Genomic DNA, 54,717 nt, shown 5'->3' on the forward strand with positions numbered 1-54,717 from the left:
GGGTGGGTTTGTTCGCCGGCCTGATGCCCGGCCCCACGCAAAAGGTGACGGCGGTGGCGCTGGCTTTGCTGATGCGGGTGAATCTGCCGGTGGCGGTGTTGTTCACGCTGTACACTAACCCTTTGACCGTATTGCCGCTGTACTTTCTGGCTTATGCTTATGGCAAGCTTTTACTGGGCAATCCGGCTGCGGGTACAATGACGCCGCCGCCCAATTGGGACCGGATGAGCTTGCCGGATTGGTGGCACGCCTGCCTGAATTGGCTGGCGGAGCTGGGCTGGCCTTTGCTGGTGGGGTTGCCGGCGCTGGGCCTGACCTTTGCCGTGATCGGCTACGCGTTGACGCGGCTGCTGTGGCGCTGGGCGGTGATCAGCGCCTGGAAAAGCAGGCATTGCAGAACACTTTAAGGGGTGATTGTGGATCTGGTTGAAAAGCAGTTGTCGTCGGAGCTGGTGTATCAGGGCGGTTTTCTCAAGGTTCATAAAGACGAGGTGGCGCTGCCGGACGGCGCGGCGTCCACGCGCGAGTACATTCTGCACCCCGGCGCGGTGGCGGTGCTGGCGCTGACGCCGGACGGCAAGCTGGTGCTGGAGCGCCAGTACCGTTACCCGGCCGGCCGCGAGTTTGTGGAGATTCCCGCCGGCAAGATAGATCCGGACGAGGTCCCGGCGGCCACGGCAAGACGGGAGCTCTTGGAGGAAACCGGCTACGCGGCGGAGCGCTGGACGTATCTGGGCACTGCCTATCCCTGCATAGGCTATTCCAACGAGCGCATCAGTTATTACCTGGCGGAAGGGCTGAGCCAGCAGGGCAGCCGGCTGGACGAGGGCGAATTCCTGGAGGTGCTGACGGTGCCGGTGGCCCAGGCGATGGAGATGACGCTGAGCGGGCTGATATGCGACAGCAAGTCCATCGTGGGGCTGCACTGGCTGGCGGCGCATCAGGCCGGGAGGATGCCGGGTGTCGCCGTTTGATCCTTACCGGGATCGACGGCGCGGGCGCCGCATCAGCATGGGCTGCAAGGCCCGCATCCGTTCTTTGATCAGCGGTGAAACCCATTACGGCGAGTGCGTGGATCTGTCGGTGGACGGCATGGCCTTGCGCTCGTCCTTTGTGCCGCAGTTTGGCGAGCGCCTGTCCGTGATCGTGTTGGCGCCGGGCGTGGGCGGCATGCCGGGCAAGCCCTTGGAGGCGGTGGTGGAGGTGAAGCGCTGCAACGAAGTGCAGCGCGGCCGCATCTATGAAATCGGCGTGCGCATCGTGCAGCGCAAAGGCTGAGCGCCGCCTTCCGCGCCGGCGCGGCGCATGCTTTATATTCCCTTCTCTTTTATTCGTCCGGCGGTTTGGTCTAAATCTTCCGATGGCCGCTCAGGAAATGTTTGATTATCAAAGCCTTTTTTTGGGGCCGATTTCCGTTTACTCCCGCTTACACGCCGCTCGTCTCCCGTTACAAAAAAAAGCTGGCGGAATTCACCATCCATTTCAAATACTTGTATTGAATCTGGCTCACGATCTCATATTTTGTGTGCAGGCGCGGTTTTGCCCTGCCAGGCTGTGCGTTATGCTATACCCAGAAAAAGAAAGCCGGAAACAATGTGAATACTCTAATTCAGCAAGGGGAGCAGCGGATGCCGCGTGCATATCGTTTGCGCCTCTGCTACCTGCCAGGAGAGAGCCATGCACCCGGATATCTTCAGTCACTACGCTGCTCGTTACGACAAGACTCGTGAGGAGGAGTACACCATCCAGGAGTACCTGGAGCTCTGCAAGAAAGACCCCGGCGCTTACGCCACCGCCGCAGAGCGCATGCTGGCCGCCATAGGCGAGCCGGAGCTGGTGGACACTCGGCACGATTCGCGTCTGTCCCGCATTTTTTCCAACAAAGTCATCAAGGTCTATCCCGCGTTCCGTGATTTCTACGGCACCGAGGAGGTGATCGAACAGGTGGTGTCCTACTTCCGCCACGCCGCGCAAGGCCTGGAAGAGAAGAAGCAGATCCTCTATTTGCTGGGCCCTGTGGGCGGCGGCAAATCGTCCATCGCCGAGAAGCTGAAAGAGCTGATGGAGCTGGTGCCGTTCTATTGCCTGAAAGGCAGCCCGGTCAACGAGTCTCCGCTGGCGCTGTTCAACTACGACGAAGACGGGGCGCTGCTGGAAGAGGAATACGGCATCCCGCGCCGTTATCTGAAGAGCATCCCCAGCCCGTGGGCGGTGAAGCGGCTGCATGAGTTCAACGGCGACATCGGCCAGTTCCGCGTGGTCAAACGTTACCCGTCGGTGCTCAAGCAGATCGCGGTGGCCAAGACCGAGCCGGGCGACGAGAACAACCAGGACATCTCGTCGCTGGTGGGCAAGGTGGATATCCGCAAGCTGGAGAAATACGCGCAGGACGACCCGGACGCTTACAGCTACTCCGGCGGCTTGTGCCTGGCCAACCAGGGTTTGCTGGAATTCGTGGAGATGTTCAAGGCGCCGATCAAGGTCTTGCACCCGCTGCTGACGGCTACCCAGGAAGGCAACTTCAAGGGCACCGAGGGCTTTGGCGCGATTCCGTTTGAAGGCGTGATCCTGGCCCACTCCAACGAATCCGAGTGGAAGCAGTTCCGCAACAACAAGAACAACGAGGCCTTCTTGGATCGGATCTACATCGTCAAGGTGCCGTATTGCCTGCGCGTGTCGGACGAGATCAAGATCTACGACAAGCTGATCCGCAATTCTTCGCTGGGCCGCGCGCCGTGCGCGCCGGGCACGCTGAAGATGATGTCGCAGTTCGCGGTGCTGTCGCGGCTGAAAGAGCCGGAAAACTCCAGCCTGTTCAGCAAGATGCAGGTGTATGACGGGGACAATCTGAAAGACACGGATCCCAAGGCCAAATCCATCCAGGAATACCGCGATTACGCCGGGGTGGACGAGGGCATGAGCGGCTTGTCCACGCGCTTCGCCTACAAGATTCTGTCCAAGGTGTTCAACTTCGATCACAGCGAAGTGGCCGCCAACCCGGTGCATCTCTTGTATGTGATCGAGCAGCAGGTTGAGCGCGAGCAGTTCCCGGCGGAAATCGAGCAGAAGTATCTGACCTTCCTGAAGGAGTACCTGGCGCCCAAGTATGTGGAGTTCATCGGCAAGGAGATTCAAACCGCTTACCTGGAAAGCTACTCCGAGTACGGCCAGAACATCTTCGACCGCTACGTCAGCTTCGCGGACTTCTGGATTCAGGACCAGGAGTATCGCGATCAGGACACCGGCGAGATCTTCGACCGCACGTCCTTGAACGCGGAGCTGGAGAAAATCGAGAAGCCGGCCGGGATTTCCAACCCCAAAGACTTCCGCAACGAGATCGTCAACTTCGTGTTGCGGGCGCGGGCCAACAACGGCGGCAAGAATCCCACCTGGACCAGCTACGAGAAGCTGCGCACGGTCATAGAGAAGAAAATGTTCTCCAACACCGAGGAGCTGCTGCCGGTGATCTCCTTCAACGCCAAGGCCAGCGCCGAGGATGCGAAGAAGCACGAGGACTTCGTCAACCGCATGGTGGAGAAAGGCTACACCGCCAAGCAAGTGCGTCTGTTGTGCGAATGGTATCTGCGAGTGCGCAAGTCCTCGTAAGCCATCGCTGATCCGGCGCCGCCTGGGGCGGCGCCGGAAATCGCCCAAGCGGCCGCTGTCGCCGCCGGGCGGTGAATAATATAACAACAGCAAGCCAGGCGATGGCCGCCAGCGCGCGGCCGCCGCCGGCACAGGCAAAGCGAGGTGCTTATGTCCCACATCATCGATCGGCGCCTCAACGGCAAGAACAAGTCCGCGGTCAACCGCGAACGGTTTCTGCGCCGTTTCAAGGCCCAAATCAAGGAAGCCGTCGCCAAGGCGGTCAAGGGGCGCAGCATTACCGATATCGAGAGCGGGGAGAAGGTCTCGATTCCGGTAAAGGATATTTCCGAACCCGTGTTTCATCACGGCAAGGGCGGCATGACGGAAAACGTGCACCCGGGCAATGAGGAGTTCGTCAAAGGCGACCGCTTGCCGCGGCCGCAAGGCGGCGGGGGAGGCGGCGGCAGCAAGGCCAGCCAGGACGGCGAGGGCGAGGACGATTTCGTATTCCAGCTGTCGCGCGAAGAGTTCATGAACGTGTTCTTCGACGACTTGGCGCTGCCCAATCTGATCAAGACCCAGCTGATGGGCATTGAGGAGATGAAGACGGTGCGCGCTGGTTACACCAACGACGGCACGCCGGCCAACATCAATATCGTGCGTTCGCTGCGCGGCGCGCTGGCGCGGCGGGTGGCGATGGCCGCGCCGACGATGGCCACGCTGGGCGACGCGGAGGAGGAACTCGACACCCTGATGGAGGATGACGAGGACAACACCCTGGAAATCCGCGAAAAACGGCAAAGCATCCACCGGCTGCGCGAGCGCATCGCCAGCATTCCGTGGATAGACCCGTTCGACCTGCGCTACAACAACCGAGTCAAGCAGCCCAAGCCCACCAGCCAGGCGGTGATGTTCTGCATCATGGACGTGTCCGGCTCCATGGACGAGCAGAAGAAGGACATGGCCAAGCGCTTCTTCATCCTGCTTTACCTGTTCCTGCAGCGCAATTATGAAAAGATCGAGGTGGTGTTCATCCGCCATCACACCAGTGCGGTGGAGGTGAGCGAGGAGGACTTCTTCCACTCGCGCGAATCCGGCGGCACCGTGGTGTCCTCGGCGCTCAACCTGATGGCGGAGATCGTCAAGAAGCGCTACGCCGGCAGCGAGTGGAATATCTACGCCGCTCAGGCGTCCGACGGCGATAACTGGGACAGCGATTCCGCCAACTGCGGCCGCATCATGGAGGAAGACCTGCTGCCTTACTGCCAGTACTTCGCCTATATCGAGATCACCGAAGGAGAGCCGCAAAATCTCTGGTACGAATACTTGAAGGTGCAGGAACGCAACCGCCAGTTCGCGATGCAGAAAATTCGTTCGGCTTCCGACATCTACCCGGTATTCCGGGAACTGTTCAAGCGTCAGCCGGCCAATGGCCGCGCCGCCACCGCCTGAGAACGTGTTTATGATCTCGCGAGACAAGGCGGAAACGAGTGAAAAAGCGGAATGCACACGTGGTACATGAGCATATTGAACTTGTACTCACCGTGTAACGCTTCACGACGCGCAGCAGATCGTAAACAGGTTCTGAGCGGTCTTGCCAAGGGGGCAGCAACATGACACCAATTTCTACCGGGTCCGAATGGACCTTTGACCTGGTCAACGAGTACGACCGGCAAATACGCACCATCGCGGTGGACGAGTTCAAGCTGGATGTCTATCCCAATCAGCTGGAAGTCATCACCGCCGAGCAGATGATGGACGCCTACGCCTCGGTGGGCATGCCGGTCAATTATCACCACTGGAGCTACGGCAAGCATTTTGTCGCCACCGAAAAGAGCTATAAGCGCGGCCAGATGGGGCTGGCCTATGAGATTGTGATCAACTCCAACCCCTGCATCGCCTATCTGATGGAAGAAAACTCCATGACGATGCAGGCCTTGGTGATCGCCCACGCCGCTTACGGCCACAACAGCTTTTTCAAGGGCAACTACCTGTTCCGGGCCTGGACCGACGCCTCGGCCATCATCGACTATCTGGTGTTCGCCAAGAGCTATATCACCAAGTGCGAGGAGCGCTACGGCATCGACGCGGTGGAGGATCTGCTGGATAGCTGTCACGCGCTGATGAATTACGGCGTGGACCGCTACAAACGGCCGCAGAAGTTGTCGCTGGCCAAGGAGCAGGCGCGCCAGGAAGAGCGCGAGCAATATCTGCAGACCCAGGTCAACGACCTGTGGCGCACCATTCCCAAGCGCGACAAGGACGGCAGCGACAAGGCGCCGCCGCGCTTTCCGCCGGAGCCGCAGGAAAACCTGCTCTACTTCATCGAGAAATCCGCGCCGTTGCTGGAACCTTGGCAGCGCGAGGTGGTGCGCATCGTGCGCAAGGTGGCGCAGTATTTCTACCCGCAGCGCCAGACCCAGGTGATGAACGAGGGTTGGGCCACTTTCTGGCATTACACCATCCTCAACCGGCTCTACGACAAAGGCATGGTTACCGACGGCTTCATGATGGAGTTTTTGCAGAGTCACACCAATGTGGTGTATCAGCCGCCGGTGACGGCGCGCTGGTACAACGGCATCAATCCGTACGCGCTGGGCTTTTCCATGTATCAGGACATCAAGCGCATCTGCGAGGCCCCCACCGACGAGGACCGCGCCTGGTTCCCGGACCTGGCCGGCACGCCGTGGCGCGAGTCCCTTGAGTTCGCGATGAAGAACTTCAAGGACGAGAGCTTCATCTCGCAGTATCTGTCGCCCAAGCTGATTCGCGATTTCCGCCTGTTCTCCATTCGCGACGACGACCACGACGACAAGCTGGAAGTGTCCGCCATCCACGACGAGATGGGCTATCGAGACATTCGCGGCAAGCTGGCCGAGCAGTACAACCTGGGCTCGCGCGAGCCCAATATCCAGGTGTGGTCGGTCAATGTGCGCGGCGACCGCAGCATGGTGTTGCGCCACACCATGCACAACCGGCGGCCGCTGGACGACAATAGCGCCAACGAAGTGCTCAAGCACGTGTGCCGGTTGTGGGGCTTCGACGTGAGGCTGGAGAGCGTGGACGGCAATGGCGAGGTCAAGCAGAGTTACGAGATGAAATCCAATATGGAAGGCGCGCGCGTGTAGCGGCGACGGCCTGTGATATAGTCGCAAACCCGGGGCCGGTGTCGCCGCCCCGGGTTTTTCATGCCGCCGGCGGATGCAACTTTCCCTCCAGGCCGCTCTCGAATTCCTATTTCGATTGCAAGCCGCCGCCAAAGAGCCGGCTCAAATTTGCGAGCCGGCTTTCGTCGCGCCATGCGCCGCCGGCGCGCAGCGGACGTTGAATCAGCGGTCACAAGGGAGACGATATGGACCATCAGCATTGCGATCATCCAGCGCCGGAGCGCGAACCCAAGGTGGGCGTGGAGCGGTTGCGGCCGTTCGACAAAGAGGCGTTTGAGCGCGCGGTGACCGATTTGCTGACCGCCTGCGGCTTTCAGCCGCAAGGCGATCCGCATCTGGGCAGGACCGCGGAGCGGGTCAGCGCGTTCTGGCGCGACCGCCTGCTGGACGGCTACGCCGCCGATCCCAGCGAGGTGCTGGGCTGCGGCTTTGAAGACAATTCCCGCGAGATGGTCATCATCAGCAATATCTCCATCCACAGTCTGTGCCCGCATCACCTGGTGCCGTTCGAGGGCATTGCCCACGTCGCCTACATTCCGGGCGGGCGGCTGCACGGCTTCGGCCGCATCGCGCGCTTGATCGACGTGATCTCGCATCGTTTGAATTACCAGGAATGGATTTGCCAGGAGGTGGCAGACGTCTTGGTGCGGCACGGCATGGCCAAGGGCGCGGCCTGTGTGATCCAAGCCAAGCAGATGTGCTTGCAGCTGGGGGAAAACCGGCGCGGCGCGGAGGCCGTGATCACTCAGGGCTTCGCCGGAGAAGTGAGCGAGGCCGACCGCACGCGTTTTCTCAGCGAGTGCAAGCAGGCCTCGCACCGCTGAGCGTTTAGTCTGGGTGCGGGTGGGGCAAGGGCACGAAAGCCCGCAAGTCATGTTCCTGGCTGCTCAGCTCCGCCAGCCGCACGCCGTAAACCGCTTCCAGTGTTTCCCGTTGCATGATCTCCGCCGTGGGTCCGAAGCCTGCGGCGCGTCCTTCGTTCAACAGCAGTACATTGTCGGCGTGGCGCAGCGCCAGGTTTAGGTCGTGCACCACCGCCAGCGCGCCGATATTCAGTTCGCGGCAGATGCGGGCCACTTGCGCCAGCAGCGCGTCCGCCATCGCGAAGTCCAGCGCGGCGGTGGGTTCGTCCAGCAATAGATAGCGTTCCGCGTCCGCAGAAGCCAATAGCTGGCACAGCGCGCGCGCCAGGTGAGCGCGTTGCTGTTCGCCGCCGGACAGCGTGCGCGCCTGGCGTTGCGCCAGTTCCTCGGTACAGCTTAGTTCCATCGCCCGGCGGCAAGCGTCGGCGACATGGCCTAGCAGGTAGGCGCCGGACTGGATCAATTCCAACGTGCTCCAGCCGGCCGGCGTCAACGGATTTTGCTCCACCACCGCGCGTTGGCGGGCCAGTTCCGCGGCGGATTGGCCGCGCAGCGGCCGGCCGGCCATCCACACCTCGCCGGCGCTGGGGGCGTACAAGCCGGCCAGCATGCCCAGCAAGCTGCTTTTGCCGGCGCCGTTGGGGCCTAGCACTATATTGAGTTCGCCCGGCGCCACGCGTAGGGACACCGACTCCACCAAGAGGCGGCCCTGGCGGGAGAGGCTGAGGGCGCGCGCTTCAAGCATGGGCGTCCTTTTCCGCGCTTTGCCGCAGCAGCCACAGGAAGAAGGGCGCGCCTATCAAGCTGGTGATCACGCCCACCGGCAGTTCGCTGGGCGCCAGCAGGCTGCGCGCCAGCCAGTCCGAGGCGATGGCCAGCAGCGCGCCCAGCATGGGCGCGATCCACAGCAGCCGGCGCGCGTTGCCGCCCACCAGTTGGCGCGCCAGGTGCGGGCCCATCAGGCCGATGAAACCGATCATGCCGCAGGCGGACACCACCAGGCCGGCGGCCAGGGCCGCCAGGATCACCACCTGCCATTCGCGGCGACGCACTTCAAAGCCCAGGTGAAAGGCGGCGGTCTCGCCCAATTGCAGCGCGTTGAGAAAGCGCCATTGCCGGTGCAGCGCCAGCCAAACCAGCGGCGCGGCCGCGCACAGCAAGACGGTTTGCGGCCAGTCCACGCTGGCGAAGCTGCCCATCAGCCAGAAAATCACCACGCGCAAGGAGCCGTCGGGCAGGGTGGTGATCAGCAAGGTCAGCAGGCTGCCCAGCAAGGAGCTGATGGCGAGACCGCTGAGGATCAGCCGGCTGCCGCCTTCTTGAGTCTGGCCCAGCAGGCGGATCAGCAATAAGGAAGACAGGCCGCCGGCGAAGGCGGACGCGGACACCGCGTAGAGGCCGGCGCCCAGGCTCAGCGCGGCGGCGGCGGCCAGCGCCGCGCCGCTATTGATGCCGATCAGGCCGGGCTCGGCCAGTGGATTGCGGAAACGCGCTTGCACCGCCGCGCCGGCGCTGGCCAGCAAGGCGCCGGCGCTGGCGCTGGCCAGCAGGCGCGGCAGACGCAATTCCAGCAGCAGCTGCCATTCCAGTTCCGGCGGCGGATGGCCGGCCAGCAGAAGGGCCGCGTCAATGCCGCTGCCGTGCAGCAATGAAACCAAGGAGAGCAGGATCAGGCCGATGGAGAGGCCCAGAGTCAGGGGGAGGAGGCGCATGGGAAGGAGGCGGGGAGAGAGCTCCCCGCCGGTGCTCAGCGCAGGCCCAGCACGTCCTGCATATCGAACAGGCCGTGCGGTTTGCCGGCCAGCCAGCGCGCGGCGCGCACTGCGCCGTTGGCGAAGGTGGCGCGGCTGGAGGCCTTGTGGCTGATTTCCACGCGCTCGCCGATGGCGGCGAACAAGGCGGTGTGGTCGCCGACCACGTCGCCGCCGCGCACGGTGGCGAAGCCTATGGTTTGCGGATCGCGTTCGCCGGTCACGCCTTCGCGGCCGTAGACGGCGCATTCGTTCAGGTCGCGGCCCAGCGCGTCGGCGATCACCTCGCCCATGCGCAGGGCGGTGCCGGATGGCGCGTCCACTTTATGGCGGTGGTGGGCTTCGATGATTTCGATGTCGTAACCGTCGTTCAGCACCCGCGCCGCCATATCCAGCAGCTTGAAGGTGAGGTTGACGCCCACGCTGAAATTGGCGGCGAACACGATGCCGATCTTGTCGCCGGCGGCGCGGATCGCCGCCTTGCCGGCCTCGTCGAAGCCGGTGGTGCCGATGATCATCCGCACGCCGCGCTCGGCGCAGGCCGCCAGGTGTTCCAGCGTGCCTTCCGGGCGGGTGAAGTCGATGACGGCGTCGGCGCCTTCCAGCGCCTGGAGGAAGTCGCCGCTGATCTTGACGCCGGTGCGCTGGCCAATGAACAGGCCGGCGTCCTGGCCGATGAATTCCGAACCGGGGCGGTCCACCGCGGCGTGGAGAACCACGCCCGGCGCGGCCAGCGCCGCTTCTATCAGGGTCTTGCCCATGCGGCCGCCGGCGCCGACGATCACCAGTTTTAGCGGGGTGGCGCTCATGGCTTGACTTCCTGAGCCGGCGCGGAGGCGGTCAGCGGCGGGCGTTCGGCCGGTTGCGCCTGGCCTTCCACGCGCTCCAGCACGTCGCCGTTGAAGTAGACGGTTAGCAGGCGATTGCTGTTTTTGTCCAGCTTGCCCTGCTTGATGTCGCTATAGGTGTAATCCCAGCGATTAGCGTGAAACGCGTCGGCCAGTAGCGGAGAACCCAACAGGAAACGCACTTGCGAGCGGGTCATGCCCGGTTTAAGTTTGGCGACGGCATCCTCTGTGACATAATTGCCCTGCTGGATTTCCATCTTGTGCGGGCTGAGCCAGTTCAGGGGGTTCATCGAACTGCAGCCGGAGAGGGCAATGACGGCGGCAAAAATCAGGGCGCGCATGATACTCCGTGACCGAATAGTTATAAGGCGGTAATTAGGCAAAGCCGTGAAAAGGCTTTATCATGATCTGAAATCGACCCACTTTATATCACGATGAGCAAAGCCAGTCACCTTAAAGATATCGGCCTCAAGGCCACCGGCCCGCGTCTGAAAATCCTCGATTTGTTCGAAGAGGAGAACGCTGGTCACATGTCGGCGGAAGATGTCTATCGCAAGCTGCTTGCGGAAAATATCGACATCGGCCTTGCCACCATTTACCGCGTGCTGACGCAATTCGAGCAAGCGGGCATTTTGGTGCGCCACCATTTTGAAACCGGCAAAGCCGTGTACGAGCTGAACCAGGGCGGCCATCATGATCATATGGTGTGCGTCAGCTGCGGCAAGGTGGTCGAGTTCTTCGATCCTGAGATCGAAGCGCTGCAAGACCGCATCGCCGAGCAACACGGCTTCCGCATCGTCGATCACGCGCTGTACATGTACGGCGAGTGCCCGGACTGCCTCAACGCCAAAAAGGCATGATTCCCTGGCTCGGTCCTGAGCCGGTTTTCCCTCCGGTGCGGCTGGCTCTGCGCGAACCCAACGGTTTGCTGGCCGCTGGAGGCGATTTATCCCCGCAGCGCATCCTGGCTGCTTACTCCCAAGGCATCTTTCCCTGGTTTTCCGAAGGCGAGCCTATCTTGTGGTGGTCGCCGGCGCCGCGCATGGTGCTGTGTCCGGACGAGCTGAAAGTCAGCCGTTCCATGGACAAAGTGCTGCGCAACCAGTCCTATGAAATCCGCGTGGACACTGCGTTTCGCGAGGTGATGTCGGCCTGCGCCGAACCCAGAACCCAGCAGCAGGGCACTTGGATCGTTCCGGAGATGGTGGACGCGTATTGCCGTCTGCACCGCTTGGGTTACGCGCACTCCTTCGAGACCTGGATAGACGGCGAACTGGCCGGCGGCCTGTACGGCATTGGTCTGGGTCTGATGTTCTACGGCGAATCCATGTTTTCCCGTTGCAGCAACGCGTCCAAACTGGCCTTCATCCACATGGTGCGCCATCTGCGCGCGCAGGGGGTGACGATGATAGATTGCCAGATGCACACCCGTCATTTGCAAAGCTTGGGCGCCAAGTTGGTTTCGCGTCAGACATTTCTTGCTACTCTGAAAGAGAATGCCCGACGGGCGCAGCCCGCCGCGATGTGGAACTACCGGTATACCAATGAGCCATCGTGATCCCGGCCCGACAGTGGCCATCCATTTCTACGCCACCGCGCCCTATCCGTGCAGCTATCTGGCGGGGCGTCAGGCGCGCTCGCAAGTGGCGATCCCGGCGGAGGCGATCGATGGCGAGGTCTACAGCCAACTGGTGAAGCTGGGCTTTCGCCGCAGCGGCCTGTATACCTACCGGCCTTATTGCGACAGTTGCCAGGCCTGCGTGCCGGTGCGGATTCCGGTGGAGCGCTTCGCGCCCAGTCGCACCCAGCGCAAGGTGGCGCGTCGGCTGGAGGCGATGCAGGTGCGCCTGCTGCCGTTGGAGTTCAACGCCGAGCACTATGCCTTGTACCGCTGGTATCAACAGTCGCGGCACGCCGGCGGCGGCATGTCGGACGACGATCCGCAGCAGTACTCGGAGTTCATTCTGAAAAGCGGAGTGGACAGCATGCTGGCGGAGTTTCGCCTGGAGGGCGAGTTGAAGATGGTCAGCCTGATCGATCGCCTGTCCGATGGCCTGTCCGCGGTGTACACCTTCTACGATCCGGACGACGCCAAGTCCAGCCTGGGCGTGTTCAATGTCTTGTGGCAGGCGGAGCTGACGCAGCGGCTGGGGCTGCCGCACTTATATCTGGGCTATTGGATACGCGAATGCCAGAAGATGTCCTACAAGGCGATGTATCAGCCCTTGCAGGCTTTGATGGATGGGCGCTGGGTAGAGTTGTCCAGGCCGCGGGACGAGTGAGCGGCACCCAATGAAAAAGCCGGCGTGAGCGCCGGCTTTTTCATTGCTGACGCGGTCCGCGTCAGAGCCTGTTCAAGGCCTGCGAGTCGAAGACGTGCGACGGCGGGCCTTGAGCGGATGCTTAGAACGGCACCACGCGGTCGTTGCCGCCGCCGGTCAGCACGCGCACGCGCTGGTTGGCGGAGAACGGAATGTCGGCTTCCTGAACGATGGAGATCATGCGGCCGGAACCGTCCAGCTTGACGGTGATTTCCAGCGCGTTCTTGTTCAAGCCGCGCTGCGCGGCCTGGGCGCCGAAGCCGCCGGCCAGCGCGCCGACGATGCCGCCTGCGATCTGGCCTTTGCCGCCGCCGATATTGCTGCCGGCCAGGCCGCCCAGCGCGGCGCCGCCCAAGGTCAGCAGCTCATTGTTGCTGCCTTCCATTTTCACGTTCTGAACCGATACCACGGTGCCCAGTTGCACGGTCTGCGCCTGGCGCATCTGGCCTTTGGAGTAGACGGCGGCGGAGTCGGAGGTGGCGCAGCCGGTGAGCACGCCGGCGCTCAGCAGCGCGACGGCGGAAAGACGAATCAGTTGTTTTGCGTTCATATGAGTGAGTCCCATGTTATATAAGCGAGCCGGTTTGCCCCGGGATGGTCGCCGCGGGCCTGTCGCCGGGCTTCCTGAGGGAGGGCCCGTGTGCGGCCGCGCGTGCTGTTGTTCAGGGTTTGGCGCGCGCTGCGATCGCATTCGCGCATTCGGCCACCAGCGCCGGGCCTCGGTAGATCAGGCCGCTGTAGACTTGAACCAGGCTGGCGCCGGCATCCAGTTTTTCCACGGCGTCCCGCCCGGACAGGATGCCGCCAACTCCTATGATAGGCAGAGCGCCGTCAAGTTCCTTGGCTAATTTGCGAATAACTGTTGTCGAACGGTCTTTGACCGGCGCGCCGGATAGGCCGCCGGCTTGCTCCGCCAGCGGATGGCCGGCCACCGCCTCGCGCGACAGCGTGGTGTTGGTGGCGATGACGCCGTCGATGCGGTGTTCGGTCAGCAGGCGGGCGATGGCGACGATCTGATCGTCGTCCAGATCCGGGGCGATCTTCAGCGCCAGCGGCACGTGGCGGCCGTGTTTGTCGGCCAGCGCCTGCTGGCGTTGCTTCAATTGCGCCAGCAGCCGGCCCAGTTCGTCGCCCTCCTGCAACTGGCGCAGGTTCTTGGTGTTGGGCGAGGAGATGTTGACGGCGACATAGCTGGCGTAGGCGTAGACCTTGTCCAGGCAGGCCAGGTAGTCGTCGGCGGCGTTTTCTATCGGGGTGGCGGCGTTCTTGCCGATATTGATGCCGAGCACGCCCTGGAATTTGCAGCGGCGCACATTGTCCAGCAGGGTGTCCACGCCCAGGTTGTTGAAACCCATGCGGTTGATGATGGCCTGGTGCTCCGGCAGGCGGAACAGCCGCGGCTTGGGATTGCCCGGCTGGGGCCGCGGGGTGACGGTGCCGATTTCGATGAAGCCGAAGCCCAGCGCGGCCAAGGCGTCGATATGCGCTCCATTCTTGTCCAGCCCGGCGGCGAGTCCCACCGCGTTGGGGAAGGTCAGGCCCATGGCTTGCACCGGTTTGCGCGCGGCGTTTTGGCAGGTCAGCGCGCTCAGGCGCAGCTTGTGCGCCTGGTCCAGCATGGCCAGCGTCTGTTCATGGGCGGTCTCTGCGTCAAAGCGGAACAGCAGCGGGCGCAGAAGCGAATAGAGCATCTTGATTCTCCAGGCAGCAAAATGCCCGGCATTATAACCGGGCATGCGTGAGAGGGGATTAAAGAATCTGGCAGGCTTCGTCGAACTCGAAGCGCGGCGAACGCGGGTAGAGCTTGTCCGCTGCGCCGTAACCCAGGTTGACCAGGAAGTTGGATTTGAAGCGTCCGTCCGGGAAGAAGGCCTGGTCCACCGCGGCGTTGTCGAAGCCGGACATCGGGCCGCAGTCCAGCCCCAAGGAGCGAGCGGCCAGCAGCAGGTAGCCGCCTTGCAGGCTGCTGTTGCGCGCGGCGGTGGCCTGGATCGCCGCGTCGTTGCCTTCAAACCAGCTTCTGGCGTCGGCGTGCGGGTAGAGCTTGGGCAGGTGCTCGTAGAAGCGCATGTCCTGAGCCACGATCACGCATACCGGCGCGGCCATGGTTTTTTCGACGTTGCCTTCGGCCAGGCAGGGCTTGAGCTTGGCCTTGGCGGCGTCGCTTTGCACGAAGATGAAGCGCGCCGGCGAGCAGTTGGCGCTGGTGGGCGCCATTTTCAGCAGGTCGAACAGCTGGTGCAGCGTTTCGGCGGTGACCGGACGGTCTTGCCAGTGGCTGTGGGTGCGGGCGTTGAGGAACAGCTGTTCCAGCGCGGAATGATGAATCGGGGTGCTCATATCGTGCTCCTCTTGAGAAACAGGGGTGTTAGCGGCCATTGGCCATGGATGCGTCTTGCGGCGACAGCACTTCGGCGTCGCTCAGCCCGCTCGCCAATACGGTGATGGCGACGCGGCGGTTGCTGGCGCGGCCGTCGGCGGTGGCGTTGTCGCCCACCGGCAGGTTGGCCCCGCGGCCCACCGCCACCAGCCGTTCCGGCTTGATGCCGTTTTCCTGGAACAGGCGAACCACGCTGCCGGCGCGCGAGGCGGACAGTTCCCAGTTGGATGGGAAATAGGAGTTGCGGATGGGCACGGTGTCCGTGAAGCCTTCCACCCGGATCGGGTTGTCCACCTTGGCCAGTTGCAGCGCCATATTGGCCATCAGCTGGCGCGACTGCTCGTTGGGCTGCGCCTGTCCTGTGGGAAAGAGCGCGGTGTCGCGGATGTCGATGGTGACGCCCTTGCTGCTGTGCGTGATGGTGACCTGGCCGCTCTTGACCAGCGGGTCCATCACCTTGGCCAGATCCTGGGTCAGGTTGGCGAGCCGGGTTTTTTCATCGCCCTGGGCCGAGCCGGTATTGGCTTTTTTCTCGGCCTGATGCTCTCCCTTGACCGCCTTGGCAATGGGCTTGGTCTCGGGGATTTCTATCATGGTGTTGGCCCCGCCGCTGGGCGGGGTGGTGTTGACGCTGATGGTGGTGCCGGAACGGAAGGCGTCCACGATGGCGGAGGAGAGCACGCGGTACTTGCCCTCGTTGACCGAGGAGATCGCGTACATCACCACGAAGAAGGCGAACAGCAGGGTGATGAAGTCGGCGTAGGAAACCAGCCAACGTTCATGGTTTTCGTGTTCTTCTTCTTGTCGTTTTCTTCTGCGCGCCATGGTGTGCCTTGCCGATTGATCAGAACAGCTTGGTGTCGAACAGACTCTTCACGCCGCCGGCGAACTCCACGCCAATCTTGCGCGCCACGCGGCTGGACAGGTCGTCTTGCTGAGTATAGTCGACGGTTTTCTCCGCCTTGATCACGTCGCGCGCCACCGAGCGCACCGTGCCCAGGCCGTCGGCCAGTCCCAGCGGGATGCTCTTGTCGCCCAGCCACACCATGCCGGAGAACAGCTGCGGATCGTTGGCCAGGCGCTGGCCGCGTCCGGCCTTGACCGCCGCGATGAACTGTTGGTGGATGTCGTCCAGCAATTGCTGGCGTATGGCCTCTTGCTTGGGGTTGACCGGGGAGAAGGGGTCGCCCATCGCCTTGTTTTCGCCGGAGGTGCGCAGGCGGCGGTCCACGCCCAGTTTTTCCATGGCGCCGGAGAAGCCGAAACCGTCGGACAGCACGCCGATGGAGCCTACGATGCTGGCTTTGTCGACGAAGATCTTGTCGGCGGCGGAGGCGATGTAATAGCAGCCGGAGGCGCAAACTTCGCTGACCACCACGTAGACCGGCACCGCCGGATGCAGCTTCTTCTGGCGGCGGATCTCGTCATAGGCCATGCCGGACAGCGCCGGGCTGCCGCCCGGGCTATTGGCGTCGATGATGATGCCCTTGGTGCCCTTGTCGCCGAAGGCGTCCGTCAGCGCCTGGCTCAGCTTGTTGGCGGTGTCGCTCTGGCTGTCGATCACGCCTTCCAGCGTGATGACGGCGGTGTGCCCGGAGCCTACGAGGCCGGCGGTGGCCTTGTCCTCGTTGCGCATGAACAGGCTGAACAGGATGAAGCCGATGATGATCAGCCAGATCATGCGGAAGAAAATCTTCCATTGGCGGGCGCGGCGCTGTTCCACCAGCGCGGCGCTGGCCAGTTTTTCCAGCAATTGGCGTTCCCAATGGTTGGAGGTGTCGCTCATGTGTGGTGCTCCCTGAATAATTCCAGGAGTCTAGCAAAGTTCACGACGGCATGACATTGATGCAGATATTACCGTCCTGTTCGAAGACGGGCACGGCGGCCAACCGTTGGCCGCGACAGGGGCCGGAGACGCAATAGCCGGTGTGCGCTTCGTAACAGGCGCCGTGCATGCTGCACACCAGATAATGGCCGCTGAGGTCGAAGACTTCGCCGTCGCGCAAATCCAGCTCCACCGGGATGTGGCGGCAGGCGTTGACGTAGGCGTAGACCCTGCCGCGGTAGCGCACGACGAAGGCGGGCAGGGGCGGCGCGCCGTCCGTCTGTGCTATCTCGAAGCGCCAGGCGCGGCCGCCCTCCTGCAGTTCGGCCGCGGCGCAGATTATCCGAGTTTCGGCAGCAGCCATGTCTGCAGCTCGGCGTAGGAGTGGAACAGCGCCAGCGGCCCGCAGCTTTCCAGTTGCTCGCTGTCATGGGCGCCGAAGCTGACGCCCACGCCGTGGCAGCCGGCGTTGCCGGCCATCAGCAAGTCGTGGCTGGTGTCGCCTATCATCAGCGTGCGGCGCGGGTCCGCGCCCAGCGTCTCGGTCAGCGACAGCAGCATGTCCGGGTGCGGCTTGGAATGGCATTCATCCACGGTGCGGGTGGCGTGGAACAGCGGGCCAAGCCCGGTTTGTTCCAGCAGGCGGTTGAGGCCGGCGCGGCTGTTGCCGGTGGCCACCGCCAGAAAAGCGCCGCTGGCGGCGACGGCGTTCAGGCACTCCACGGCGCCGTCGAACAGGGTTACTTGATGCTGGTTGGCGTGGTAATGATGGCGGAAGGCTTCGGTCAGGCGCGGCAACTGCTCGGGGGAGGCGGCCGGACAGGCCTGTTGCAGCGCCTCCGCCAGGCGCAGGCCGATGACGTGGCTGGCCTGTTCGCGGCTGGGAACGGGTAGGGACAGGTCGGCGCAAGCTTGCTGGATGGACTGGCTGATGTGGGCGGTGGAGTCCATCAAGGTGCCGTCCCAGTCGAAAACGACCAGATCGAAGCGAGTGTTCATCTCAAGACCTCAAGATTTTCAGGAAGCGCTCCAGTTCCGGCGGCAGCGGCGCTTCCAGTTTCAACGGCTCGCCGGTCAGCGGGTGGGGCAGGGACAGGCTGCGCGCGTGCAGGAACATGCGCTTCAGGCCGCGTTTGGCCAGTTCCTTGTTCAGCGCGAAGTCGCCATACTTCTCGTCGCCGGCGATCGCGCAGCCGTTGGCCTGCATGTGCACGCGGATCTGATGGGTGCGGCCGGTGCGCAGGTGGGCTTCCACCAGGGTGAACTCGGCAAAACGTTCCTTGATCGCGAAATTGGTGTGCGCGTACTGGCCGTTTTCGGCGTCGCTGACCCGCACGCGGCGTTCGCCGTCCGGGGTGTGGAACTTGAATAGCGGCAGTTTGACCTGGCGCGCGTCGTCCGGCCACTGGCCTAGGCCCAGCGCCAGATAGCGTTTGTCCGGCACGTTGGCGCGCATCATGTCGTGCAGCTTGGTCAGCGCGGAGCGCTTTTTGGCCAGCATCAAGAGGCCGGAAGTTTCACGGTCCAACCGGTGCACCAGTTCCAGGTAGCGCCAGTCCGGGTAGGCCTGGCGCAGCTGTTCGATCACGCCGAAGGATACGCCGCTTCCGCCGTGCACCGCCACGCCGGCCGGCTTGTCTATCACCAGCAGCGCGTTGTCCTCATACACCACCGGGAAGGTGGCGGCGGGCACGTTCTTTTCCGCGCGCTCGGCCACGCGGATGGGTGGAATGCGCAACTCGTCGCCGGCCTGCACGCGGTAGGCGGCGTCGATGCGGCCCTTGTTCACCCTCACCTCGCCGGAGCGCAGGATGCGGTAGATATGGCTTTTGGGCACGCCCTTGAGCAAACGCACCAGGTAGTTGTCGATGCGTTGGCCGGCGTCGCCGTCGTCCACTTGGACGAAGGAGACGGAATCTTTGCGAATGTCTGTCATATTGCTTATACTTCTGGCGCTGTCCCAAGGTGTGTTGCACCAAGATGACGGCGAAATGTCAAGCCAAGGTCACGGTATGTTGCGTGGCGCTGCTGCAAGAGGTTAGAGACGGCCGGCAGGGATTTACAGACCCTGACCTGATGCCGCTCGCGACGTTTGCAGCCAAGGTTAACTCGCTCACCGAAAAGCAGCGATGGTAATGCATTTGTACGCATAACGCACTCACGAGTATTCCATTTCCTGATGCTAAGCCAGTCAGGAAATTTTGCAGCGAAGTTTGACCCGGCATGCTAGCTCCCCTGTACTGTATGTCCTGCCCTTTGAGGCAGGCCGGCGATCCCGGAGCGCCAATTGCGCACATGAGTCAGGTCTGCGTGTGATCGATTTTCAGGAAGTAGGCTTGTCAAAACTGTTTTTTTCGATCTTTACATCGACACTTCTTTCGGAAAGCGCCCATCAATAGTCACTGGGCCGTCAAATACTGGCTGCATCCCTTGCGTGAGTGCCGCGCAAGGAATGTAAATGAAACGCATGTTGTTCAACGCAACGCAGGCTGAAGAGCTTCGCGTTGCCATTGTCGACGGGCAGAAGCTCGTCGACCTCGATATCGAGACTGTAGGCAAAGAGCAGCGCAAGGGGAATATCTATAAGGGTGTGATTACCCGTATCGAGCCCTCCCTTGAGGCTTGTTTTGTCGATTACGGCACCGAACGCCACGGCTTCCTGCCGTTCAAAGAGGTGTCCCGTTCCTATTTCCAGGGCTATGACGGCGGCCGTCCGCGCATTCAGGATGTGCTGCGCGAAGGCATGGAAGTCATCGTGCAGGTGGAGAAGGACGAGCGCGGCAACAAGGGCGCGGCGCTGACCACCTATATCAGCCTGGCCGGTCGTTACCTGGTGCTGATGCCCAACAACCCGCGAGGCGGCGGCGTGTCGCGCCGCATCGAGGGCGAGGAGCGTCAGGAGCTGAAGGATCTGCTGTCGCAGCTGGAAGTGCCGCACGGCATGAGCCTGATCGCTCGTACCGCCGGTATTGGCCGCAACCTGGAAGAACTGCAGTGGGATCTGGGTTACCTGATGCAGCTGTGGCGCGCGATTGAAGGCGCGGCCGGCGCTCAGAACGCGCCGTTCCTGATTCTGCAGGAAGGCAGCCTGGTGATCCGCGCGATCCGCGACTATTTCCATCCGGACATCGGCGAAGTGCTGATCGACACCGAGGAAATCTACGATCAGGCCCGTCAGTTCATGAGCCATGTGATGCCTAACATGCTGTCGCGTGTGAAGCTGTATAAGGATCATGTGCCGCTGTTCTCCCGCTTCCAGATCGAGCACCAGATCGAAACCGCCTTTGCGCGCAGCGTGCAGCTGCCGTCCGGCGGCGCCATCGTGATCGACCACACCGAAGCGCTGGTGTCCATCGACGTCAACTCCGCGCGCGCCACCAAGGGCGCCGACATCGAAGACACCGCGGTCAAGACCAACCTGGAGGCGGCCGAGGAAATCGCCCGCCAACTGCGCTTGCGCGACCTGGGCGGCCTGGTGGTGATCGACTTCATCGATATGGAAAGCGCCAAGAACCAGCGCGACGTGGAAAACCGTCTGCGCGACGTGCTCAAGCACGACCGCGCTCGCGTCCAAATGGGCAAGCTGTCCCGTTTCGGCCTGCTGGAATTGTCGCGTCAGCGTCTGCAGCCCAGCTTGGGCGAGACCAGCCACGAGACCTGCCCGCGCTGCCACGGCATCGGCTTCATCCGCGGCACCGAGTCCTCCGCGCTGCACATCCTGCGCATTCTCCAGGAAGAGGCGATGAAGGAGAACACCGGCGCGGTTCACGCGCAGGTGCCGGTGGACGTGGCCACCTTCTTGCTCAACGAAAAGCGTTCCGAGATCCATTCGATCGAAGAGCGTCTGGACGTGGACGTGGTGCTGATTCCGAACATCCATCTGGAAACCCCGCATTACAAGATCGTGCGCGTGCGTCACGACGACCTGGCCGAAGCCGGCGAAGGGCCGAGCTACAAGCGGGTGGAAGTGCAGGAAGAAGACGTAATCACCAACTTCGGCCATGAAAAGCCGAAGCTGGAGCGCCAGGAGGCCGCGGTGAAGGGTATTACCCCGCAGCAGCCGGCGCCGGCGCCAACGGTGGTGGTTAAGGCGGCCGAGTCGGAGCCTGGCTTGTTTGGCAAGCTGGGCGCTTGGGTCAAGAGCCTGTTCGCCGAGCCGGAGCAAGCGGCTCAGCCGGTGGAGAAGAAAAAGCCGGCGGCCCAGTCGCAGCAGCGCGGCAACCGCCAGCGCAACGGCGAACGTCGCCCGGGCGGTCAGGCGCGCCGCGAACACGAGCAGCGCCGCCAGGGTGCTGACGAGGTCAAGCCGCGTCGTCCCGAGCGCGCCGAACGAGGCGAGCGCCAGGACGGCGAGCGTCCGGAGCGCAAGGAGCCGCCGCAACGCGAAGAGCGCCAGGAGCGCGGCGAGCAGCCGCGCAACGGTCGCCGCCGCGAGCGTGAAAACAGTCGTGAAGGTCGTGAAGGCCGCGAGCCGCGCGAACTGAAGGACGTGCAGCGTCAGCAGCCGGCGCGCGAGGAAGCGCCGCAAGAGCGTCCGGAAAAGTTGGAGAAGCAGGAGCGTCCGCAGCAGGAGCCGCGTCGTCGTCAGGCGCCGCAGGCGGAAGAGCCGGCTTTGGAGCTGAACAAGCCGGCGGTAGACGAGGTTCGCGCCGAGGGCGACGCCGAGCAGCAGGAGCGCAATGAGCGCCGTCGCCGTCGCAGTCGTCGCGATCGTCGTCGCGACGATCCGTCCGCTGCGCCGCAGGAAGAGGGTGCTGCTCTGCCGGTGGCGGAAGCTGCGCCGGCTGTGGCCGCGGTTGTTGTCGGCGCGGTAGCGGCCGAAGTCGCCGTAGACGCAGTGGCGGAAACGATTCCGGCCGCGGCGCCTGAAGCTCCGGTGATTGAGCCAGTTGTTGAGTCCGCTGTTGCCGAAACGGCGCAGCCGGTGCGGGAAGCGTTTGAAGTGGAGGCCGTGGCCCCGGCGCTTGAGTCCGCTGCGGCGGCTGAGCCGGAATTGCCGGTGCTTGAAGCGGTTCCGGCAGTTGAAGCCGCTCCGCTTGTCGAGGCCGCTCCGGCGCTTGAAGTGGCTGTGGTGGTGGAGGCTGTCGAGGCGTTTGCCGCGGCGGAGCCGGCGCTTGCGCAGGAACCGGTTGCCCTTGCCGCGCAGAGCGAGCCGGAGCAGGTGGATCAAGCTGAGCCGGCGGTCGAAGCGCCGGCGGTGATCGAAACCCGCGCCGTGGCCGCGGCGGAACCGGCAAGCCTGGGTGGTCTGGTCATGGTGTCCACCAAGTCGGTGGTCGAGGTGCCCGCTGCGCAGGAACCGGTGATGCCGGCTGGGCCGCGTCGTCGCGACGTGACTCGTCAGGCTCAGCAGGGGGCTGCCCCGGCGGAGCTGGTGCAGGTGGAAACCCGCAATCCTTGAGCGCGGTTTGAGGCCCGGGGCGCAGGCATTTTGCGCTCCGGGTATTGACGCTGCCTTGGTGCTTGGTTAATATACCCCTCTCTCGCAAGAGATGTTCCCTGATAGCTCAGTTGGTAGAGCGACGGACTGTTAATCCGCAGGTCGCAGGTTCGAGCCCTGCTCGGGGAGCCAGAATTCAAAGGCCACGCATTGCGTGGCCTTTTTCCATTTCCGCGCGTCCGTCGCGGCCTTTCCCTGTTTCTCGTCGCTCCGGCGCGCCTGTCCCGATTGATTGCGCTAAGAACGTGTTTACGATCTCGCGAGCAAGAGCGAGATAAGGCGGAAACGACTGAAGAAGCGGAATGTACATACGGTATATGAGCATTCTGAGGTCTTTTCCAACGCCGTATCGCCGCAGCGCAGCAGATCGTAAACAGGTTCTAAGCAATTTTAACAGTTTGCTTCCCATTTCATTCGTCATATAACACAAGCAGATGACAAGTTGGCCGCCTCTGGCGCGCTTGAGTGCGGCCGTTTTGGTCTGTGCGGCGCGTCGAGCTGTGCGGCGCGAGGAGCTTGGGTGGCGGAATCTCTGGTGGGCGAAGACAGTGTGCTGGATGGGGCGGAACGGCTGTTGTCCGATGTGCTGGAGGCGGTCCCGGTGGGGTTGGCGCTGATCGACGGCCAGATGCGTTATCGGCTGCTCAACCAGCGTTTGGCGGAGGCCAACGGCTTGCCGCGCTCCGCTCATTTGGGGCGCGGCGTGGCGGAAATGTTGCCGCGGATCGGCGAGTATTTGGAGTCGCTGATGAGGCAGGTCATGGCGAGCGGCGAGCCGGTGCTCGATTTTTGCGTCAACTCCAAGGTGGGGCTGGACGACAGGGGCGCGTTGAGGGAGTGGCAGATCAGCTATCTGCCGTATCGCTCATTGGCGGGCGAGGTGGTGGGGGTGGTGGCCGTGGTTCGAGATGTGGCGGCGGAGCGGCGCGCCGAACGTCTGCGCGGCGAGGGCGAGGCCCGATTGCGCATGGTAGTGGATTCCGCCTTGGACGGGCTGGTGATGATAGATCAGGGCGGGCGCATTCTGATGGCGAATCATCGGGCCGAGGCGATGTTCGATTACCTGGGTGTCGGCATGGAAGGCGTCATGATTTCCAGCCTGGTGCCGGAGCGGTTTCGCGATGGTCATGGGCGGCTGATCGAGAATTACATGTGCCGGCCGGAGGCGCGAGAGATGGCGCGCCAGCAGGAGATTTTCGGGGTGAGGCGCGACGGCGGCGAGTTTCCGGCGGAAATCGGCCTCACCCCGGTGCGCGACGGCGGCGAGCTGCAGGTATTGGCCACCATTACCGACATCAGCGCGCGCAAAGCGGCTCAGGCCAGTTTGGAGCTGGCTTTGAAGGAAAAGACCGCCCTGCTCAACGAAGTGCATCACCGGGTCAAAAACAATCTGCAAGTCATTTCCAGTCTGCTCAATCTGCAAACGCGCTCGGCGCCGCCGGAGGCAGTGGCGGTGTTGACCGAGTGTCAGAATCATGTGCGCGCGATGGCGCTGATCCATCAGCTGCTATACGAGCATGGCGACTTTTCCCGTATCCATGTGGGGGTTTATCTGGAGCGTTTGACTCAGTTGCTCAGCGGCAGCGTGTCGGATAGCGGCGTGCGTCTGCGCTGCCGCGGCATGGGCGCGGTGGTCTATTTGGGCATGCAGCGGGCGATTCCCTGCGGCTTGCTGGTGAACGAGCTGGTGACCAATGCGCTCAAGCACGCGTTTCCCGATCGGCGCGGCACGGTGGAGGTGGCGCTGGAGCGGGAGGAGGATGGGCGCTGCCGGATCCTGGTGTCGGACGATGGCGTCGGCATTCCGGAGTCGGTGAAGTTGGGCGAGGTCAGTTCCTTGGGTTTTCGTCTGATTCCCATTCTGGTGGGGCAACTGAAAGGCGAGGTGCGCCTATTGCGGCCTGAGGCGGGTGGGGCTTGCGTGGAGATCGCGTTCAGCGATGAGCCGGAGAGTACGGAATGAATGTGGACAACGGTTTGTTGATTGTCGAGGATGAGGGCGTGGTGGCGCTGGATTTGCAGACCAGCCTGGAGTCTTTGGGGTACCGGGTGCTTGGCGTCTGCGCCAATGCGGATGACGCTGTGCGACGGGCGGAGGCGGATCGGCCGGATCTGGTGCTGATGGATATTCACTTGGACGGCGATGTGCCGGGAACCGAGGCGGCGCGCGTGATACGCGAGCGTTTTCAGATTCCATCCATCTTTCTGACCGCTTACGCCGAGGACGATATGTTGCGCAACGCGGAAGCCAGCGCCCCGTACGGCTATTTGTTGAAGCCTTATCAGTTGCGCGAGCTGAATGCCTCGGTGCGCATGGGGTTGGCGCGGCGCAGGGCGGAGGTGGAGGAGCAGCGCCAGCGCCGTCGCTTGCGCATGGCGGTGGAGGCGGCTCGCTTGGGGGTGTGGGAATGGGGTGGCCGGCGCGGCGAGATGGCGTGGGAAGAAGAGTTTCGGGACGCGTTTCCATTCTCCGCTACGGAGAGCGGACGGCCAGGCCTGTTGGGTATGGCCGAGGTCGAGGCCGTGGAACTGGCTCGGGATTTGGAGTTTGGGCGGACCTTGCAGAAAACGGTGGAAATCAACGCGGAGGGCGGAGCGCGATGGGTTGAGTTGTGTGGGCGCAATTTTGCCGCCGAAGGCGAGCCGGCGCGTTGGGTGGGGGTGGCGCGGGACGTGACGGAGGCGTATCTGAGCGAAGTCAGTCTGCGACAGGCCAGTGTGGTGTTCCAGGCTAGCGCGGAAGGCATTCTGGTGCTGGATCATGGGCGCCGCATTGTGTCTGCGAACGAATCCTTTTACCGCTTGACGGGTTTGAGCGCGGAGGAGGCCCTGGGGGGAGATCCGGACGTCTGTCTGCATGTGGAGCCGCACGGAGAGGGTTTTTACCGCCGTTTGGAAGATGAGAGGCATTTTTGGCAGGGCGAGGTGATGTGCCGTCGTCGGAGCGGGGCTTTTCCCTGTTGGCAGCATGCGTCGGTGGTGCGGGACGTCGAGGGGAGGGTAAGTCACTACGTGCTGGCGATCTCCGATATTTCGGCGATCCGCGCGGCGGAGGCGCATATTCATTTCCTGGCCTATCACGATCAGTTGACCGGCTTGGGCAATCGCCATTTTCTGCAGGTGGAACTGGACAAGGAGATTATCAGGGCCAAGCGTCGCAATGAATGCATTGCGCTGCTGTTCATTGATCTGGACGGGTTTAAGGCGGTGAACGATGGTTGGGGGCATGAGGCGGGCGATGTGCTGCTGGTGGCGATGGCGGAGCGTCTGCGGCAGCATGTGCGCGGAGAGGATTTGGTGGTGCGGCTGGGTGGGGATGAGTTTTTGGTGGTGGCGCCGGGTTTGGATCGGGAAGCGTCCTGCGGCGTCATGGTGCGGCGCTTGTTGACGGTATTGGCGTTGCCGGTGGCCTTGAGCGGAGGAGAGTGCTCGGTGTCGGCCAGCATCGGGGTGGCGTTTTTTCCGGAAAACGGCGGCGATCTGGGTGGTCTGCTGCATGCGGCAGACAGGGCGATGTACGAGGCCAAGCGAGCGGGGAAAAACGAGTTCAGGATGGCGGCTGAATAATATTCGAACCGTAAAGAATAAAAGCCGAAATCTTTCGATTTCGGCTTTTATATTTGGTGGAGATAAGCGGGATCGAACCGCTGACCTCTTGCATGCCATGCAAGCGCTCTCCCAGCTGAGCTATACCCCCGGTATTGCTGGCGTCCCCACGGGGATTCGAACCCCGGTTACCGCCGTGAAAGGGCGATGTCCTAGGCCTCTAGACGATGGGGACTGAATTGTGGTGGAGATAAGCGGGATCGAACCGCTGACCTCTTGCATGCCATGCAAGCGCTCTCCCAGCTGAGCTATACCCCCACGGAGTGTTTCGTCCTTCCCGGCTTCCGCCCGGTCGGTCTCGACAGGAAGCGAACTATACCTAGGCTTTTCAGGCTGTGCAAGGCTTTTCTAAAAATATTTCCCCAGACGGCTGTGGGGGGGAGGCCAAGGAGGGAAGGCACCGGTTTTTCATGCCATTGGTTTGGGCGGGTGGAGCGCGTGCGCAGACTACGCCATGCCGGCGAGGGACAAAGGCCCTATTTCCTGGGAAAAATCAGTTTTTTCCTATTCCAAGCCATTGGGGTGGTGGGGATAGAATATTCAAAGAAAAACAATTTGAGTCCCGTATTAGCGTAAAGAGTTAATACCGGATGGTATTAAATCCTGATTCAAATCGATGGCTAATGATGGATGGCATAGACATGAGAGTTGAAAAACAACGGTTGGCCGGAGTTTGGAACGGAAGCGAAAGTCCGGTAAAGCTTTAGGAGGCGTGCATGCATAAAAAAGTGTTGATCAACGAGGAGTTGCTGGATTCCTGTTCGGACCAGGCGCTGAAGGACGCGGCGGTTTTTCTGTTGAATACGCTGACCGACCGCATTCAGCTGCGCCAACAAAAAGGGATAGAAGAAATTGAGCGGCTGGCGATGGCTTACGGTTTGATTCTGCCCAAGCTCTACGCCAAGAACGGCGTAACGCCCAAGTACCAGAACCCGGCGATGCCGCACCAGACTTGGTCCGGTCGAGGCCGCCCGCCGGTGTGGTTGGTGGAGGCTGAAGCGAGGGGGGAGGACCGGGAACGCTTCGTGATCAAGAGCCAGAAGAAGTTGCAGGTCTAGCAAGGCGGAGAGCCGGCCGTTGTCGCGCCGCGCCCCCTGCTGGCGCGCGCCGGCGGGCTTGTGCACCGGTTCAAAGGTTCGCGAGCGAGGGCGAGACCAGGCGATTACGGCTGAGAACGCGGAATGGTCAAGCGGTACATGAGCATTTCGAAGCCGGTTTCAACGCCCTTTATCTATCCATCCCGCTGACGCGCAGCAGACTTTGAACAGGCACTAAGACCCGCTAACAAAACCCCTGATCCTGCGTTGCGCCTCCTTGTCGTACGACTGGTACTGCCTGCGTCGGCGCGCCTTGGCTCAGGTTCTCTGCGAGGTTTTGTTAGCGGCTCTAAGGCTCAAGATGCTCCAGACGCATGCGCGCCCGCGCATCGCGTTCCGCTTGCCGCCGCCGGCTTTGCAGCGTGGTGGCGACAAAGTCCAGATGTTGTTCCACCGCTTGTTGCGCGGCGTCCGGCCGTTTGTCGCGAATGGCTTCCCAGATGGCCAGATGCTGCGCGCGCAGCGCGTCCGCCACTTCTCCCACAGCGAACAAATCAGCGATATTGTCCTTGACGTGCCGGTGCAGCATGGCGAGCAAGCTGCCGCTTAAATGCGCGAACAGCACATTGTGAGAGGCTTCCGCCACGGCTTGGTGAAAGCGCACGTCGGCCTGGGCTTGCTGAGTCAAGTCGCCGCCGTCGTAGGCGTCCTGCAATTGGCTCACGCAATGTTCCAGCCTCAGCAAATCGGCCGGCGTGGCTCGGTTGGCCGCGCCGCGCGCCGCCGCGCCTTCCAGTACCCGCCGGAATTCCAGCAAATCGCCGTGCAAATCCTGATGTTGGTTCAGCAGTTTTTCCCAAGGGTCGGAAAACGCGGTTTCCAGCCGGTCCGTCACCCAAGTGCCGCCGCCCTGGCGGCTGCTGAGCAGGCCGCGCGATGCCAGTTGCTGTATCGCTTCGCGAAGCGAGGGGCGGGACACGCCGAACTCTTCGGCTAGCTGCCGTTCCGGCGGCAGGCGATCCCCCGGTTTCAGCACGCCGTCCAGAATGCGCTTTTCCAGTTGTTCGACGATGACGTCGGAGAGTTTGGGGATGTTCAGTTTGGGATAGGCCATGGCGCTGGGCTTGTCGGTTCGGAAAAATTGGTCAGACCAGAGTGAGTGCAGCTTACCACAGCCGGTGCGGGAATCCGCGTCGTCATATTGACGGACTCAAGCAATCACTCTAGAGTTGTTTTAATAAAAATAATTGGTCTTACCAATTTACAAAGGAAACCGGATGAAGCCTGCCAACGTGTATCTGTTCGGCACCTGTCTGCTCGACCTGTTTTTGCCGCAGGCCGGCGTGGACGCCATCGCCTTGCTGGAAGGCCTGGGCTTGCGAGTGCACTTTCCACAGCAACAGAGCTGCTGCGGCCAGCCGGCCTATACCAGCGGCCATCCGGCGGAAGCGCTGGCGGTGGCGAGGGCGCAGCTGGACTGCTTTGTCGAGGACTGGCCCATCGTGGTGCCGTCCGGTTCCTGCGGCGGCATGATCAAGCACCACTGGCCCAAACTGTTCGCCGGCCAGCCGGACGAGGCGCAGGCCTGCGCGGTGGCTGCGCGGGTGGTGGAGTTCAGCGATTTTCTGCTCAACCACCTGGACTGGCGGCCGCAAGATCAGGGCCCCAAGGTGAAGGTGGCGGTGCACACCTCCTGTTCCGCCCGCCGCGAAATGAATGTGCATCTGTCCTCTTGGGCCTTGCTGGAGCGGCTGGCCAATGTGGAACGGGTGGTGCACGACCATGAGTCCGAGTGCTGCGGTTTCGGCGGCACTTTTTCGATCAAGCACCCGGACATCGCCGGGGCGATGGTGACGGACAAGGCCGCCGCCTTGCAGGACAGCGGCGCAGTGGAGTTCATCACCGCGGACGGCGGCTGTCTGCTCAATATCAACGGCAAGCTGGCCAAGGAGGGCAGGGCGTTTCGGGGCCGGCATCTGGCCAGCTTTCTGCTGGAGCGCGTAGGAGGCAAGGCATGAGCGCCCGCGACGCCATCCTGGCCAAGCTGCGCGCCGCGCCGCGCCAAGAACTGCCGCGGCCGGAGCTGGACGCGCATTTCCGGCGCTTTGCGCCGCCGCAGCACAGCCTGGACGCCTTGCGAGGCTGGGCGCGGGCGATGCGGGCGGTGAAGACCGAGGTGCTATGGGTGCGCGCCGACGACTGGCACACCCGGCTGGCGGTGTGGATTGCGCAGCGGCGGCCCGCTTCCTTGCTGTTGTCCGACACCGCGCACGGCCGCCGCGCCGAGGCGGTGCTGCAAAACTTGCCGACGCCGCCGGCTTTACGTTTCTTCGACCGCGAGGTGGATGGCTGGAAGGCCGAATTGTTCGAGATCGAGGCCGCATTTACCGCGGCGCGTTGCGGCATCGCCGCCACCGGCACCCTGGTGTTGTGGCCGGACGCGCAGGAGCCGCGGACCATGAGTTTGGTGCCGCCGCTGCACATTGTCTTGTTCGACACCGCCACGCTCTACCCTGACTTCTACAGCGCGATGCGTTTCGAAAACTGGCAGGACGGCATGCCTACCAACGCCTTGCTGATTTCCGGCCCGTCCAAGACCGCGGACATCCAATTGACGCTGGCCTACGGCGCGCACGGCCCGCGCGAACTCTTGGTGCTGGCGCAACTGCCCGAGCATATCGATCCGGCGCAGCTGGAGCAGGAGGAGGCCCGACCATGAGCGAGCACAAGATCGAGCTTTATCCCTCGCGCCAATTCAAGCAGCAGGCGCGCGCGGCATTGGCCGACGGCGAACTGCGCCACAGCCTGCGCGGGGCGATGGATTTCCTGATGGCCAAGCGCTTGTCGGCCTTCGACGATCCGGCGGAGCTGGACGCCTTGCGCGCCTTGGGCGAGGCCATTCGCCAGCGTTGCCTGTCGCGGCTGCCGGACTTGCTGGAGCAGTTGGAGGCGCGGCTGAGCGCCAACGGCGTGCAAGTGCATTGGGCCGAGACCGCGGACGAGGCCAATCGCATCATCCACGGCTTGGTAGAGGCGCGTTCCGGCCGATTGATGGTCAAGGGCAAGTCCATGGTCAGCGAGGAGATTGAACTCAACCATTATCTGGAAGCGCGCGGCGTCGCCGCGGTGGAAAGCGATATGGGCGAGTACATCGTGCAATTGGCCGGCGAAAAGCCCACCCACATCATCATGCCGGCGATACACAAGACCAAGGCCGACATCGCGCGGCTGTTCCACGACAAGCTGCCGGGCACGCCCTACACCGAGGACGTGGACGAGTTGATACAGATAGGCCGCGGCGCGCTGCGCCGGCTCTATCTGGACGCCGACGTCGGCCTGTCCGGCGTCAACTTCGCGGTGGCGGAAACCGGCACCTTGTGCCTGGTGGAGAACGAGGGCAACGGCCGCATGTGCACCACGGTGCCGGACTTGCACATCGCCATCACCGGCATAGAGAAAGTGGTGGAGAAGCTGGCCGACGTGCCGCCCTTGTACAGCTTGTTGACCCGCTCCGCCATCGGCCAGCCCATCACCACTTATTTCAATATGATCAGCGGCCCGCGCCGCGCCGGCGAAAAAGACGGCCCGCGCGAGGTGCATTTGGTGCTGCTGGACAACGGTCGCAGCCAGGCTTACGCCGACGCGCAATTGCGCAAGACTCTGCAATGCATACGCTGCGGCGCCTGCATGAACCATTGCCCGGTCTACGCCCGCATCGGCGGCCACGCTTACGGCACCACTTATCCGGGGCCGATAGGCGAAATCATCTCGCCGCACCTGCTGGGCCTGGAAAACACCCGCGATCTGCCCACGGCCTCCAGCCTGTGCGGCGCTTGCGGCGAGGTCTGCCCGGTGAAGATTCCCATTCCCGAGATGCTGATGCGGCTGCGCGAGGAAAGCCAGCGTCCGGCCGGGGAGGCGGTCAGTCATCCCTTGCGCGGCCAGGGCGCGGCGGCGAGCGCGGCGGAGCGGCTGGCCTGGAAGGGCTGGCGCCAGGTCCACGCCTCGCCGCGGCTGTACCGCTGGTTCGGCTGGGGCGCCACCCGGCTGCGCAAGCTCGCGCTTGGCGGCCAACTGGGCTGGACCCAAAACCACGCGCCGCTGACGCCCGCGCCCAAGACTCTGCACGAGATGGTGCGCGAACGCGAAGCGCGTCGCGGCGGCGGGGAGCGGCCATGAGCATGAGCCCGGCGCATCAGGTTTTCCATCGAGATCTTCTTAAAATCATGCCGGCGACGCGCATTTACACCGATCCGCTGTCCACGCTGGCTTACGGTACCGACGCCAGCTTTTACCGGCTGCGGCCGCAAATCGTCGCCCGCGTCGACAGCGAGGCGGAAGTGGCGGCCATCCTCGCGCTGGCACGCCGCCACTGGGTGGCGCTGACTTTCCGCGCCGCCGGCACCAGCTTGTCCGGCCAGGCGGTCAGCGATTCGGTGCTGGTCTTGCTGGGCGACGGCTTCAACCATGGCCAGGTCTTGGACGAGGGCGCGCGCGTCCGGCTGGGGCCGGCGATGATAGGCAGCCACGCCAACGCCTTGCTGGCGCCTTACGGCCGCAAGATCGGCCCGGACCCGGCGTCGATCAATAGCGCCAAGATCGGCGGCATCGCCGCCAACAACTCCAGCGGCATGTGCTGCGGCACCCGCGACAACAGTTATCACACCTTGGCGGCGATGCGTTTGTTGTTGCTGGACGGCGCGGTGCTGGACACCGGCGACGCCGCCAGCGTGGCGGCCTTTCGCCAGTCCCACGCCGCGCTGCTGGCCGGTTTGTCCAGCCTGGCCGCCGAATTGCGCGCCGACGCCGCGCTGGCCGAGCGCGTGCGCCGCAAATACCGCTTGAAGAACACCACCGGCTACGGCATCAACGCCTTGCTGGATTTCGACGATCCGGTGGACATGCTCAGCCATTTGTTGATCGGCTCCGAGGGCACGCTGGGCTTCATCAGCGAAATCACCTTCCACAGCGTGATCGAGCATCCGCACAAGGCCTCGGCCTTGCTGCTGTTCGACGCGCTGGAGCCGTGTTGCCGAGCGGTGTCGGCGCTGAGCGCGGCCGCGGAAGCCCACGGCGTGGCGGCGGTGGAGCTGATAGACAGCCGCAGCCTGCGCGCCTTGCACGGCAAGCCGGGGCTGCCGGATTTCCTGGCGCGGCCGTTCGGCCCGGAGGAGGCCTGTTTGCTGATCGAGGCGCGCGCCGGTTCCGAGGCGGAACTGGCGCGCCATTGCGCGGCGATAGACCAGCTGCTGGCCGGTTTCGCGCCGCGTTTGTCCAGCGGCTTCAGCCGCGAGGCCGCGGTCTGCGACAGCTATTGGGCCTTGCGCAAGGGCCTGTTCCCGGCGGTGGGCGCGGTGCGGCCTCTGGGCAGCACCGTGGTGATCGAGGACGTGGCGTTTCCGATTCCGCAGCTGGCCGACGGCGTGGCCAGGCTGACCGCCTTGTTCGACCGCCACGGCTATGACGAGGCCTTGTTGTTCGGCCATGCGCTGGACGGCAATCTGCATTTCGTGTTCGCGCCCAGTTTCGACAGCGAGCGGGAGGTGGCGCGTTACGACGCCTTCATGCAGGACGTCAGCGCGCTGGTGGCCGGTGAATACGACGGCTCGTTGAAAGCCGAGCACGGCACCGGCCGCAATGTCGCGCCCTTTGTGCGCCAGGAGTGGGGCGACGCCGCCTGGCACCTCATGCGCCGCATCAAGGCCTTGTTTGATCCGGACGGCCTGCTCAATCCCGGGGTGATCATCACCGACAACGAGCGGCTGCACCTGGAAAACCTCAAACCGCTGCCGGCGGCCGATCCCATTATTGATCGCTGCATCGAATGCGGCTTTTGCGAGGCGGCCTGTCCGTCGCACGGGCTGACGCTGAGCCCGCGCCAGCGCATCGTCGCCTGGCGACGCATCCAGCAGCTGAGCCGCGACGGCGACGCGGGGGAAGAGTTGGCCGCGCTGCGCGCCGATTTCCGCTACCGCGCCATCGACACCTGCGCGGCCACCGGCATGTGCGCGACGCGCTGCCCGGTGGGCATCAATACCGGCGAACTGATGAAGCGGCTGCAAGGCCCGTCGCCGCGGCCGCGCGCCGCGCGCTTCGCCGCCCGCCACATCGGCGCCGCCGCGGCCGCCGTTCGCGCCGGCCTGGCGCTGGCGCATGTATTCGGTCCGGAGCGGCTGCATCGCATCAGCCTGCGGCTGCGCCGCCGCCATAAGGTGATTCCCCTGATTCCGGCGCATCTGCCGCGGCCGGCCGGCCGTCTGCCCGCCGCTGTTGGCGGCGACGGCGAGCCGGTGGTGCTCTTCCTCAGCTGCGTCAACCGAGCGCTGGCCGCCGACGCCGCCGGCGGCAACGCGGCCGCGCCCACCTTGGCGCTGTTGCGCCGCGCCGGCTTCAGCCCCCGCTATCCGCTCGGTCACGACGGCCTGTGTTGCGGCCAGCCCTTCGCCTCGGCCAATGCGGAGGAAGCGCTGGACATCAGCCAGAACGCGCTGAACCGGGCCTTGCTGGCCGCCAGCGAAGACGGCCGCCATCCGGTGTATCTGGACAATGGGCCGTGCGCGGCGCGCATCCTGTTCGCCCAGCGCCAAGGCAGCTTGGACGCGCGCTTGCGCCTGTTCGACGCGGCCCGATTTCTGGAGGCTTTTGTCGCGCCGCGGCTGGCGGTGACGCGCAAGTTGGAGCAGTTGGCGTTGCACATTCCCTGCAGCGCCGCCGAGATGGGCGCGGCGGAGGCGCTCACGCGGCTGGCCGGCCTTTGCGCCGAGCGGCTGACGGTGCCGGACATCGCCTGTTGCGGCTTTGCCGGCGACAAGGGCTTCAACGTGCCGGAACTGAACGCGCATAGTTTGCGGCGTTTGCCGCCGGCCTTGCCCCCCGGCTGCCGCCACGGCGTGTCGATGAGCCGCACCTGCCAGATCGGCCTGAGCGAGCACGCCGGTTTCGAATACCGCAGCATCGAAGCGCTGCTGGATTTTTGCACCACCCCTGGAAGCGGCCCGCTATGAAGGCCGCATTGATGGCGCCGCCGCCCGGGCGGCCGGCGCCGAGTTGAAACGCCCGTAAACATCCTTCCCTGAACGCATTCCGTCCACACGGCCGCGGCTAGCCCGCCGCCGCGCGGATGTTTGTGCGCGCAAGAAGAAGGAGAGACTACAGAGGAGACATCATGATCTGGACCCAAAACTACTTTCCGTCCGGCGGCATGGCGCTGTCGGCGCTGATGGCGGCCTTGCCGATTATTTTCTTTTTCCTGGCGCTGGCGGTGTTCCGGCTCAAGGGCCATGTCGCCGGCAGCCTGACCGTGCTGCTGGCCTTGCTGGTGGCCACGCTGTTCTACGGCATGCCGGCGGACATGGCGCTGGCCGCCGCGGGTTTCGGCTTCGCCTACGGCCTGTGGCCCATAGCCTGGATCATCATCGCCGCGGTGTTTCTGTACAAGATCACCGTCAAGACCGGGCAGTTCGACATTATCCGCGCCTCGGTGTTGTCGGTGACCGAGGATCAGCGCCTGCAGATGCTGCTGGTGGGTTTTTCCTTCGGCGCCTTTCTGGAGGGCGCCGCCGGCTTCGGCGCGCCCGTGGCCATTACCGCCGCGCTGCTGGTGGGGCTGGGCTTTAATCCCTTGTACGCGGCCGGCCTGTGTCTGATCGCCAATACCGCGCCGGTGGCTTTCGGCGCGATGGGCATCCCCATTATCGTGGCCGGCCAGGTGACCGGGCTGGACCCTTTCGCCATCGGCGCCAAGGCCGGCCATCAACTGCCCTTCCTGTCGGTGTTGGTGCCGTTCTGGCTGGTGATGATGATGGACGGCCTCAAGGGCGTGCGCCAAACCTTGCCTGCGGTGCTGGTGGCCGGGGGTTCTTTCGCCGTGACCCAGTATTTCACCTCCAACTACATCGGGCCGGAACTGCCTGACATCACTTCGGCGCTGGTCAGCCTGGTGTGTCTGACGCTGTTCCTGAAAGTATGGCAGCCGCGCGAGATCTTCACCTTCGCCGGCCGCCGCGCGCCCAGCCCGCGCCAGGCTTCCGGCTTTAGCCTGGGCCGGATCGCCCGCGCTTGGGGGCCGTTCCTGATCCTGACCGCGCTAGTGACCTTGTGGAGCCTGAAGCCGTTCAAGGCGCTGTTCGCCAAGGGCGGTGCGCTGGAGCATTGGGTGCTGAAGTTCCACGTGCCGCATCTGGACAATCTGGTGATCAAGACCGCGCCCATCGTGGCTGCGGACAAGCCTTACGAGGCGCTGTACAAGTTGGACCTGCTGTCGGCGGTGGGCACCGCTATTTTCGTCGCGGCATTGCTGTCCATCGTGTTGCTGCGTTTCCGGCCGGCGCAGGCTGTCGCCGCCTTCGGTGAAACCTTGGCCGAACTGAAGCGGCCCATCTTGTCCATCGGCATGGTGCTGGCCTTCGCTTTCGTCGCCAATTATTCCGGCATGTCCAGCACGCTGGCCTTGTGCCTGGCCAATACCGGCAAGGCCTTTCCCTTCTTCTCGCCTTTCCTTGGCTGGCTGGGGGTGTTCCTGACCGGCTCCGATACCTCGTCCAACGCCTTGTTCTCGGCGCTGCAGGCGTCCACCGCGCATCAATTGGGCGTGTCGGATATCTTGCTGGTGGCGGCCAACACTACCGGCGGCGTCACCGGCAAGATGATTTCGCCGCAATCCATCGCCGTGGCCTGCGCGGCGGTGGGCTTGGTGGGCAAGGAGGCGGACCTGTTCCGCTTTACCCTCAAGCACAGCCTGATTTTCTGCAGCTTGGTGGGGGCGATGACTTACGCGATGGCGTACTTCTGACAGACCGGTTCAAGACCCGGCGGGCTGCAGATGCGGCCCGCCGGCTTGGGGCCTGGTTTGCGGAGAGAGGGCGCGTGCGGGTTTGTAAGCCGGCTTTGGGAACCGGTTTACGATTTGCTGTTTTTTCAGCCGCAAGGCCTTGTCTCGCGCATGCTCGCGAGATCGTAAACAGGCTTTTAGAGAATTTCCTGGTTTTCGCAGAAAAAACTGATCGAGTCGAAATTGACTTGGGTGACATGGTTGGTGACCGGCACCATATTGATCAGGTGGCGGGTGCCGATGTCGAAGATGTGGTATTCGCTGGCCAGGCTGCCGTATTCGGACGGCGACTTGGTCTTTTTGACGATGGTGACCGCGTTGGCTTCTCCGTTCCATCCGTAGCTGGTGTTGAACTGCAGCAGACGGTTGATGTAGTCACCGGTGGGTGAGTGCAGGAAGAAGTGGATGGTCTCGTTCTTCATGTCCAGGTCGATGAAGCCGCTGGTGATCGCCGTGTCCCCGCTATTGCGCGGGAATTTGAGTTCGGAGATGCGCGCGGTGCAGATGGTGCGGCTGTCCATGATGTAGTTGTGGCCGGCATAGCCCAGGTAGAGCGTGACCAGAAACAATCCGAGAGCGATCAGAAAACGATTTTGTTTTTGCAATTGAGATCGCTCCCGTATTTCTTGTCGCACAGATAGCTCGCCGCGCACTTGCCGCTCTTGATGTAGAAGGCGTCGCCGCCGCTTTCCGGTAGCTTGGGCGCGTCGCGGTAGACATTGCCCACCACGAACAAGCTGCGCGCGCCGTCGCGCATTTTATGAATATTCATTTGCGGAATCCACCAAGAAGCGTGCCAGCCCAAGAGCAGGCCTAGGGCCATGATCGCCAGCGCGGCCAACACCTGTCGGCGGTTGATACGGGCCGGCACCCGCCAGCGGGTTTTGCGTCGGTGTGGCGCGGGCGCGGGGGTGGTCTCCAGAGGGCCGGCTTCCGTCGCCGGCGACGGGCCGTCGGCGTCCGCCTCCGGTTCCAGCAAGACGAAGGCGCCGACGAATTGGCAGCCGCGTCTTGGAATGGTCTTGATGATCTTGGGGTCCAGGCCGCTTTTCTCAAGCTGCGCGCGCAGATCGAACACCAGCTTGTGATAGCTGGAGTCTGTGACGATGGTTTTCCCCCATACGTTTTCAATCAGCTCGTTTTTTTCGAACAGCCCGGAGAGCAAGAGTTTGAGCAGCAAGGCTTCATTGTATTTCAGGATGATCTTGTCTTGATCCCAGGGCAGAAGGCTGCCTTCATCAGGGTCGAAGACGACTTTGTCTTCAATATGGAATCTCATTTTTATAATCTTTCTGTCCACGCGAAGGCCGGTATTGGAAGTTTTGATATTACGGCCAATGCGGGGTCGGCGATATTTTAAATTACCCCATAGGTAATTTGCTCTAAATCGATTATAGATAGCAATACCCAACTGCCAAGCTGGCCTTGCCAAGTGGTGTTGCGGGGGAGCCGAAAGGTAAGCGGAAATGACAAGAGCGCCGGGAGCGCTCTTGGTTTGACGTGAAATATTTTCCAACAAAATCCGCTTCTTTTCAAGAGGATGGCTGTTTCTGCAGCGCGGGTCGTGGGCGCGGTCGCGTGGCGAAATCTGCTGGAACTCAGGCCTGTTGGGCATTGCCGCCGGGATGGCGGCGCCGGGAAATGATGCGTATTCGACGTGGCCCGTCCGCAACGAAAACCATGAATTTGGCAAAAGGCCTGAGTAGGGGGCGATGACTACGGAATTGTAGCGTCCCGATTACAGCGCTCCGGCGCGGTAGCGAGGCGGAAAAGGTTCGTCTCGGCGAATCCGGCGAGCGCAAGGTTTGAAAAACAGGGGTAAAAAGCCGCCAATTGAGATAGGCGGGCGCTGTCTATCTAGGATTGGATGGAATTGACGGCGTAGTGAAATGGCGGGGCCGGCTTGTTTAAGCCGGCCCCGCCTTTTTTTCAATGAGTGGATTTAAGCTGTTTGATTTCTTGTTGCGCCATAAGCAGCTCTTGCTCTATCGCGTTAATTCTTTTATCTCTGCTGTTAAGCTCGTTTAACAGTTGCTCGCTCAGCAATTGGGCCTGATCCAGGCATAGGATCAAGGCGGAGAGTTTGGCGCTGTTGGCGAGTTGCTCCATTAGCGGAGCGCCGGCGTTGGCGTGGTCTTTGTTTTTATATTGCATGCTGAATGATGTGGTGTTGTTATTCAATACATTTAGGCTGACGAAAGCGGATTTCGCGCCCACGGAACAGAGTGCAAATCATAGCATGCAGTTTGGATGGGTGGGAGCGTAAGCCTTGAGAATTAAGCTTTTTGCCAGGGGTGGTAAGGAATGATAATGATTGCTGCGGCTGTTTCGGCCCTCTCTTTGGCGCTGCGTTGGACATCTCCGGTCCTTTCAGGGCGGCTATAACGATAATCATTTCTAATGGCTGATAATAAATTGTACTGATTGTGATAAAGACATTTAGTATCAATGCAGTTAAGCTGGCCTCTGATATTTTTGGGAGGCAAGTGGCCGTGTTAATGATGGGAAATGAAAAGGTATTGGAGGGGTTGGCCCGGGAGCGGCAGATGATTTGGCGACAAGATCTGGAAAGCTTGACGGTATATATAGAAAACCTGATCAGAAAAACCAGCGCCATGGGCGCGGTGGTGCCGGGCCTATATCGCGCCTTGAGAATATGCAGCGTTGCATTAAAAGGCGGCGGCGTGGGCGAAAAAGTGTATCTGACCCGCAAAGAGCGTTTGGATATTTATTGGGCGGTAAAGTCGGAATCCTTTTCAATTTGATTTTTGGTCAGTAATGGCGTGTATTTTTGGATTGGAAAATCAACAGTGTCGCTGATCGGCTTTGTATGTTATCGGGTATTTAGCATTGCTTTGTTCTGGTGCGGAATGAAAGCGCTGGGCATCGGCGTTTTGATGCTGCTCTTGCATATCGGCAGGGAGAAGGCGTTGAATACGCCGTCGTGGCGCGAGTGAGCGCCTGCGCCTGGTTTGTGGCAGCAAAGTCAGGCGCGGGGTTCTCCTCGCCTCGCCGGAGCGGGTGGAAATAGACATTTTCGGATTGAAATGAAATAGGGCCGCGTTGTGATAACGCGGCCCTTTTGGCGTGAGGAGGATCCGGCCAGATCAAGGCGGCGTCGCCTACGCGCAGCAGACCGTAAACCGGTTCTCAGAGCCTTTTCAAAGTCTCGCGAGCAAGAGCGAGACAAGGCGTTGCGGCTGAGGAAGCGGAATGCACATAGAGTACATGAGCATTTCGAAGCCGGTTTCAACGCCGTATCGGCGACGCACAGCAGACTGTGAACAGATTCTTAGAATACGCGCTGGCCGGCGCTCCATACCTGGCGCACCAGCGGGATGCCGTCCCGTTCGCGCGCCTGGATCAGGTCGGCGCGCTGGCCGACGGCGACGGCGCCGCGGTCCGCCAGACCCACCGCCCGCGCCGGGTTGCGCGTGACGGTGGCTACTGCGCGGCTCAGATTCCAGCCCGGCTGGCGGCCCAGCAGATAGGCGGCGTGCAGCAGGCTGGCGGGCACGTAGTCGGAGGACAGTATGTCCAGCAGGCCGTGGCCGGCCAGCTCCAAGGCGGCGACGTTGCCGGAGTGGGAGCCGCCGCGGACGATGTTGGGCGCGCCCATCACCGTCATCAGTCCTTGGTCGCGCGCGGCGCGGGCGGCGGCCAAGGTGGTGGGAAATTCCGACATGGCCACGCCGTCGCGCACCGCCTCGTCGATATGACTGAGTTCGGTGTCGTCGTGGCTGGCCAGCGCGACGCCGCGCGCGCGCGCCAGCTCCACCACCGCCTGGCGGTGGCGGCCGGCGTATTGCCGCTGCTTGAGTTTGCGTTGCTCCACCGCGGCGAGGAAGGTGTCGTCGTTCCAGCTGACGTTTTTCTTGGCGTAGTACTTCTTGTATTGCGCCAGGTCGCGGTATTGGCGCTGGCCGGGGGTGTGATCCATCAAGGACACCAGGCGCACCGCAGGGTGGCCGATCAAGGGCGACAGCGCGTCCAGCAACTGGGGATAGGCCAGTTCGCAGCGCAAATGGAACAGGTGCTCGGCGCGGAACACGCGCTGGCGCATGCCGGCGTCTATCGCCTCGAAGGCGCTTTGCAGGGTGTCCAGCCGCACGCTGTCGCCTTCCAGATCGCCCACCGACAGGGCGTCCAGAACCGTGGTGATGCCGGCGGCCACGCATTGCGCGTCGTGGGTGACCACGGCCGGCAGCGTCGGCCACAGCACGCCGTTGCGCGGCATCAGGTGTTTTTCCAGATTGTCGGTGTGCACTTCCACCAGGCCAGGCAGCAGGTCGTCGCCGTCCAGGTCCTCGCTGTGCGGCGGCGGCGCGCTCAGCGGCCGCGAATGGATGGCGGCGATCACGCCGTTGTCGATCTCCAGCGCGCCGCGTTCGACGACGCCGTCGGCCAGGATCAGCCTGGCGTTGTTCAAGATCCGTTTCATGCTAGGGGTTCCGGTTTGTTTGCCAGCGGGACTTCAAACACGCGGTCGGCGACGGCGTCGCGGGTGGCCTCGTCGTGGAAGATGCCCACCAGCGCCGCGCCGCGCGCCAGCGCTTCGCGCATCAGTTCAATCACCACCGTGCGATTGGCCGCGTCCAGCGAGGCGGTGGGTTCGTCCAGCAGCAGGATGGGCCGCGGCGCGATCATGCCGCGCGCGATATTGACCCGCTGTTGTTCGCCGCCGGAGAAGGTGGCCGGCGGCAGCCGCCACAACCGCTCCGGGATGTTTAGCCGCGCGAGCAAAGCGCCTGCCTCGCGCCGCGCCTCGTCGGCGTCCACGCCCCATTCGCACAGCGGTTCGGCGACGATGTCCAGCGCAGGCACCCGCGGAATGGCGCGCAGGAACTGGCTGACGTAGCCCAGGGTGTGGCGGCGGACGTCGGCGATCTCGTGCGGCAGCGCAGCGGCCATGTCCAGCCAGGCGTCGCGGTGGCGGATACGGATGCTGCCGCGCTCCACCAGGTAATTGGCGTACAGCGCCTTGAGCAGCGTGCTCTTGCCGGCGCCGGAAGGGCCGGCCAGCGCCACGCATTCGCCGGCGGCGGCCTGCAGCGAGACATCGTCGAGCACCGGCAGCGTCAGGCCGCCTTGTTGGTGCAGGGTGAAAGTCTTGCTCACCTGCCTTGCGTCTATCAATAGCTTCATGGCTTCAGGCCTGCAGGATGGAGGATACCAGCAGCTGGGTGTACGGATGCTGCGGGTCGTCCAGGATTTGATCGGTGAGGCCGGCTTCCACGACGCGGCCGCCTTGCATCACCAGCGTGCGCTGCGCCAGCAGCCGGGCCACGCCCAGGTCGTGGGTGACCATGATGACGGCGATGCCGCTGTCGCGCACCAGCCTTCGGGTCAGGTCCAGAAAGCGGGCCTGCACCGAGACGTCCAGGCCGCCGGTGGGTTCGTCCATGAACACCAGCCGCGGATGGGTGGCCAGGCTGCGGGCGATCTGCAGCCGTTGCTGCATGCCGCCGGAGAAGGCGCTGGGTGGATCGTCCAGCCGCGCGCGGCCGATTTCCACCCGTTCCAGCCAGTCGCCGGCGGTTTGGCGCAGTTGGCCGTAATGGCGCTGGCCCAGCGCCATTAGCCGTTCGCCGATATTGGCGCCGGCGGAGACGTTCATGCGCAGGCCGTCGCGGGCGTGCTGGGATACGAAGCCCCATTCGCTGCGCGCCAGCCGGCGGCGCTCGGATTCGGCGACGGCGGTGAGTTCGTGTTCGCGGCCGTCGCGTTCGCGAAAGCGCGCGCTGCCGGCGTCGGCGGCCAGCTTGCCGGCCAGCGCGGCCAGCAGCGTGGATTTGCCGGAGCCGGATTCGCCCACCACGCACAGCACTTCGCCGGCGTAGAGGTCGAAGTCCACGTCGAAGCAGCCGTTGCCGTTGCCGTAGTCCTTGCCGAGGCCACGGACGCTGAGTAAGGGCGGGTTCATTGCGGATTGTCCTGTGTGTCGCGGCGTTGCCGGCAGTGATCGCTGTCGGAGCAGACGTATTGGCGCGCGCCGGCGTCGTCGGTGATGATTTCGTCCAGATAGCTGTCGCCGGCGCCGCACAGCGCGCAGGCTTGCTCCCAGCTTTGCGCCTGGAAGGGGTGGTCGTCGAAAGCCAGGCTTTCCACCCGGGTGTGAGGCGGGATCGCGTACAGCCGTTTTTCGCGGCCGGCGCCGAACAGCATCAGGGCCGGACTATTGTCCAGCTTGGGGTTGTCGAATTTGGGAATCGGCGACGGCGAGGCCAGGTAGCGGCCGTTGACCAGCACCGGGTAGTCGTAGCTGGCGGCGATGTGGCCGTAGCGGGCGATGTCCTCGTACAGCTTGACGTGCATCAGGCCGTAATCCTGGTGGGCGTGCAGCTTGCGGGTTTCCTGCTCGCTGGCCTCCAGCGTGCGCAGCGGTTCCGGTTCCGGTACTTGGAACACCATGATCTGACCGGCGCGCAACGGGGTTTCCGGGATGCGGTGACGGGTCTGGATCAGGCTGGCCTCAGCGGTGCGGGTGGTGGTGGCCACGCCGGCGACGCGGGCGAAGAAGCGGCGGATATTGACTGCGTTCGTGGTGTCGTCGGCTCCCTGATCTATGACCTTGAGCACATCGTCGCGGCCGATCACGCTGGCGGTGACCTGGATGCCGCCGGTGCCCCAGCCGTAGGGCAGCGGCATTTCGCGGCCGCCGAAGGGCACTTGATAGCCGGGCACGGCCACCGCCTTGAGCAGGGCGCGGCGCAGCATGCGCTTGGTGTTTTCATCGAGGAAGCCGAAGTTGTACGCCCATGGCGCGGCGGTGCTCATGCTTGTGTCTCCTTGGCGGCGTGTTCGCGGCGCAGCTGGCGTATCAGCGACAGCTCGGCCTGGAAGTCGACGTAATGCGGCAGTTTGAGGTGCTGGACGAAGCCGGAGGCTTCGACGTTGTCGCTGTGGCACAGCGCGAACTCCGGCTGCTGCGCCGGCGCGTGCGCGGCCTCGCCCAGCTCGGCGGCGCGCAGGCTGCGCTCCACCAGGGCCATCGCCATCGCTTTGCGCTCGGCTTCGCCGAAGCTCAGGCCGTAGCCGCGGGTGAACTGCGGCGGCGCGCTGCGGCTGCCGGCGAACTGGTTGATCATCTGGCATTCGGTCAGGGTGATGTCGCCGATGTCGACGTCGAAGCCCAGTTCTTCCGGGCAGACCACGACGCTGACTTCGCCCATGCGGATTTCGCCGGCGAAGGGATGGCTTTCGGCGTAGCCGCGCTGGGTGGAGTAAGCCAGGCCCAGCAGCCAGCCTTCGTCGCCGCGCGCCAGGTTTTGCAGCCGGGCGGCGCGGCCGGCGGGAAATAGCAGCGGTTCGCGGGTCAGGTCGGCCGGCTCCGGGTCGCCCGGCGGCGGCGTTTCCGGCTCGATCAGGCCTTCTTGCGCCAGGGCGTCCAGCACGCAGGGCAGCCGTTCCGGCAGCGGCAAGTCGGCGAGGGCCGGGGCGGGCGGTTCGCCGGCTTGGGCCAGATCGAAGTCCAGCAGTCGCTGAGTGTAGTCGGCGGTGGGGCCCAGCACCTGGCCGCCGGGCACGTCTTTGAAGGTGCCGGACACGCGGCGGCGCACCCGCATCGCCGCGGTGTCCAGCGGCCGGCTGGCGGCGAAGCGCGGCAGGGTGGTGCGGAAGGCGCGCAGCAGAAAGGCCGCTTCCACGCAGTCGCCGGCCGCCTGTTTCAGCGCCAGCGCCGCCAGCTCCTCGTCGTACAGCGAACCTTCCTGCATCGTCCTGGCCAGCGCCAGCCGCAATTGGCCGCGGATCTGCGCCAGGCTCAGTTCCGGCGTCGCCGCGTCGCCGCGGCGCTTGGCGGCCAGCAGGTCCCAGGAGCGGGCGATGGCGGTTTCTCCGCCTTTGACGGCTACGTACATCTCAACCCTCCTTGACGCGGGTGCTGCGCGGCAGGCCGGCCACGCGCTCGCCGCAGATCAGAAAAATGTCCACGCCCAGCGGAAAACGGGCGTGATTGTCCCGCCATTGCCGCCAGAAATCGTCCGGCGCGCCGTCCACGCCGAAACGGCGCGGCGCGGCGAAGCCCGGGCCGTCTGCTTCCACCTGTTCGGCGTTGAAGCCGGCGGTTTCCAGCAGCAAGGTGGCGGAGCGGTCCGGGTATTCGGGCTCGCCGGCCTTGAGCGCGGCCAGCGGCGGCAGCGGCGCGCCCAGCGGCAGCAGCACGAAGTCGGCCTGTTCCGGCGCGGCGGCCAGGCGCAGGCCGGTGTGGAAGCGCAGGCTGGCCAGGGTGTCCGCCGGCAGCGGCGGCAGCCAGACGCTGACGTCCTGATCCAGCAGGGCATAGAGCAGGGCGGCGGTGGCCGGCATCAGGCCGGGCAGTTCGGCCGGCAGTGCCGGCAGCGTCTGCGGCTGTAGGGGCTCGGCCAGCGCGGCCAGCGCGGCGCGGAAGCAGCGCTGGCTGTCGTGTACCGGATCGGCGAAAGCGGCGCGCATCTCATTCCCCCCTGACCAGGGTGAAGAACTCCACCTTGCTGGCGGCGGCTTCACGCGCCGCCTGTTCACGGCGCGCGGCGCGTTCGGCGCGCAAGGGCGCTATCCATTGCGCCAGCAGCTGTTCTTGCCGCGCCGGGTCTTGCAGCAGCGCGTCGGCCTGGGCGATCAACTCGGCGTGTTCGCCATTGCTGCCCAACGCCCAGCCATGGCCCAGGCGGCCGTCTATCCGGCAACTGGCGCGGCTGACGCTGGCCTCGCCCAGATTGAAGCGGGCGCCGCTGCCGCCGGCGCGGCCCTGCAGCATGATGAGTCCGGTTTCAGCGCGGCGCAGCCATTCCACTTGCGATGCCGGCGGCAGCTGCGGGCTCAGCAGCCGGCGCAGCCGCGGCGGCGGAGTGTGGGCCAGCACGCTGAGCCAGTCTTGCCTGGTCGAGGTTTCCATATCGGGTATCGCCCTGTGAGGTTTCAACAAAAATTCATATAAACGTATAGACGTATCCATGATAATGGCCCGTGACCAAGCGCAAACAGCATGCGGCGATGAAGGTTTTGTGACGATTGGGTGGCGGGGCTAGACCTTGGCCGCCGCGGCAACGAGAGGGTTTGAACGATGATTGAACGCGGTTCCGGCGTCGCCGTCTGGCGGCAGATAGAAAACAGCCTGGCCGAGCAGATCGCCATCGGCGGCCTGCGCGCCGGCGAGCGGCTGCCCACCGAGCTGCAGTTGGCGGAACGCTTTTGCGTCAACCGCCACACCATCAGACGCGCGGTGGCCACGCTGGTGGAGCGCGGCCTGCTGCGGGTGGAGCAGGGGCGCGGCACCTTTGTTCAGGACAATGCGATCGACTACGCGATCAGCAAGCGCACCCGCTTTTCCCAGAACATGGCCAGCCAGAACCTGAACTCGGACATCGACATCCTGGCCAGCGATACGGTGCCGGCCAATGCCGAACTGGCCGAGTTGCTGCAAGTGGCGGTGGGCGAGCCGCTCTTGCGCATCAAGACTCTGAGCCGGGTGGAACTGCGGGTGGTGGACTGGGCGACGCTGTTCTTCCCGGCGGTGCGTTTTCCCGGCCTGCCGGAGATATACCGGCGCGAGCGCTCAGTGACGCGCGCGCTGGCGCATTTCGGCGTTGACGATTACACCCGGCGGTTTTCCCGTGTCACCGCGCGGCTGCCGGACAGCGAAACGGTGGACTACCTGGGCATTCCCAAGAACCGGCCGGTGCTGCATGTGAAGTCCTTGAATGTAGACCCGCAAGGGCGGCCGGTGCAGTACGGCGTCACCTGTTTCAACGGCGATCTGGTGCAACTGGTGATGGAGGACGCTTGATGCGCTACGCGCTCTATTACGCGCCGCGGCCGGACAGCGCCTTCTGGCGCGCCGGCAGCGGCTGGTTGGGACAGGATGCGCACAGCGGCCTGCAAGTGCTGCCGCCGCACGCGCCGGGCCTGGACGCCGAAGTCTGGGCGGAGCTGACCGCGGCGCCGGCTCGTTATGGATGGCACGCCACGCTGAAAGCGCCGTTTTTCTTGCGCGCCGGGGCGGACGAGGCGGCGCTGTTGGCGCGGACGGCGGTTTTGGCGCGCCGTTTCCAGCCCTTTGAGCTGAGTTTGGAAGTGGCTTGGCTGGCGGATTTTTTGGCGCTGCGGCCGCCGGCGCCGCCGCCGGAGTTGGCGGAACTGGCCGCCGCCTGCGTGGTGGAACTGGAGCCCTTGGCCGATCGCGAATCGCCGCGGAAAACGCGCGCCGGGCTGGACGCGCGCCAGGAGCAGCTAAGCTTGCGCTGGGGCTATCCCTATGTGTTCGAACAATACCGTTTTCACTTGACGCTGAGCGGCCGGCTGACGCCGGACAGCGCGGCGGGGCGGGTGTTGGAGCAGGCGGCATGCCGGCATTTCGCCGCTTTCGGCCAAGTGAGGGTGGACGGCGTGGCGGTGTTCGTCGAAGCGGCGACGGGCGAGCCCTTCCGCTACCTGGCGCATTGCGGCTTCGACGGCCAGGCGGTGCGTTATGAAGCCTGAGCCCGGCGTGTTGTGGTATGTGATCGGTCCGTCCGGCGCCGGCAAGGACAGCCTGCTCGCCTATGTGCGGGCGCGGCTGCCGGCCTCCGGGCGGCTGGTGTTCGCTCACCGCTACATCACTCGGCCGGCGGACGCCGGCGGCGAGAACCACGTGGCCTTGAGCTTGGCGGAGTTCGAGCAGCGTGAGCAGAGCGGCTGTTTCGCCTTGAGCTGGCGGCGGCACGGCCTGGCTTACGGCCTGGGGATGGAGGCGGCGCTGTGGTTGGAGCAGGGCCTGGACGTGGTGGTCAACGGTTCGCGCTCGGCCTTGCCGCTGGCGGCGCGGCGTTTTCCCGGCCTGCGGCCGATATGGATCGTCGCCAGCCCGGCGGCGCTGGCGGCGCGGCTGGCCGGCCGCGGTCGCGAGTCCGCCGAAGGCGTCGCTCAGCGGCTGGAAGACGCCGCCGCGCTGACGCCGCCGCAGGGCGCGGCGGTGTTGCGCAACGACGGCGAATTGGCCGAGGCCGGTGAACGGCTGCTGCGTTTACTGAGCAAGGATTTGGGTAGGCCCTGTCCTTAATGTCTGGAAAACCGGGCCGGCGAGGCCGCCGCCGCTTGCTATAACCGGGGCAGTTCGCCGGCAGTATGGCGGCGAGCCGCGCGCCGTTTCCGGTTGGCGGGACGCCGGAGCCGGCGGCGCTGGCGATGCTCGTCCCGCCGTTGGCAGGAGAATGGATATGGCTTTGCAATCGAGAAACTGGCATGCCTGGCTGAACGCGATGCCGGGCCACCCCAAGAGCTTGCACGTGGCGGGCGATGTGGTGGTGGCCAATCCCGGCGTGGAAGCGGCGCTGACCATGCGAGAGCCGCAGGGCATCAACCCGGCCATCCTGATGCTGGACTTGCACCTGGTGCAGAAGCCCGGCATGTGGCCGCAGGTGCTGGCGGTGGCGCACGCCCGCTACGACCGGGTGCTGCCGCCGGGCGCGCCCAAGTACACGGCGGTGGAAGTGCTGCACAATAACGAGCGGGTGGCTTATATCGAGCCCATCCCCGAAATCGTATAGACAGCGGCCGTCACGGCGGCCTGGCAGGGCCGCCATATACTTAGAACGTGTTTACGATCTCGCGAGCTAAGGGGAGACAAGGCGAAAACGGCTGAGAAAGCGGAATGTACGCGTGGTACATGAGCATTTCGAAGCGGTTTTCAACGCTGTATCGCCGACGCGCAGCAGACCGTAAACACGTTCTTACAGCGTGACGCTTTCGCAGCCGCTGCGGCCGGACTTCTTGGCCCGGTACATCGCCTGATCCGCCGCCTGCAGCAGATTGTCCGCGCTGCTGTCTCCGTTTCCCAGCGCGATGCCGACGGAAATGCCCAGCTGGCGTTGTTCGCCGCCGATGTCGAAAGGCGTTTGCATCGTCTCTATGCATTTGGCCGCCACGATGCGGGCCACTTCCTCCGCGTCCTCGCCCAGATCTCCGATCAACAGCACGAATTCGTCGCCGCCGATGCGCGCGAGGGTGTCGGTCTGGCGCACGATGCCGCTCAGGCGCTGCGCCGCCTGCCACAACACTTTGTCGCCGGCCTTGTGGCCATAGCCGTCGTTGATCTGCTTGAAACCGTCCAGATCCAGAAACAACAAGCCCAGCCGGCTTTCATTGCGTTGCGCGCGTGCCAGCGCCATGGTCAGGCGGTCGGCCAGCAGCGCGCGGTTGGGCAAGCCGGTCAGGGTATCGTGATGGGCCATGCGCGCCAGTTCCGCCTGGTGCTGGTTCAGCTTGCTCAGCAGCCGGTTGAAGGCGGCCAACAGATAGCCCACCTCGTCGTTGCGCTTGACCGGTAGCGGTTCCAGCGGCAGTTCGCCGCGGGTCATGCGGTCCGCGTGGCGGGCGGCGCGGAACAGCGGGAGGAATAGCAGATACAGGCCTGCGCCCGCGACCAGGGCGAACACCAGGATGGCGATCACCGCGTTTTTCAGCAAAAAGACTTGTGCCCGGCCCACGGTGGCGAAGGCCTCGCTGCTGGGCAGCCGCGCCACAACGAACCAGCCGGTGCTGGGCACCGAGGCGATGGCCGAGACCTCCTCGCGTCCCTGGGCGTTGACGGTGATGCCCACGCCGCGAAACCCCGTCATCGCCCGGTCGTGCAAGGGGTTGATTCCCGTCGGCGGCGTGGGTTTGAGCACCATGTCCGGCTGGGAAGAGGCGACGAAGATCTTGTCTTGCGGCGAGATCAGCAAAAAGCCGCTGTTGGGCCCGCCGATGTGGGAGGCCAGCAGCAAGTCCATGAAGCCCGGCGCGGCCAGCGCGGTGATGCCGGCCAGCGCGCCTTGCGGGCGGCCGTCGCGCCAGGGCAGCGCCGCCGCCATCGGCAGCACCGGTTTTTTGCTGACGCGGCCGATGACCGGGCGGCCGATGGCGACGCGGTTCAGATTGGGCGGGCTGGACAGGGCGACGCGGATGTAGTCGCGATCGGAATAGTCCCGACCCACGCGGCCGGGCAAGGATGGATAGTCGGCGATGGCGCGGCCGTCCGGTGACACCACGTACAGGCCTTGCGAGAACGGGCATTGGAAGTCGCAGCTCAGGCGCAGCCAGGCTTGCAGTTCCGCCGGACGTTGCAGCAGTTCCTGGGGCAGGCCGGCGGCCAGCCGCTGAAGCAAGGCCTGGCGCTGCTGGATCTTGAAGTCTACGTCTCGGGCGACGTAGCTGGCCAGCGCCATCTGCTGGTTCTGCACCACCTTGCTCAAATCCTCGCGCAGAAACTGGCTGAGCGCGTAGTAGCGCGCCACCGCGCCGGCCACTACGATGCCCAGCGCCAGCAGGAGCAAGCGGGTAACGATGCTATCAAGGACGCGGCGCAGGTTCATGGTCGCACATAAGGTTGTCTTCAAGACAGTTTAGTCAAGGTTTCGGGCCTTGTATTCCCGGGCCTGGGGTGCTGGATCAGCGCGGCAGCAGGCCGGCGCAACACAGCGCCACCGCGGCGCGGATGCGTTCGCCGGGGTCGTGCTCCGGCAGCGGCGGCGTCAGGCCCAGCGCCATCCGGCGCAGCGGCTCCGCTATCGTCATCGCCAACAGCAGTTCGGCGGTTTGCGCCGGCTGCGGGCAGCGGATCAAGCCTTGCTCCGCCTGGCGCTCCAGCCAGCCGGCCAAGAGCGCGGCGCAGCGCTGCACGCCGTGCTCGGCGTACTGCGCCAGAGCCTGTTCCCGGCCGGGAAAGTCCCCTATCAGCAGGCGGAACAATCCCACCGCCTCGCGCGTGAGTACCTTGACCGCCACGGTGTTCAGCAGCGCTTCCAAGGCCTGCGGCAGCGCGGCGGCCTCAGTCAGCGGCTCGCTCATCGGCGCGACGAAGGCGTCGGTCCAGCCGTGGATGACCGCGCCCAGCAACTGCTCGCTGTTGTCGGCGAAGCGGTACACCGTTTTCTTGGCCACCCCGGCCCGCTGCGCCACCGCCGCCATGGTGGCGGCCTGGTAGCCCTGGCTCAGCAAGAGTTCGGTGGCGGCGTCCAGCACCTGTTGCTTCAACGCGTGTTCCGGCGCGGCGGGGCGGCCGCGCGCGCGCGGCGAGGCCTGATCCTGGCTTGACATCGGGGTAAGCTTTCCTCAATATGGAAACGCATTGCGTTTCTTAATTAACCAGCGCCGGCGTCGCGCCGCGCTGATCTTCAAGCCAAGGAGTGTACTGTGAATTCTCACTATGAAACATCTTACGATGAGCTGTTGCAGCCCGGTCCGCTGATGCTGGAAACCGGCGTGCGCCGCCTGGACGACGGCCGGCTGTTGGTGGCCGCGCGCACTGAAATGCCCGGCTGCGCCGGCCGTATGTTCGACTGGTGGTTCACCTTCTTCGATTCCACCCGGCACATCCGCTGGTGGCACCCGCACGACCATGTGGAGCTGCGAGGTTGGGACGGGCGCCGCCGCGCCGGCCGCGGCTATATCGGTTCCACCGTGCGCGCGGTGGAGGCGCTGGGCGAGATCCCGCCGGTGCCGGCGGTGTTGAAATTCCACCCGCCGGAAACCTTCTTCGGCGCTGGTCGCTTGAGCGCGGCGCTGGCGCGCGGCGACGCCTCGGCCGCGGTGTGCGCGCGCATCGCTTTCGGCAACGAACCGCGGCTCAGCGCCGACGGCGACCCGCTGGACGGCGAGATGGTGCACCTGACGCGGGACACCGCCCACGGCGCGGTGCTGCGCAGCCGCTTTTTGCTGGGCGCGGCCGACGGCAGCGGCGAGCCGGTGCCGGAACGCCTGGGCCTGGAACTGATGCGCCATTGCTACAACGAGTTCAGCTGCCTGGCGCGGTTCTTGCCGTCGCTGTATTACGGCGAGCACGCCAACGGCGAGAAAGGGCCGCTGGCCTGGTAGGCCGCCGCGCCGGCGGGCAGGACATCCAGCCGCGCAAGACAAGCTTCACCCGGCCGTCACCGCGCTGTCATCGGCGCGTCGTAAGGTGGCGGCTGATTGAAGGACGGCGCATGGGCCATGAGGTCTATACGTCTAAACCCATTGGAGCGATGTCGATGAAACAGCTGATTGTCCTGGCCGCCGGCCTGGCCCTGTCCGGCCTGACGGCCCCGCTGGCGCAGGCCGCCACCACCCTGACCGTGTACACCGCGCTGGAGGCGGATCAGGTCAAGGAATACAAAGAGGCTTTCGAAAAGGCCAATCCGGACATCGAAATCCGCTTCGTGCGCGAATCCACCGGCATCATCACCGCCAAACTGCTGTCCGAGAAAAACAATCCGCAAGCCGACGCGGTATGGGGCCTGGCCGCCACCAGCCTGATGATTCTGGACCAGCAGGGCATGCTGCAGCCTTACGCGCCCAAGGGCGTGGACAAGCTGAGCCCGGAATTCGTCGACAAGGCCAAGCCGCCCAAGTGGACCGGCATGGACGTGTGGGCCGCCACCCTCTGTTTCAACACCGTGGAAGCCGCCAAGAAAAACCTGCCCAAGCCCGAGAGCTGGGCCGACCTCGCCAAGCCGGCCTACAAGGGCCAGATCGTGATGCCGCACCCGGCGTCCTCCGGTACCGGCTATCTGGACGTATCCGCCTGGCTGCAGATGATGGGCGAGAAAAAAGGCTGGGACTATATGGACAAGCTGCACGCCAATATGGCGCAGTATGTCCACTCGGGCTCCAAGCCGTGCAAGATGGCCGCCGCCGGCGAGTACCCGATAGGCATCTCCTTCGAATACCGCGGCGCCCAGCTGAAAGAAAAGGGCGCGCCCATCGACCTGATCTACCCGAAGGAAGGCCTGGGCTGGGATTTGGAAGCCACCGCCATCATCAAGGGCAGCAAGAAGCTGGCCGCCGCGCAGAAGCTGGCGGACTTCTCGGTCAGCCTGCAGGCGATGCGTTTGTATGAAAAGAACTACGCGGTGCTGGCCATGCCCGGCGTGGCCAAACCCAACCCCTTCATCCCCGCCGACTACGCCCAGCGCCTGAGCAAGAACAACTTCGCCTGGGCCGCCAAACAGCGCGAGGCCATCCTGCGCGAATGGTCGCGCCGCTATGAAAGCAAGGCCGAGCCCAAGAGCTGAGCCGGCTCCCGCCATTACGCCGCCCGCCGGGCGGCGTCGTTTCTTTTCAAGACACCCTGGAGTTGCGCATGAAACCGGCCGATAGCCTGGACGGCTTGTCCGAACACCTGTCCGTCCGCGGCCTCAGCCGCCGTTTTGGCGGCTTCACCGCCTTGGACGAGGTGTCCTTGTCCATCCGCAAGGGGGAATTCGTCTGCCTGCTGGGCCCGTCCGGCTGCGGCAAGACCACCTTGTTGCGCCTGATCGCCGGGCTGGACCAGCCGGACGCCGGCAGCGTCCATTTGCTGGAGCGCGACATCACCCGCGAACCGCCGGCCCGCCGCGACTACGGCATCGTGTTCCAGAGCTACGCCTTGTTCCCCAATCTCAATGTCGCCGACAACATCGCCTACGGCCTCAAGCCGCGCGGCGGCGGCGCGCGCCACGCCCGCCGCGTGCGCGAGTTGCTCGACCTGGTGGGCTTGCCCGGCGCCGAGGACAAATACCCGGCCCAGCTGTCCGGCGGCCAGCAGCAACGCGTGGCGCTGGCGCGCGCGCTGGCCACCTCGCCCGGCCTGCTGTTGCTGGACGAGCCGCTGTCCGCGCTGGACGCGCGAGTGCGCGACAAGCTGCGCGACGAACTCAAGGGCCTGCAAAAACGCCTGGGCGTCACCACGCTGATGGTGACCCACGACCAGGCCGAGGCGCTGGCCATCGCGGACCGGGTGGTGGTGATGAACGCCGGCGGCATTGAGCAGATCGGCACGCCGGCCGAGATCTACCGCCGTCCGGCCAGCCGCTTCGTCGCCGAATTCGTCGGTGCCGCCAACTGGCTGCCGGCGCGGCGGCGGGACGGCCACGAGGCCGCCGTCGGCAACTGCTTGCTGCGCTTGGACGCGCCCTTGCCGCAGAGCGAAGCGCTGACCCTGTTCCTGCGGCCGGAAGACATCATCGTCAAGGCGCGCTGGGACGGCGCGCCCAACACCTTGCTGGCGCGGGTGGCCGACATCAGCTTCGGCGGCGCGATGACCCGGCTGCGCCTGCAGCCGGAAGGCATGCCCGGGCTGGCGCTGCACGCGGAAATCTGCCCGTCCATGCTGCAACGCCAGCCGCTGACGCCGGGCGAGGTGGTGCCGGTGGAGCTGCCGGCCGCGCTGCTGCGCGCCTATGCTGGGGAGGGCGCATGCTGAGCCGCGCGCTGAACGGCTGGCGCGCCGCGCCGGCCTGCGGCGAGCGCCGAGCCGCCGCCGCGTTGGTATGGACGCTGACGGCCTTGCTGGCCTTGGCGTTGGGCCTGCCGCTGCTGTTCATCTTCGGCAAATCGGTATTGGACATGGATGGCGGCTTCGTCGGTCTGGCCAATTTCGCTCAGGTATTGGACAGCCCCGGCCTGATGCGCGCCGCGCGCCACAGCCTGTGGCTGGCGCTGACCGTCACCGTGCTGGTGTTGCCGTTGGCCTTCGCCTTTGCCTGGGGCTTGAGCCGCAGCCGCGTCTGGGGCCGCGGCGTGTTTCGTCAGATCGCCTTGTCGCCGCTGTTGGCGCCGTCCTTGATGCCGGCCATCTCGCTGGTGTATTTGTTCGGCAACCAGGGCCTGCTCAAATCCTGGCTGGCCGGCGGCAGCGTCTACGGCTTTTGGGGCATGGTTTTGGGCGAAGCCTTCTATACCTTTCCGCATGCGCTGCTGATCCTGCTGACCGCGCTGTCGGCGTCGGACGCGCGTTTGTACGAGGCCGGCCGCGCGCTGGGCGCCGGCGCCTTGCGTCGCTTTCTCACCATCACCCTGCCGGGCGCGCGCTACGGTCTGGTCTCGGCGGGCCTGGTGGTGTTCACCCTGGTGATCACCGACTTCGGCGTGCCCAAGATCGTGGGCGGGGACTACAACGTGCTGGCGGTGGAAGCCTTCAAGCAGGTGGTGGGGCAGCAGAACTTCCCGCGCGGCGCGGTGGTGGGCCTGATGCTGCTGTTGCCGGCGGTGTTTTCCTTCTTCATCGAGCGGCGCATGGCGCGTCGTCAGCAGGCGGCGCTGGGCGTGCGCGCGGTGCCGTTTTCGCCGGGGCCGTCGCCGGGCCGCGACCTGGCCGCCTGGCTGTTGCTGGCGGCGATCTCGCTGCCGCTGCTGGCCTTGCTGGGCGTCGGCATCGCCGCCTCCTTCATCAAATACTGGCCTTACGACTTGAGCCTGACGCTGGCGCATTATCAGTTCGACAGCGTGGACGGCGGCGGCTGGAGCGCCTATTTCAACAGCCTGAAGCTGGCCTGCCTCACCGCCGGCGCGGGCAGCCTGCTGGTGTTCGCCGGCGCTTACGCCTGCGAGAAGCTGCCGGCCGCGCCGCTGGGCCGCGCGCTGCTGCGCTTCTTCGCCATGCTGCCGATGGCGGTGCCCGGCCTGGTGCTGGGTCTGGGCTATGTGTTTTTCTTCAATCATCCGGACAATCCGCTGCATGCGCTTTACGGCGGCATGACGCTGATGGCCGCCTGCACCATCGCCCACTTCTACACCACCGGCCACCTGACCATGAGCACCGCGCTTAAGCAGCTGGACGGAGAGTTCGAAGCGGTGGCCGCCTCGCTCAAAGTGCCGTTCTGGGTGACGCTGCGGCGGGTGAGCTTGCCGGTGTGCCTGCCGGCGCTGTTGGATGTGATGCGCTATCTCTTCGTGTCCGCGATGACCACGTTGTCGGCGCTGATCTTCATCGCCAGCCCGGACAACAGCCTGGCCGCGGTGGCCATCGTCACCATGGACGACGCCGGCGACACCGCGGCGGCGGCGGCGATGGCCACGCTGATCGCGCTGAGCTCGGCCGGGGTGTCGCTCTTGCTGTTGGGGCTGGAGCGCGTCTTGGCCCGGCGCGGCCAGGGCTGGCGCGGCGGCGCTTGACTGTGGTTTGCTTTGGCGTGACGATGTCATGTCTTGGCCCGCCGGAGTGAGGAAACGCGCATGGGATGTCCGCAAGTGTGCATGGGCGCGATGCTGCAATGCAGCTTCGGCGTCGCCCCCAGCAGCCTGGTGGTGTTGCCCGCCAACCGGGTGATGGCCGGCGGCGTGCCGGCCGCCAACATCATGGACAACGTGCCCATGCTCAACGTCAT

At 64.2% G+C, this 54,717-nt stretch carries 55 protein-coding genes and 4 tRNA genes (1 of these 59 only partly in view); 31 read left to right on the top strand and 28 right to left on the bottom strand.

The window, feature by feature from the left end; all coding sequences use genetic code 11:
* From HA052_RS19920 to folE, 7 genes are all read left to right on the top strand, one after another.
* Window positions 1-407 (top strand): DUF2062 domain-containing protein (locus HA052_RS19920; protein ID WP_166453274.1); only part of this gene is annotated, 407 nt, incomplete at its 5' end.
* 9 nt (window positions 408-416) lie between these two features.
* Entirely contained in the window at window positions 417-974 is a 558-nt protein-coding gene (locus tag HA052_RS19925; protein WP_166453275.1) for an NUDIX domain-containing protein, read from the top strand.
* Window positions 961-1,278: a PilZ domain-containing protein gene (locus HA052_RS19930; RefSeq protein WP_081545720.1), complete on the top strand. Its 318-nt coding sequence runs from the start codon at window positions 961-963 to the stop codon at window positions 1,276-1,278. The genes HA052_RS19925 and HA052_RS19930 overlap by 14 nt, the downstream gene beginning before the upstream one ends.
* A 399-nt stretch (window positions 1,279-1,677) precedes the next feature.
* Window positions 1,678-3,606, top strand: coding sequence for a PrkA family serine protein kinase (locus HA052_RS19935; protein ID WP_081545718.1), 1,929 nt, complete (start codon window positions 1,678-1,680; stop codon window positions 3,604-3,606).
* Between the two features lie 150 nt (window positions 3,607-3,756).
* A complete protein-coding gene (locus tag HA052_RS19940; protein ID WP_019100827.1) occupies window positions 3,757-5,040 on the top strand; it encodes a YeaH/YhbH family protein in 1,284 nt (427 codons plus the stop codon).
* A gap of 161 nt (window positions 5,041-5,201) precedes the next feature.
* Window positions 5,202-6,716, top strand: a complete 1,515-nt coding sequence (locus tag HA052_RS19945) for a SpoVR family protein (RefSeq protein WP_166453276.1) — start codon at window positions 5,202-5,204, stop codon at window positions 6,714-6,716.
* A 224-nt stretch (window positions 6,717-6,940) separates the two neighbouring features.
* The gene (gene folE / locus HA052_RS19950; protein ID WP_081545714.1) at window positions 6,941-7,579 is read left to right on the top strand and encodes a GTP cyclohydrolase I FolE; all 639 of its coding nucleotides are present in this window, start codon (window positions 6,941-6,943) and stop codon (window positions 7,577-7,579) included.
* A gap of 4 nt (window positions 7,580-7,583) precedes the next feature.
* On the opposite strand, the gene HA052_RS19955 is transcribed toward folE, so the two are convergent.
* From HA052_RS19955 to HA052_RS19970, 4 genes are read right to left on the bottom strand one after another with little or no spacing between them, the layout of a single operon-like run.
* Complete coding sequence (locus HA052_RS19955) at window positions 7,584-8,363, bottom strand: ATP-binding cassette domain-containing protein (RefSeq protein WP_166453277.1); 780 nt, start codon at window positions 8,361-8,363, stop codon at window positions 7,584-7,586.
* A complete protein-coding gene (locus tag HA052_RS19960; protein ID WP_166453278.1) occupies window positions 8,356-9,330 on the bottom strand; it encodes a FecCD family ABC transporter permease in 975 nt (324 codons plus the stop codon). Before HA052_RS19960 ends, HA052_RS19955 begins: the two co-directional genes overlap by 8 nt.
* A gap of 35 nt (window positions 9,331-9,365) precedes the next feature.
* A complete protein-coding gene (gene dapB, locus HA052_RS19965; RefSeq protein ID WP_166453279.1) occupies window positions 9,366-10,178 on the bottom strand; it encodes a 4-hydroxy-tetrahydrodipicolinate reductase in 813 nt (270 codons plus the stop codon).
* Window positions 10,175-10,558: an outer membrane protein assembly factor BamE gene (locus HA052_RS19970; protein WP_081545710.1), complete on the bottom strand. Its 384-nt coding sequence runs from the start codon at window positions 10,556-10,558 to the stop codon at window positions 10,175-10,177. Before HA052_RS19970 ends, dapB begins: the two co-directional genes overlap by 4 nt.
* A gap of 93 nt (window positions 10,559-10,651) precedes the next feature.
* On the opposite strand from HA052_RS19970, the gene fur reads away from it, so the two are divergent.
* Genes fur through HA052_RS19985 form a run of 3 tightly spaced genes read left to right on the top strand, consistent with a single transcriptional unit; the run spans window position 10,652 to window position 12,499 of the window.
* Window positions 10,652-11,077 carry a ferric iron uptake transcriptional regulator gene (gene fur, locus HA052_RS19975; protein ID WP_048409204.1) on the top strand — a complete coding sequence of 142 codons (426 nt, stop codon included), beginning with the start codon at window positions 10,652-10,654 and terminating at the stop codon, window positions 11,075-11,077.
* Window positions 11,074-11,775 (top strand): leucyl/phenylalanyl-tRNA--protein transferase, encoded by a 702-nt coding sequence (gene aat, locus HA052_RS19980; protein ID WP_081545709.1) that lies wholly within the window; start codon window positions 11,074-11,076, stop codon window positions 11,773-11,775. Before fur ends, aat begins: the two co-directional genes overlap by 4 nt.
* Complete coding sequence (locus HA052_RS19985) at window positions 11,762-12,499, top strand: arginyltransferase (protein WP_081545708.1); 738 nt, start codon at window positions 11,762-11,764, stop codon at window positions 12,497-12,499. Before aat ends, HA052_RS19985 begins: the two co-directional genes overlap by 14 nt.
* A 121-nt stretch (window positions 12,500-12,620) precedes the next feature.
* Here the strand turns inward: HA052_RS19985 and HA052_RS19990 are convergent, their stop codons facing one another.
* From HA052_RS19990 to HA052_RS20025, 8 genes are all read right to left on the bottom strand, one after another.
* The gene (locus tag HA052_RS19990) at window positions 12,621-13,088 is read right to left on the bottom strand and encodes an outer membrane lipoprotein (protein ID WP_240937432.1); all 468 of its coding nucleotides are present in this window, start codon (window positions 13,086-13,088) and stop codon (window positions 12,621-12,623) included.
* A gap of 112 nt (window positions 13,089-13,200) precedes the next feature.
* Window positions 13,201-14,229, bottom strand: coding sequence for a quinone-dependent dihydroorotate dehydrogenase (locus HA052_RS19995; protein WP_166453281.1), 1,029 nt, complete (start codon window positions 14,227-14,229; stop codon window positions 13,201-13,203).
* 58 nt (window positions 14,230-14,287) lie between these two features.
* Entirely contained in the window at window positions 14,288-14,878 is a 591-nt protein-coding gene (locus HA052_RS20000; protein WP_081545705.1) for a malonic semialdehyde reductase, read from the bottom strand.
* Window positions 14,879-14,906: 28 nt separating this feature from the next.
* The gene (gene motD, locus HA052_RS20005) at window positions 14,907-15,743 is read right to left on the bottom strand and encodes a flagellar motor protein MotD (RefSeq protein WP_081545704.1); all 837 of its coding nucleotides are present in this window, start codon (window positions 15,741-15,743) and stop codon (window positions 14,907-14,909) included.
* 19 nt (window positions 15,744-15,762) lie between these two features.
* Window positions 15,763-16,704 (bottom strand): S49 family peptidase, encoded by a 942-nt coding sequence (locus HA052_RS20010; RefSeq protein WP_166453282.1) that lies wholly within the window; start codon window positions 16,702-16,704, stop codon window positions 15,763-15,765.
* A gap of 40 nt (window positions 16,705-16,744) precedes the next feature.
* Window positions 16,745-17,107, bottom strand: a complete 363-nt coding sequence (locus HA052_RS20015; protein WP_081545702.1) for a Rieske (2Fe-2S) protein — start codon at window positions 17,105-17,107, stop codon at window positions 16,745-16,747.
* Window positions 17,083-17,742, bottom strand: a complete 660-nt coding sequence (locus HA052_RS20020; RefSeq protein ID WP_166453283.1) for an HAD-IA family hydrolase — start codon at window positions 17,740-17,742, stop codon at window positions 17,083-17,085. Before HA052_RS20020 ends, HA052_RS20015 begins: the two co-directional genes overlap by 25 nt.
* 1 nt (window position 17,743) lies before the next feature.
* Window positions 17,744-18,679 carry an RluA family pseudouridine synthase gene (locus HA052_RS20025; protein WP_166453284.1) on the bottom strand — a complete coding sequence of 312 codons (936 nt, stop codon included), beginning with the start codon at window positions 18,677-18,679 and terminating at the stop codon, window positions 17,744-17,746.
* Window positions 18,680-19,201: 522 nt separating this feature from the next.
* On the opposite strand from HA052_RS20025, the gene HA052_RS20030 reads away from it, so the two are divergent.
* The 4 genes from HA052_RS20030 to HA052_RS20045 all read left to right on the top strand — a co-directional run bounded on the left by HA052_RS20030 (window position 19,202) and on the right by HA052_RS20045 (window position 25,750).
* Window positions 19,202-22,144 (top strand): Rne/Rng family ribonuclease, encoded by a 2,943-nt coding sequence (locus tag HA052_RS20030; RefSeq protein WP_166453285.1) that lies wholly within the window; start codon window positions 19,202-19,204, stop codon window positions 22,142-22,144.
* Between the two features lie 95 nt (window positions 22,145-22,239).
* Window positions 22,240-22,315: transfer RNA gene (locus tag HA052_RS20035), tRNA-Asn, on the top strand.
* A 388-nt stretch (window positions 22,316-22,703) separates the two neighbouring features.
* Entirely contained in the window at window positions 22,704-24,146 is a 1,443-nt protein-coding gene (locus HA052_RS20040) for a PAS domain S-box protein (protein ID WP_166453286.1), read from the top strand.
* Window positions 24,143-25,750: a diguanylate cyclase domain-containing protein gene (locus HA052_RS20045; RefSeq protein WP_166453287.1), complete on the top strand. Its 1,608-nt coding sequence runs from the start codon at window positions 24,143-24,145 to the stop codon at window positions 25,748-25,750. Before HA052_RS20040 ends, HA052_RS20045 begins: the two co-directional genes overlap by 4 nt.
* A gap of 54 nt (window positions 25,751-25,804) precedes the next feature.
* Here the strand turns inward: HA052_RS20045 and HA052_RS20050 are convergent.
* The 3 genes from HA052_RS20050 to HA052_RS20060 all read right to left on the bottom strand — a co-directional run bounded on the left by HA052_RS20050 (window position 25,805) and on the right by HA052_RS20060 (window position 26,047).
* Window positions 25,805-25,880: transfer RNA gene (locus HA052_RS20050), tRNA-Ala, on the bottom strand.
* 8 nt (window positions 25,881-25,888) lie between these two features.
* A tRNA-Glu gene (locus tag HA052_RS20055) sits at window positions 25,889-25,964 on the bottom strand.
* Window positions 25,965-25,971: 7 nt separating this feature from the next.
* Window positions 25,972-26,047 (bottom strand) — tRNA-Ala (locus HA052_RS20060).
* Between the two features lie 458 nt (window positions 26,048-26,505).
* Here HA052_RS20060 and HA052_RS20065 point away from each other — a divergent pair.
* A complete protein-coding gene (locus HA052_RS20065) occupies window positions 26,506-26,847 on the top strand; it encodes an H-NS histone family protein (RefSeq protein ID WP_019101516.1) in 342 nt (113 codons plus the stop codon).
* A gap of 328 nt (window positions 26,848-27,175) precedes the next feature.
* Here the strand turns inward: HA052_RS20065 and HA052_RS20070 are convergent, their stop codons facing one another.
* Window positions 27,176-27,940, bottom strand: coding sequence for an FCD domain-containing protein (locus HA052_RS20070; protein WP_166453288.1), 765 nt, complete (start codon window positions 27,938-27,940; stop codon window positions 27,176-27,178).
* A 163-nt stretch (window positions 27,941-28,103) separates the two neighbouring features.
* Here HA052_RS20070 and HA052_RS20075 point away from each other — a divergent pair, with 163 nt between their 5' ends.
* The 5 genes from HA052_RS20075 (at window position 28,104) to HA052_RS20095 (ending at window position 35,617) form a co-directional block, all read left to right on the top strand.
* Complete coding sequence (locus HA052_RS20075) at window positions 28,104-28,844, top strand: (Fe-S)-binding protein (RefSeq protein ID WP_166453289.1); 741 nt, start codon at window positions 28,104-28,106, stop codon at window positions 28,842-28,844.
* Window positions 28,841-29,545 carry a LutC/YkgG family protein gene (locus HA052_RS20080; protein ID WP_166453290.1) on the top strand — a complete coding sequence of 235 codons (705 nt, stop codon included), beginning with the start codon at window positions 28,841-28,843 and terminating at the stop codon, window positions 29,543-29,545. Before HA052_RS20075 ends, HA052_RS20080 begins: the two co-directional genes overlap by 4 nt.
* Window positions 29,542-31,005 carry a LutB/LldF family L-lactate oxidation iron-sulfur protein gene (locus HA052_RS20085; RefSeq protein WP_166453291.1) on the top strand — a complete coding sequence of 488 codons (1,464 nt, stop codon included), beginning with the start codon at window positions 29,542-29,544 and terminating at the stop codon, window positions 31,003-31,005. Before HA052_RS20080 ends, HA052_RS20085 begins: the two co-directional genes overlap by 4 nt.
* A complete protein-coding gene (locus HA052_RS20090) occupies window positions 31,002-33,830 on the top strand; it encodes an FAD-binding and (Fe-S)-binding domain-containing protein (protein WP_166453292.1) in 2,829 nt (942 codons plus the stop codon). The genes HA052_RS20085 and HA052_RS20090 overlap by 4 nt, the downstream gene beginning before the upstream one ends.
* Before the next feature lie 158 nt (window positions 33,831-33,988).
* Entirely contained in the window at window positions 33,989-35,617 is a 1,629-nt protein-coding gene (locus tag HA052_RS20095; protein WP_166453312.1) for a lactate permease LctP family transporter, read from the top strand.
* 176 nt (window positions 35,618-35,793) lie between these two features.
* Here the strand turns inward: HA052_RS20095 and HA052_RS20100 are convergent, their stop codons facing one another.
* The 3 genes from HA052_RS20100 to HA052_RS20110 form a co-directional block, all read right to left on the bottom strand.
* A complete protein-coding gene (locus tag HA052_RS20100) occupies window positions 35,794-36,261 on the bottom strand; it encodes a hypothetical protein (RefSeq protein ID WP_166453293.1) in 468 nt (155 codons plus the stop codon).
* Window positions 36,237-36,935: a transcriptional regulator gene (locus tag HA052_RS20105; RefSeq protein WP_166453294.1), complete on the bottom strand. Its 699-nt coding sequence runs from the start codon at window positions 36,933-36,935 to the stop codon at window positions 36,237-36,239. Before HA052_RS20105 ends, HA052_RS20100 begins: the two co-directional genes overlap by 25 nt.
* 650 nt (window positions 36,936-37,585) lie before the next feature.
* Window positions 37,586-37,873, bottom strand: coding sequence for a hypothetical protein (locus HA052_RS20110; RefSeq protein ID WP_141111135.1), 288 nt, complete (start codon window positions 37,871-37,873; stop codon window positions 37,586-37,588).
* A 275-nt stretch (window positions 37,874-38,148) separates the two neighbouring features.
* Here HA052_RS20110 and HA052_RS20115 point away from each other — a divergent pair, with 275 nt between their 5' ends.
* Entirely contained in the window at window positions 38,149-38,421 is a 273-nt protein-coding gene (locus HA052_RS20115; protein WP_166453295.1) for a hypothetical protein, read from the top strand.
* Between the two features lie 45 nt (window positions 38,422-38,466).
* Window positions 38,467-38,613, top strand: a complete 147-nt coding sequence (locus tag HA052_RS20120; RefSeq protein WP_166453296.1) for a hypothetical protein — start codon at window positions 38,467-38,469, stop codon at window positions 38,611-38,613.
* A 335-nt stretch (window positions 38,614-38,948) separates the two neighbouring features.
* On the opposite strand, the gene HA052_RS20125 is transcribed toward HA052_RS20120, so the two are convergent.
* From HA052_RS20125 to phnG, 7 genes are read right to left on the bottom strand one after another with little or no spacing between them, the layout of a single operon-like run.
* Window positions 38,949-40,097 carry an alpha-D-ribose 1-methylphosphonate 5-triphosphate diphosphatase gene (locus HA052_RS20125; RefSeq protein WP_166453297.1) on the bottom strand — a complete coding sequence of 383 codons (1,149 nt, stop codon included), beginning with the start codon at window positions 40,095-40,097 and terminating at the stop codon, window positions 38,949-38,951.
* The gene (phnL, locus tag HA052_RS20130) at window positions 40,094-40,801 is read right to left on the bottom strand and encodes a phosphonate C-P lyase system protein PhnL (protein ID WP_166453298.1); all 708 of its coding nucleotides are present in this window, start codon (window positions 40,799-40,801) and stop codon (window positions 40,094-40,096) included. The genes HA052_RS20125 and phnL overlap by 4 nt, the downstream gene beginning before the upstream one ends.
* 4 nt (window positions 40,802-40,805) lie before the next feature.
* On the bottom strand, window positions 40,806-41,579 hold the full coding sequence (phnK, locus tag HA052_RS20135; protein ID WP_166453299.1) for a phosphonate C-P lyase system protein PhnK: 774 nt from the start codon (window positions 41,577-41,579) through the stop codon (window positions 40,806-40,808).
* Window positions 41,576-42,433, bottom strand: coding sequence for an alpha-D-ribose 1-methylphosphonate 5-phosphate C-P-lyase PhnJ (locus tag HA052_RS20140; RefSeq protein ID WP_166453300.1), 858 nt, complete (start codon window positions 42,431-42,433; stop codon window positions 41,576-41,578). The genes phnK and HA052_RS20140 overlap by 4 nt, the downstream gene beginning before the upstream one ends.
* Window positions 42,430-43,515, bottom strand: coding sequence for a carbon-phosphorus lyase complex subunit (locus HA052_RS20145; RefSeq protein ID WP_166453301.1), 1,086 nt, complete (start codon window positions 43,513-43,515; stop codon window positions 42,430-42,432). The genes HA052_RS20140 and HA052_RS20145 overlap by 4 nt, the downstream gene beginning before the upstream one ends.
* A 1-nt stretch (window position 43,516) precedes the next feature.
* Window positions 43,517-44,089: a phosphonate C-P lyase system protein PhnH gene (gene phnH / locus HA052_RS20150; protein WP_166453302.1), complete on the bottom strand. Its 573-nt coding sequence runs from the start codon at window positions 44,087-44,089 to the stop codon at window positions 43,517-43,519.
* 1 nt (window position 44,090) lies between these two features.
* Window positions 44,091-44,531 (bottom strand): phosphonate C-P lyase system protein PhnG, encoded by a 441-nt coding sequence (gene phnG / locus HA052_RS20155; protein WP_081545680.1) that lies wholly within the window; start codon window positions 44,529-44,531, stop codon window positions 44,091-44,093.
* 168 nt (window positions 44,532-44,699) lie between these two features.
* Between phnG and phnF the strand changes: the two genes are divergently transcribed.
* The 4 genes from phnF to HA052_RS20175 all read left to right on the top strand — a co-directional run bounded on the left by phnF (window position 44,700) and on the right by HA052_RS20175 (window position 47,160).
* A complete protein-coding gene (gene phnF / locus HA052_RS20160; RefSeq protein WP_166453303.1) occupies window positions 44,700-45,422 on the top strand; it encodes a phosphonate metabolism transcriptional regulator PhnF in 723 nt (240 codons plus the stop codon).
* Window positions 45,422-46,114 carry a DUF1045 domain-containing protein gene (locus tag HA052_RS20165; protein ID WP_166453304.1) on the top strand — a complete coding sequence of 231 codons (693 nt, stop codon included), beginning with the start codon at window positions 45,422-45,424 and terminating at the stop codon, window positions 46,112-46,114. The genes phnF and HA052_RS20165 overlap by 1 nt, the downstream gene beginning before the upstream one ends.
* Window positions 46,104-46,673, top strand: a complete 570-nt coding sequence (phnN, locus tag HA052_RS20170; RefSeq protein ID WP_166453305.1) for a phosphonate metabolism protein/1,5-bisphosphokinase (PRPP-forming) PhnN — start codon at window positions 46,104-46,106, stop codon at window positions 46,671-46,673. The genes HA052_RS20165 and phnN overlap by 11 nt, the downstream gene beginning before the upstream one ends.
* 157 nt (window positions 46,674-46,830) lie before the next feature.
* Window positions 46,831-47,160, top strand: a complete 330-nt coding sequence (locus HA052_RS20175) for a hypothetical protein (RefSeq protein WP_081545676.1) — start codon at window positions 46,831-46,833, stop codon at window positions 47,158-47,160.
* Between the two features lie 183 nt (window positions 47,161-47,343).
* Here HA052_RS20175 and HA052_RS20180 read toward each other — a convergent pair whose 3' ends face one another.
* Window positions 47,344-48,966, bottom strand: a complete 1,623-nt coding sequence (locus tag HA052_RS20180) for a diguanylate cyclase domain-containing protein (RefSeq protein WP_081545675.1) — start codon at window positions 48,964-48,966, stop codon at window positions 47,344-47,346.
* A 76-nt stretch (window positions 48,967-49,042) separates the two neighbouring features.
* Complete coding sequence (locus HA052_RS20185; protein ID WP_166453306.1) at window positions 49,043-49,690, bottom strand: TetR/AcrR family transcriptional regulator; 648 nt, start codon at window positions 49,688-49,690, stop codon at window positions 49,043-49,045.
* 96 nt (window positions 49,691-49,786) lie between these two features.
* Here HA052_RS20185 and HA052_RS20190 point away from each other — a divergent pair, with 96 nt between their 5' ends.
* The 5 genes from HA052_RS20190 to HA052_RS20210 form a co-directional block, all read left to right on the top strand.
* On the top strand, window positions 49,787-50,467 hold the full coding sequence (locus HA052_RS20190) for a DAPG hydrolase family protein (RefSeq protein ID WP_166453307.1): 681 nt from the start codon (window positions 49,787-49,789) through the stop codon (window positions 50,465-50,467).
* 155 nt (window positions 50,468-50,622) lie between these two features.
* The gene (locus HA052_RS20195; RefSeq protein WP_206118972.1) at window positions 50,623-51,645 is read left to right on the top strand and encodes a putative 2-aminoethylphosphonate ABC transporter substrate-binding protein; all 1,023 of its coding nucleotides are present in this window, start codon (window positions 50,623-50,625) and stop codon (window positions 51,643-51,645) included.
* 68 nt (window positions 51,646-51,713) lie between these two features.
* Complete coding sequence (locus HA052_RS20200; RefSeq protein ID WP_166453308.1) at window positions 51,714-52,814, top strand: putative 2-aminoethylphosphonate ABC transporter ATP-binding protein; 1,101 nt, start codon at window positions 51,714-51,716, stop codon at window positions 52,812-52,814.
* Window positions 52,808-54,505 (top strand): putative 2-aminoethylphosphonate ABC transporter permease subunit, encoded by a 1,698-nt coding sequence (locus HA052_RS20205; RefSeq protein ID WP_166453309.1) that lies wholly within the window; start codon window positions 52,808-52,810, stop codon window positions 54,503-54,505. Before HA052_RS20200 ends, HA052_RS20205 begins: the two co-directional genes overlap by 7 nt.
* Before the next feature lie 60 nt (window positions 54,506-54,565).
* A protein-coding gene (locus HA052_RS20210; RefSeq protein ID WP_081545670.1) for a DUF4280 domain-containing protein crosses the window boundary here: on the top strand, window positions 54,566-54,717 show its beginning. The gene runs 241 nt beyond the window's last position; 152 of the gene's 393 nt are visible here — the first part of the coding sequence; it begins with the start codon at window positions 54,566-54,568; the stop codon falls past the right edge of the window.

Source organism: Chromobacterium fluminis (assembly GCF_011602385.1).
GTDB lineage: Bacteria > Pseudomonadota > Gammaproteobacteria > Burkholderiales > Chromobacteriaceae > Chromobacterium > Chromobacterium fluminis.

Coding starts and splice junctions, on each gene's coding strand:
- HA052_RS20015 (WP_081545702.1), bottom strand. CDS start 17,107: ATGGCTGCTGCCGAAACTCGGATAATCTGCGCCGCGGCCGAACTGCAG.
- HA052_RS20140 (WP_166453300.1), bottom strand. CDS start 42,433: ATGAGCACCGCCGCGCCATGGGCGTACAACTTCGGCTTCCTCGATGAA.
- HA052_RS19985 (WP_081545708.1), top strand. CDS start 11,762: ATGAGCCATCGTGATCCCGGCCCGACAGTGGCCATCCATTTCTACGCC.
- phnG (WP_081545680.1), bottom strand. CDS start 44,531: ATGGAAACCTCGACCAGGCAAGACTGGCTCAGCGTGCTGGCCCACACT.
- phnH (WP_166453302.1), bottom strand. CDS start 44,089: ATGCGCGCCGCTTTCGCCGATCCGGTACACGACAGCCAGCGCTGCTTC.
- HA052_RS20045 (WP_166453287.1), top strand. CDS start 24,143: ATGAATGTGGACAACGGTTTGTTGATTGTCGAGGATGAGGGCGTGGTG.
- HA052_RS19935 (WP_081545718.1), top strand. CDS start 1,678: ATGCACCCGGATATCTTCAGTCACTACGCTGCTCGTTACGACAAGACT.
- HA052_RS20090 (WP_166453292.1), top strand. CDS start 31,002: ATGAGCATGAGCCCGGCGCATCAGGTTTTCCATCGAGATCTTCTTAAA.
- HA052_RS20165 (WP_166453304.1), top strand. CDS start 45,422: ATGCGCTACGCGCTCTATTACGCGCCGCGGCCGGACAGCGCCTTCTGG.
- HA052_RS20145 (WP_166453301.1), bottom strand. CDS start 43,515: ATGTACGTAGCCGTCAAAGGCGGAGAAACCGCCATCGCCCGCTCCTGG.
- aat (WP_081545709.1), top strand. CDS start 11,074: ATGATTCCCTGGCTCGGTCCTGAGCCGGTTTTCCCTCCGGTGCGGCTG.
- fur (WP_048409204.1), top strand. CDS start 10,652: ATGAGCAAAGCCAGTCACCTTAAAGATATCGGCCTCAAGGCCACCGGC.
- HA052_RS19960 (WP_166453278.1), bottom strand. CDS start 9,330: ATGCGCCTCCTCCCCCTGACTCTGGGCCTCTCCATCGGCCTGATCCTG.
- phnL (WP_166453298.1), bottom strand. CDS start 40,801: ATGAAGCTATTGATAGACGCAAGGCAGGTGAGCAAGACTTTCACCCTG.
- HA052_RS20180 (WP_081545675.1), bottom strand. CDS start 48,966: ATGAACCTGCGCCGCGTCCTTGATAGCATCGTTACCCGCTTGCTCCTG.
- HA052_RS20080 (WP_166453290.1), top strand. CDS start 28,841: ATGAGCGCCCGCGACGCCATCCTGGCCAAGCTGCGCGCCGCGCCGCGC.
- HA052_RS20000 (WP_081545705.1), bottom strand. CDS start 14,878: ATGAGCACCCCGATTCATCATTCCGCGCTGGAACAGCTGTTCCTCAAC.
- folE (WP_081545714.1), top strand. CDS start 6,941: ATGGACCATCAGCATTGCGATCATCCAGCGCCGGAGCGCGAACCCAAG.
- HA052_RS20075 (WP_166453289.1), top strand. CDS start 28,104: ATGAAGCCTGCCAACGTGTATCTGTTCGGCACCTGTCTGCTCGACCTG.
- phnK (WP_166453299.1), bottom strand. CDS start 41,579: ATGAACCCGCCCTTACTCAGCGTCCGTGGCCTCGGCAAGGACTACGGC.
- HA052_RS19940 (WP_019100827.1), top strand. CDS start 3,757: ATGTCCCACATCATCGATCGGCGCCTCAACGGCAAGAACAAGTCCGCG.
- HA052_RS20195 (WP_206118972.1), top strand. CDS start 50,623: ATGAAACAGCTGATTGTCCTGGCCGCCGGCCTGGCCCTGTCCGGCCTG.
- HA052_RS20010 (WP_166453282.1), bottom strand. CDS start 16,704: ATGAGCGACACCTCCAACCATTGGGAACGCCAATTGCTGGAAAAACTG.
- HA052_RS19970 (WP_081545710.1), bottom strand. CDS start 10,558: ATGCGCGCCCTGATTTTTGCCGCCGTCATTGCCCTCTCCGGCTGCAGT.
- HA052_RS20070 (WP_166453288.1), bottom strand. CDS start 27,940: ATGGCCTATCCCAAACTGAACATCCCCAAACTCTCCGACGTCATCGTC.
- HA052_RS20065 (WP_019101516.1), top strand. CDS start 26,506: ATGCATAAAAAAGTGTTGATCAACGAGGAGTTGCTGGATTCCTGTTCG.
- phnN (WP_166453305.1), top strand. CDS start 46,104: ATGAAGCCTGAGCCCGGCGTGTTGTGGTATGTGATCGGTCCGTCCGGC.
- HA052_RS19990 (WP_240937432.1), bottom strand. CDS start 13,088: ATGAACGCAAAACAACTGATTCGTCTTTCCGCCGTCGCGCTGCTGAGC.
- HA052_RS20175 (WP_081545676.1), top strand. CDS start 46,831: ATGGCTTTGCAATCGAGAAACTGGCATGCCTGGCTGAACGCGATGCCG.
- HA052_RS20200 (WP_166453308.1), top strand. CDS start 51,714: ATGAAACCGGCCGATAGCCTGGACGGCTTGTCCGAACACCTGTCCGTC.
- HA052_RS20105 (WP_166453294.1), bottom strand. CDS start 36,935: ATGAGATTCCATATTGAAGACAAAGTCGTCTTCGACCCTGATGAAGGC.
- HA052_RS20205 (WP_166453309.1), top strand. CDS start 52,808: ATGCTGAGCCGCGCGCTGAACGGCTGGCGCGCCGCGCCGGCCTGCGGC.
- HA052_RS20185 (WP_166453306.1), bottom strand. CDS start 49,690: ATGTCAAGCCAGGATCAGGCCTCGCCGCGCGCGCGCGGCCGCCCCGCC.
- HA052_RS19955 (WP_166453277.1), bottom strand. CDS start 8,363: ATGCTTGAAGCGCGCGCCCTCAGCCTCTCCCGCCAGGGCCGCCTCTTG.
- HA052_RS19945 (WP_166453276.1), top strand. CDS start 5,202: ATGACACCAATTTCTACCGGGTCCGAATGGACCTTTGACCTGGTCAAC.
- HA052_RS20125 (WP_166453297.1), bottom strand. CDS start 40,097: ATGAAACGGATCTTGAACAACGCCAGGCTGATCCTGGCCGACGGCGTC.
- motD (WP_081545704.1), bottom strand. CDS start 15,743: ATGGCGCGCAGAAGAAAACGACAAGAAGAAGAACACGAAAACCATGAA.
- HA052_RS19995 (WP_166453281.1), bottom strand. CDS start 14,229: ATGCTCTATTCGCTTCTGCGCCCGCTGCTGTTCCGCTTTGACGCAGAG.
- HA052_RS20025 (WP_166453284.1), bottom strand. CDS start 18,679: ATGACAGACATTCGCAAAGATTCCGTCTCCTTCGTCCAAGTGGACGAC.
- HA052_RS20020 (WP_166453283.1), bottom strand. CDS start 17,742: ATGAACACTCGCTTCGATCTGGTCGTTTTCGACTGGGACGGCACCTTG.
- HA052_RS20085 (WP_166453291.1), top strand. CDS start 29,542: ATGAGCGAGCACAAGATCGAGCTTTATCCCTCGCGCCAATTCAAGCAG.
- HA052_RS20030 (WP_166453285.1), top strand. CDS start 19,202: ATGAAACGCATGTTGTTCAACGCAACGCAGGCTGAAGAGCTTCGCGTT.
- dapB (WP_166453279.1), bottom strand. CDS start 10,178: ATGAGCGCCACCCCGCTAAAACTGGTGATCGTCGGCGCCGGCGGCCGC.
- phnF (WP_166453303.1), top strand. CDS start 44,700: ATGATTGAACGCGGTTCCGGCGTCGCCGTCTGGCGGCAGATAGAAAAC.